This is a genomic window from Calidithermus terrae (assembly GCF_003574345.1).
GTDB classification, from domain to species: Bacteria; Deinococcota; Deinococci; order Deinococcales; family Thermaceae; genus Calidithermus; species Calidithermus chliarophilus.
This window is the reverse complement of the sequence record NZ_QXDL01000003.1, coordinates 1-55,815: the sequence shown is the minus strand read 5'-3', so window position 1 is coordinate 55,815 and position 55,815 is coordinate 1. Positions and strand designations below refer to the sequence as shown.

The following is a 55,815-nucleotide window of genomic DNA, read 5'->3' as shown; positions in this document are numbered from 1 at the left end:
GCCTACCAGGGCGTCATCCCCTACGTTCGGGTCTTCGAGGGGAGCATCCGCCCCGGCGACCGCATCCGCGTCTGGTCGAACGGCAAGGAGTTCCAGGTGGACCGGGTGGGGGTCTTCCGGCCCGGCAGCCTCGAGCCCACCGGCGGCTTAGGCCCCGGCGAGGTCGGCTGGCTCACCGCCAACATCCGCGAGATCGGCGACACCCAAGTAGGCGACACCATCACCCTCGCCCCCAACCCCACCGACGCGGCCTACCCCGGCTTCAAGCCCGCCAAGCCGGTGGTCTTCGCCGGCATCTACCCCACCGACACCCAGGACTACAACCGCCTGCGCGACGCGCTCGAGAAGCTCAAGCTCAACGACGCGGCCCTCAACTTCGAGCCCGAGACCTCCGAGGCGCTGGGCTTCGGCTTCCGCTGCGGCTTCTTAGGCCTGCTGCACGCCGAGATCGTGCAGGAGCGGCTCGAGCGCGAGTTCGACCTCGACCTCATCGCCACCGCCCCCAGCGTGATCTACCGGGTCATGCGCTCCGACGGAACCGTCGAGGAGGTCCACAACCCCTCGATGATGCCCGACCCCGGCACCATCGAGGTCATGGAGGAGCCCTACGTCAAGCTCACGGTCTACACGCCCGAGGAGTACGTGGGCCCCATCATGCAGCTCCTGCAGGAGAAACGCGGCCGCATGGCCCAGATGAACTACCTGGGCGGGGCCGGGGATAGCAAGCGCGTCGAGCTGCGCTACGAGGTGCCCTTCGGCGAGATCCTCTACGACTTCCACGACCGCCTCAAGAGCCTCTCGAGGGGCTACGCCTCCATGGACTACGAGCAGGCGGGCTACCAGGAGGGCGACCTGGTCAAGGTCACGGTGCTCGTCAACGACGAGCCGGTGGACGCTTTGGCCTTCATCGCCCACCGCGACAAGGCCTACTCCATCGCCCGCGGCATGGTGGACAAGCTCGCCGAGGTGATCCCCCGCCAGCAGTTCGCGGTGCCCGTGCAGGCGGCCATCGGGGGCAAGATCATCGCCCGCGCCACGGTCAAGGCGCTGCGCAAGGACGTGCTCGCCAAGTGCTACGGCGGCGACGTCAGCCGCAAGAAGAAGCTGCTGGAGAAGCAGAAGGAGGGCAAGAAGCGCCTGAAGTCCATCGGCAAGGTGGACGTGCCGCAGGAGGCCTTCCTGGCCGTGCTCTCCGCCGGACGCGAGTAATCTTCGATGCGCCAACGGCTGTTCTGGATCATCGCCGCGCTGGTCTTCCTGCCCAACTGCGTCTTCATCCTGGGGATGTGGCTGCTCGACCCGCAGAGCAGCTTCCTCTCCACGGGGGCCCGGGCGGGCTGGCTGCTGGTGCTGGTGCTCGTCGCGCTGCTGGTGGGCTCGGTGCTCACCTCGGCCCTGCTGCGCCCGCTCACCGAGCTCACCCGCGCCGTCGCCCACATGCGCGGCACCCAGCGCACCCTGGCCGACCTCAGCCTGCCCCGCCCCAGCGAGCCGCCCCCGCTCGAGATCGCCGAGCTGCGCTCGGGCATCGAGGAACTGCTGGTGCACATCAAGGAGCTGCTCGAGGCCCGCGAGGCCCTCTACGCCACCTTAGCCCACGACCTCAAGACCCCCCTGCTGGCCGGGATGCGCGCGCTGGAGTACCTCGAGCGCGCCGACGCCATCGGGGCCGAGCAGCGCAAGCAACTGCTGCACGAGCTGTGGCTCGAGCTCTCCGGCTCCTACCAGCTCGTGGAGAACCTGCTCACCGCCAGCCGCATGGAGAACCAGCGCCCCCAGCTCGAGCCCGTGCTGCTGCTGTCGGTGCTGGAGAACATGCGCCTGCGCTTCCAGCGGCGGGCCGCCGAGAAGGGCGTGACGGTGGAGGTCGGCGGCATCGGCCAGGCCCGCGCCGACAAGTACCTGCTCGAGCGCGCCCTCTCCAACCTCATCGAGAACGCCCTGCGCTTCGCCCGCACCCGCGTCGTGCTGCGCTGCGGCGAGGGCTGGGTCGAGGTCGAGGACGACGGCCCCGGCCTGCAGGAGCCGCTCGAGCAGCTCTCCCAGCCCTTCCGCAGCCAGCGCCTGCGCGGCATCCGCGCCGGCAGCGCCGGCCTGGGGCTGTTCATCGTGCGCCGGGTGGCCGAGCTGCACGGCGGCAGCCTGCGCGACGCGCCCGGAACCCTGGGCGGGGCCTGCCTGCGGGTCAAGCTCGGCTGAGCGCCGGCCGCCGTTAATGCTGCGCCAACCCTGGAAGCTCTCGTGCCTGGGAGGGGTTAAAAGTGTTACGGTAGTAGCGTGCGCCTGATCATCGCCGACGACCACCCGCTCTTCCGCATGGGCCTGCGGGCGGCCCTCGAGCTGCAGGGCTACGAGGTCGTGGCCGAAGCCAGCGACGGCCTCAAGACCGTGCAGGGCGTGCGGGAACTCGACCCCGACGCAGTGCTGCTCGACATCCGCATGCCCGAGCTCGACGGCCTGGGCACGGCACGCCGCCTGCGCGAGGAAGGTTACGCGGGGCTCATCGTCATGCTCACCACCTTCGGGGAGCCCGCCCTCGTCTACCAGGCCGCCCAGGCCGGCGCCGACGCCTACTGGTCGAAGGAGATGCCCCCCGAGGAGCTGGGCCAGCGCCTGGGCCGGCTCGCGCAGGGCCTCGAGCCCAGACTCCAACTCCCCGACCTCCCCACCCTCAGCCCGCGGGAGAAAGAGGTCCTGACCCAGCTCGCCAAGGGCCAGTCCACCAAGGAGATCGCCCGCGACCTCAGGCTCTCGCCCGAGACGGTCAAGGACCACCTCGAGCGGCTGTACACCAAGCTCGAGGCCCGCAACCGCGTGGAGGCGCTCGAGCGGGCCAGGGGCTTGGGCCTGCTGTGAACATTCCCCCGGGAAGGGGTTGGTTTTAATGCGATTCTCCATTACTTTTGTTACAACATTAAGGAGATGTTCATGATGCAAAAATCATCAGGCGTAGCCCTGGTATCCGCGCTCATCTTCATGTTCATCGTCGTAATTTTCTTGAGCATCGTCGTAACCAACAGTGTCAACAGCCAACGAAACGCCACGGACTCGCTGCGTACCTCCCAGGCGCAATTCGCCGCCGAAGCGGGATTGGACGATGCGGTGGCCACGGTGTGGCACCGGCTATGGGGTACTACTATCCCACCCGAGCAGCGCAGCCTCACGCGCTATGCCGCCGAGCTAGCGAAGGCTCCCTTAAACCTAGGTGCCGAGGGCGCGACCTACCGGAGTTCAGTATCTACTTTGTCCTCAGGCTCTAGCTACTCCTACGAAATCACCCGACTAGCGGATGTCAAAGCGAACGAGGTGCTTGAAGCGGTCGTATTGCGAGTGAAGGCTGTGGGTATGCTGCCCGACGGACGTACCACCCGGGTGCTTCAGTCCGACTTTACCGTGCGGAGGGGCTTCTTCCCCTTCGACTTTGCTCTCCTCACCAACAAGGCTGAGTGCATCTTCTGTCATGCTGACATTAAAAGCCTTGATGCCCTGCTGGGCGACCCAACTTCGGATCCCGACTCGTGGTGGGACCGAACAAAAGTAGGGGTCCTCAGCAGCCTGATCATGCGTGGTGGTGAGCATGCCGGGACAGTTAGCGGCTCCCTACTGACTCGAGGTGATGTCTATCAGCAGGGGGGTAATGCCGGAGTTTCGGATCTACTCTACACTACAATGACGGTCGGGCAAGACAGGATCAGCCAAAATACCGCGACTGCTATTAATTCCAGCCCAGAGTACCAGGCAGATTGCAGAACGGAGCCCAACGACTGCAAAACCAAGCGAGCGTTATACCTTAATTACCCTACCGGCAGCAGCTCGAGTGACTTCCCCGATGGTGAACTACCCAATAGCTTTCCTCTTCCTATACCCGACGCTAACAACAATCGCTTGATTGATGAAAGCGAATGGACAGATGCAGTGGACGAGAGCGTTAGCGGCGTCAGCGACGCTTATCCGCCTGGTACCATAACTGCGGACATGCAGGTGCTTATAGGCCTGGGCACTCCTTCATGGGGTGGTAGCAGTCAGACCAAGACCTCAGAGGAATTAGGAAAGTTGCCTAGTATCCGTGAAGACAATGGGAGACCGGCGAATGTAGTAGTCCTCGATGGCAGTAATAACCCTATCCAAGTTACAGGGACTGTATTCATCAACGGGGATGTGATCATCCGGGGAAAAGTTCAGGGCAACGGGACAATCTTGGCAAGGGGAAACATCTACGTTTTGGGCGATCTCACTTACGACTGTAGCCGATCGCAGCAGAACTCTCAATGTGATTACAAAGATCCGAGCAAGCTTCCCCAGCTCAGCCTTGTTGCAGGCGGTAGTATCCTTGTTGGGGATTACGTGACTGTTACCACGCTTGACAATGACACCCTCGACCTCCTTAAGGCAGGCAACGTCCAAGAGACTTTCTCATATTGTAAGAACAACCCGCCAGACGTGACTCGGTGTGGTTCGGACCTCAGCTCGTCCCAACCCAACTTCGCATTGGTGCAGCTGGCTAACTGGAACCGTGACGAGCTCTGGAAGGCGCTGAATAACCCTGACGGCTATACGCCGCGTTTCTACACATATGGGGAGAGTGAGGTGTACTACACGAACAACTGTGGACACAACTCTCAGGACTACAGTGCCTACAGATCGCTCACCGACGCAGCCAAGACGGGTGGAAGTGTCCGATTGTGTAAGGGAGATGCCGAGGCTGGTGATCCTGAATCGATCCCAAGTACTCTGCCCGCAAACGTGGCGAATGCAGTTAAGATTGACCTCAACCCCAAGTCATTCACGGCGGAAGCCATCAAGAACTTGTGGCTTGAGAGCGTCCAAGGCCGCCCGGTCGGGGCCCTGCGTACGGATGGGCTGCTGTACTCAGCCAACGCAGTTTTCTCGATCATGCACAGCGACAATCCCGGAGCGGTAGCCAAAGGTCAATGGGATCTCCGCGGGGCCTTGGTGGCCCCTGACACAGGCATTTTGACACCAGGGCCTTGTGCTGCTGCTAACACTGCCAGAACCTGTGTGGTTGATGGCAGGGAATACGAGAACTATGGGCTGCGGATTTATCACGATAACCGCTTACGACCCCGTATCGCCCAGGATCAGAAGCTCGGTCTGTTCCGCAGCCAATGGCGGGTGGTACCTCGATGAGGAAAGCTGGACTTTCAGTACTGGAATTTCTGGTTGTCCTTATCGTCCTGGCGATACTGCTCACCCTAGGTGTGGTCGGGTATCAGAATTACCGCCAGAATCTTCTAATCCGCCAAGCCGCGGCCCAATTCGCTGCGGATCTCCTCTACTGGCGCTCCCAGGCGCGCAAGACCTCGCTCAGCTATCAGGTTCAGGTCACGCCCGATTCGAACACGTACCAAATAGGGGAGTATGACCCGGATGATCCGGACGGTTTCAGGGGCGCAACCGAAACCAAGACCCTTCCTCGTGGTACACAGTTCAGTAGTGCTACAGTCCCGAAGTTCCAATTTTACGCGCCCTACGGTATCACCGCGGCTGCTAACAACTCCATCGAAATACGAAGCAGCACCGACCGGAGGCTGCGGGTAAACCTTGTCGGTGTGACAGCAAAGGTGGTAGTCCGTGCGCCGTGATGGTCTCACGCTCATTGAAGTGCTGGTCGCGTTGGTGATTATCGCAGTCACTACAATGCTGCTGGGGTACTTCATCAGTGGGTTTACTGCAACCAGTACCTCCCGTAGTGACACCCAGGCCCAGGTGTTCGCCCGCAGCTACTTCGAGGCTGTGCGCTCGGAATGGTCTACACCCCTGGACTTTAGGAACAAGCCCCTCCCTGACCCCGCTACCCTCGCTAGCCTCCCCTCAGGGTTTAGGGTCCTTAACTACTCTGTGACTAGCGTGGAAACCGTGGGCACTGACGAAGTGTTACGTGACGTTCGCATCGAAATCCGCGACCCTAAGGGTAAGGTCTCGGTCTTCGAGACCCGGGTGGTCAAACCGCCGTTCTAGGAGCATCGCATGGTCTACAAACGCCAAGGCTTCACCCTCCTCGAACTGCTCCTTGCCTCGGTCATAACGCTCCTTCTGCTGGGGTTAGTCGCCCAGGGCCTCCGCAGCAGCGGGGATACTAGCCGCTACGTGCAGAGCAGCCAGACGATGCTTGAAGAACTCCGGTTCGCCGGCAACCTCATCGGCGATTACCTCTCTACGGCAGCATTCATTTACCCCGTCGGCGTCACACTGACCCTTAATACGCCCGAGAGCTATACCGTTCGCAACCCGTTGACCAACAACAACACCTGGACTGTCGGGACCGACCCCATAATCGCCGCTATACTCTCCCCCCGAGATCCTGGTGTCAAGTGCTCGGAAACGGTGAGTTCCGGCCCACCGAGAACAGGCCCCCAAGGATGCTATCGCTTTATGGCAGTCTATCCCCTCAAGCGTAGCTGGGTCGTACAGAACGCTTCCGGTGCGGAAAATCCTGGGTCCGACCCCGAAAACAACGACAAATGGGCGCTTTATATCTACGAGAGGAATCTGTCGGGGATAACAGATTTAAATGAGAGAACCGTCATACCAACAGCTATAACGGGCAGCTCAGGAAACCTGCTCGCCGATTACATCAAGCCAGGTGACGGCCTGACGGTGGGCTACGAGAAGTGCCTCGACTTCGAGGGCAAGGATATCGCGAGCTTGGGACCATGCAACCCATCATCAAGGATTGACATCTACAGCAGCGTCGCTCGAGTCAGCTTCGCGCTCGCGGGCCAGGTCACTATGAAAGGCAAGAGCTACACCTTCCCCGGCCCGACTCAGCCACTGGTGTTCCAGGTCGGGGCGCGCAACTTGGTCATCCGTAAATAATCACTGCTAGGCGGGTAGGAGTCTCGCCTTGGTATACTTAGCTTACGTGAAACTCCTTATCACCATCGTCCAAGACGCCGACGCCCCGGGACTCATCAAAGCGCTGGGCGAGATCGGCATCCAGAGCACCAAGCTCTCGAGCACCGGCGGCTTCCTGCGCGAAGGCAACACCACGCTGCTCATCGGCCTGGAGGAGCACCAGCTCGAGGCCGCCAAGGAGCTCATCCGGGAGAAGTGCCGCACCCGCACCCGCCTCATCACGCCCGGCGTGCCCCTGGCCGAGGCCCCCGACCCCTTTTTGGCCCAGCCGGTCGAGGTCAAGGTCGGGGGGGCCGTGGTGTTCGTGCTGACGGTTGACGAGTTCGTGAAGGTCTGAGCGGCATGCGCCTGGTTTTTCTGCTCGGCGCCGTCCTGCTGGGGCTGGCGCAGGCGCAACTGACGTACCCGGTCGAGCAGTTCGCCAAGGCCCTCGAGGTGCGGGCCACGGGCTCGAGCTGGGCCTACGGCAGCGCCCGGGTACAGGTCCAGAGCCTGAATAAGCGGCTGTACAAGGTCTCCTACCAGGGGCCCGCGAACGACCCCGGCCGCGCCGGTGAGGTGCTCGCGGCCGCGCTGGGCAACCCGCAGATCCGCCAGGCGTTCGCCGGTTACGTCAAGGCCAACGCGGGCAGCCTCAAGGGGCGCGGGCCTGTCAGCGTCAAGGTGGCCGACGGCTTCGACTTCCGCCTCGAGCTCGCCGCGAACCTGAGCTTCGCGCTCTCGCCCGTGGAGCGCCACGACTTCGGCCCAGACCGCTACCTCCTCGGCGCCAAGGGGCCCGTCATCCGGGTCTTCTCCGACTTCGAGTGCCCCTTCTGCCGCCGCTTCGCCTTCGAGGTCATGCCGGAGCTGGTGAGGGCTTACGTCCGGAAGGGGCAGGCCCGCGTCAGCTACCGCCACTTCCCGCTGGTGGAGATCCACCCGCGGGCCACCCAGGCCGCCCAGGGCAGCGAGTGCGCCGCCCAGCAGGGCAAGTTCTTGCTGTACCACGACCTGCTGTTCGTGCGGGGCCTCGAGGTGCGCGAGCGGGCCGAGGAGCTCGGGCTCGACCTCCGGCGCTTCGAGCGCTGCCTGGCCGACCCCGCCACGCGCCAGGTCGTGGAGGAGGAGCGCCGCCAGGCCCTGCGGCTGGGGCTCCAGGGGACGCCGACCGTCTTCGTGGGCCCTTTTCAGCTACCCAATGCCTTCGACCTCGAGGCCTACGGGCGCTATCTGGAGATGGCCCGGGCCCTGCGCTGAAGCCCCGCTTGACAGAGCGCGCGGAGTTGGCTAGACTTGTGAACGCTGTCAGGCGCAGAACCTGACGCGAAAAACTCGCCTCCATAGCTCAATTGGTAGAGCTCCCGACTCTTAATCGGTAGGTTCCAGGTTCGAGCCCTGGTGGGGGCACCAGACAACACCCCAGGACTGCGTTCCTGGGGTCTTTCTTTGCAGCCGGAACGGCTTCTCGCCCCCACCCTGCGGCTATTCCTAACGAAGGCCAAATCCTGCGACCGGCCGCGTGGCCCGGTTCGCCGGGGGAAACGGTGTCCGGGGCGCTGGAAGGCAGGGAGCAGGGCGGTACGTGAGGATTATCCAAGTTGCCCGAGCCGACCCCGAGCGTTCCATGAGCCCCGTAGCCCGCCGCGAGAACCGTCCCTGGCGCTCCAAAACCTGCTATAAAGCCGGTTCATGGCCGATGTGCAAATCACCCGGGCGGCTCTAATTTCGCGTGATACCATTAGCGCGTCTCGTGGGAAGGCTGATTCATTCCATACTTAACCGCATGTCGCTCATCCCCCAGGCCCACCGGTGGGCCTCGCTGTTGGGGATGGTGGTCTGGGGGTACGGCTCGAGGGAGCTGGGCGCGACCCAGACCCTGGGCCTGTTCGGCTTCATTCCCCTCTTGCCCTGGGTGTGGCGCGACGGGCGGCACAGCCTGGCGTGGCTGGTGCCGCTGTACCTGGGCTACATGGGCACCCTCTTCGCCTTCCGGCACCGCGCGCTCGAGCCCGACTTCATGCCCCACGGCGTGCTCCCCAGCGTGATGGCGCTGGTGCTGCTGGCGCTGTGGCGGCAGCGGGAGTTGCGCCAGCAGGTGCAGATGCAGGAGACCCTGCGGCAGATGCAGGTGCTCGAGGAGGGCTCCATCGACATCAGCGCGGCGCCCGACACCGCCGAGCTCGTGGAGACCGGCGTGGAGGCGGTAGCCAGGCTCGAGGTGGCCCCCCACATCGCCTTCGTGCGCTTCCGCGAGGGCAAGCCGGTGGTCATCAGCGCGCGGGGCGACCTCAAGCGCTACCAGGGGCGCAAGCTGCCGCGCCAGCAACTGAGCATGCGGGCCACCCTCACCGACTCCTTCTCGCTGGGCAGCTACCTCGAGGGCGTGCCCGAGAGCACCAAGTGGTCGAGCGCGGCCGTGCCGGTCTCGGCCCGCCAGGGCCGCTCGCTGGGCGTGCTGATCTTAGCGCGCGACGGGGCCAAGCCCTTCCAGTCCGACGAGAAGGCGCTCGCCACCTCGCTCGCGCGGGTGATGGGGGCGCAGCTCGGCCAGATGGAAGCGCTGCAACAGCTCGAGGCCGCCTACGACGGCACCCTGCTGGCGCTGGGGGTGGCGCTGGAGTACCGCGACCACGACACCCAGGGCCACACCCACCGGGTGGCAAGCTGGGCCGACCGGCTGGCCGCCCAGCTCGGCATCGACACCCGCGACCGCGAGTACCTGCGCTGGGGGGCCTACCTCCACGACATCGGCAAGCTGGGCGTGCCCGACCGCATCCTCCTTAAGGAGGACCAGCTCACCCCCGAGGAGTGGCAGCTCATGCGCATGCACGTGCACATCGGCTACGAGATGCTGTGCAAGGTGCCCTTCCTGCCGCGCGAGACCCTCGAGGTCGTGCGCTACCACCACGAGGCCTGGGACGGGCAGGGCTACCTCGAGGGCCTCAAGGGCGAGGGCATCCCCCTGCTCGCGCGCGTCTTCGCCGTCGTTGACACCTTCGACGCGCTGAGCCACCCCCGCCCCTACAAGGAGGCCTGGCCCCGCGAGCGCATCCTCGACGAGCTCGAGTACCAGCGCGGCCGCAAGCTCGACCCCACGCTGGTGGACACCTTCTTAGACCTCGACCCCCTGAGCGAGCTCCCCGCCGTGGTCGGCGAGCGCGAGGCCCGGCCGGTACAATAGCCGCGTGTCCACGCTCTTCCCCCCGCTCCCCGAGCCGCCCCGCCGGGCGCTGCTCGAGGCCGACCTCCCCGAGGGCGAGCCCTGGGGCTGGCGGCTGGCCGCGCTGCTGCTGGAGGCCGAGGACCTGGCCCGCAAGCTGCTGACCCAGGGGCTCAGCCCGGGCTTGGCCCAGGTGATCGAGGACGAACTGCTGGCCCTGCGCCAGCGGCTGCACGTGCTGCGCACCTCCGACCGGCTGGCGAGCTTCGGGCTGCGCCCGCCGCTCCCGGCCGAGGTCGCGGCGCTGGAGGTGCTCGAGGAGGGCGACGCCCAGAGCCTGCTGCACCTCTACCGCCAGCACGGCTACGGCGCCTTCGCCCGCCACAGCGCCTACCTCTTCGGGGGGCGGCTCGAGGCCGTGCCCAACCCCGACCCGGTGAGCTTCGCGGCCCTGGTGGGCTTCGAGCGGCAGGTCGCGGCGCTGCGCACCAACGTCGAGCGCTTCCTGGAGGGGCAGCCCGCCCTGTCCACGCTGCTGTACGGGGCGCGCGGCTGCGGGAAGTCCACGGCGGTGAAGGCCCTGCGCACCGCCTACGCGGCGCGGGGGCTGCGGCTGGTGGAGGTGCTGTACCCGGGGCTCGGGCAGCTACCGGCCCTGCTCGAGGTGCTGCGCCCCCTCCCCCACAAGTTCGTGCTCTACCTCGACGACCTGGCCTTCAGCGCCGAGGACCCCGGCTTCCACCAGCTCAAGGCCCTGCTGGAGGGCGCGGTGTACCAGCGCCCGGCCAACGTGCTCGTCGTCGCCACGTCCAACCGCCGCAACCTCATCAACGAGTCCTGGGCCGACCGCCCCGACCCCGGCTCCACCGACCCCGCCGCCTGGGACACCCTGCAGAACAAGCTGGCGCTGGCCGACCGCTTCGGCCTGGTGCTCACCTTCCCCCCCTTCGACCAGCAGGGCTTTTTGCGCACGGTGAGCTACCTGCTCGAGCGCGACCTCGACGACGCGACCCGGCAGGCCGCCTTGCGCTTCGCCCAGGAGGGGCGGGGCTTCTCCGGCCGCACGGCGCGGCAGTTCGCCGACTGGCACCGCTGATGGGCCGGGTGCTCTCGCTGCACGCGGGCGGCGAGCGCGGCCTGCCCCGCCCGGCGCGGGAGTCGGTGCGGCTGCTCGAGGGCTTCGGGGTCGAGGGCGACCGCAAGGCGGGCAAGCGCCCCGACCGGCAGGTGCTGCTGCTGGGGCAGGCCACCTACGGCTTCCTGGCCTCGCAGGGCCTCGAGCTGCCCTACGGCTCGCTGGGCGAGAACGTCGTGCTCGACTTCGACCCCATGGGCCTCGAGCCCGGGACCCGGCTGCAGGTGGGGGAAGCGGTGCTCGTCGTCACCCTGCGCTGCAGCCCCTGCGCCCACCTCTACGCCGCCTACCCCGCCCTCAGGGGGCTCGCCGGCGGGCGGAGGGGCATGCTGGCGCGGGTGGAGCGGGGAGGCAGTATACGTTCGGGCGACCCGGCCGGGCTTATCCTGGACGGGTGAACGTCCCGCTCGAGGCCCAGGTCCAGACCTACCTGGAGATCTACGACCCCCTGGGGATGGCCGAGCTGACCCCGCCGGAGACCCTCTACGGCCCGGTGGCCGCGGAGGTCGTCGCGATCATGGGCCAGAGCGCCAGCCCCGAGGAGCTCGCCGCGGGCGTGCACCGGGTGCTCTACCTCAGCTACGGCACCCAAGCCGGGCACGCGCGCAACTACTTAGGCCTCGCCCAGGACCTCTGGAGGCTCAAGCAGGCCCAGAGTGCGGGCTGACACCATGGGGCCGGGGGCCGGAAAGTAGAATCCAGGGCATGAGCCACGAGGAACGCCTGGCCCAGTTGCCGCCCAAGCTCCAGCAGGTGGTCAAGACCCTGGGGTCGGCCCCCAAGGTCCTCAAGACCGAGATGCTGCTGGAGTTCGCCAAGAAGATGCCGCCCCTGCCCGAGGGCATGGAGGCCAAGCTCGAGCAGGTCCACGAGTGCACCACGCCCTTCTTCGTCCACGCCGAGCTCGAGGGCCCCGCCGTGCACCTGTTCTTCGACGCGCCCAAGGAGGCCCCCACGGTGCGGGCCTTCGCCGGGATGCTGGCGGAGGGGCTGGAGGGGGAGTCGCCCGAGACGGTGCTGAGCGTCCCCGAGGACTTCTACACCCTCGCCCGCCTCGAGGAGGTGGTGACGCCGCTGCGCCTGCGGGGCTTGCAGGCGGTGCTCGCCCGCATCAAGCGGCAGGTGCGCGAAGCCGTGAGCGCGTGAGGCCCGCCCCCGGCCCCTTCTGAGGACTACCTGGGCGGGGAACACCCCTACGACGGGGTTTCGCCCGTCGGGTGGCGGCTTTCGGTGTACCCGCCGGTCCTGCGCGGGGGGCGGGTGCTGGTGGGGGAGCCCGCCTTCGCCCCCGGGCGCTGGGAGCTGCCCGGCGGCGGGAGGTGAGGGCGTGAGACGCTGATAGTCGATAGCGGATAGCCCATAGCTGATAGTCGGGCGCGGGTCGTACGTCGTACGTCCTACGCCGTACGCCAGACGCCAAACGCAAGACGCTTTGGCCCTCGACCCTAGACCCTTGACGCTGGCGGGGAGGGGTTCCCCACGGGCTTTCCGCCTCCCTACACAGTCCCAGCCCTGGGCTTCCGTCTACGCTGCCTGTGCCTGCGCGGGGTGGGGGCGGCGGGGCGGGTGAAGGGGCGCTCGTAGGCGGAGCGTTCGTAGGTTTTGCCCTGGTGGGTGACGAGGCCGGCGTCCTCGAGCTCGAACAGGATCCGCAGGGCGCCCTGGAGGGTGCGGCGGGGGGCCTCGCCGGCCAGCAGGACGGCGCCGCCGGCGCGCTCGCCGGTGAGGGAGCCCTCGCGGCTCCAGAAGTGCCAGAGGCCGAGCTCCACGTCGGCGAATACGGGAACCCCGCCCTGCACCACGGCGTGGCGGTAGGGGTGGGGCCGGTAGAACTCGGCGGCGTAGTGCTGGTGGAGCCCGTCCTCGAGGGCTTGGAGGTCGGCGCGGAGGCGGGCCCGTTCGCGCTCGCTGAGGCCGGGGTGGTCCAGGCGTTCGCGCAGGGCCAGGCGCTCGGCCTCGAGGTCGCGGTCTTGTGCCGGGGCTTCGGGCTCGTGGGGGGGTTCGCCGTAGGGGTTCTGCCGCAGGGCGGGCTTGCCCAGCATGGCGGCCTCGGCCTCGCGGTAGCTGGGGTACTCGACCAGGCGCCCCCCCTCGATGCCCCAGAAGCGGGTGGCGACCTTCTGCACCAGGGCGCGGTCGTGGGAGACGAAGAGCAGGGTGCCGGGGTAGTCGGTGAGGGCGCGCTCGAGCGCCTCGAGCAGCTCGAGCTCGAGGTGGTTGGTGGGCTCGTCGAGCACCAGCAGCCCGGCCCGCAGCCCCGAGAGCAGCGCCAACCCGGCCCTAGCCCGCTCCCCGCCCGAGAAGCGGCTGGGGGGGTCGAACCAGTGGGGCGGGCGGAAGCGCATGCGGCCGAGCATCACGGCGGCGCGGGCCTCGCCGAAGCGCTCGCGGAACTGCTCGAAGAGGCCCTTGTCGGGCTCGAGGCCGTGCAGGTGCTGGTCGAGGTAGGCGGTGCGCACCCCGGGCATGACCTCGCGCTCCCCGGCGTCGGGCCACTCGCGGCCCAGCAGCAGCCGCAGCAGCGTGGTCTTGCCCGCCCCGTTGGGGCCCAGCAGGGCGATGCGGTCGCCGCGGAAGACGCGCAGGTTGACGCCGTGCAGCACGGGCTGCTCGCCGTAGCGCTTCTCGAGGTCGCGCACCTCGGCCACCAGGCGCGGCGTGCCCTCGGCGGCGATCTCGAGGCTCCAGCGGCGCTCGGGGGGCAGGGGGTCGGGGGCTTCGATGCGCTCGGCGCGCTGCTCGAGCTGGGCCTTCTGGGCGCGGCGGCGGTCCTGGCCGGGGCGGCGGCGGTCGGGGAGGGCCTCGAGCAGGCGCGCGCGCTCCTTCTCGGCCTCCTTGCGGGCCTTCTCGACGGTGCGCTGGATGCGCTCCTTCTCCTGCAGGTAGGTCGCGTAGCCGCCCGCCACCCGGATGAGCTGGGCGGCCTCGAGGTGGTAGACGGTGCTGGCGACGCGGGCCAGGAGGGCGCGGTCGTGGGAGATGAGGCCCAGCGCGCCGGGGTAGGCCAATAGCAGGTCTTCCAGGCGCAGGCGCATCCGCAGGTCGAGGTGGGTGGTGGGCTCGTCCAACAGCAGCACCTCGGCGCCGGAGAGGAAGGCCATCGCCAGCCCCAGCCGCACGCCCTCCCCGCCGGATAGCCCCGACACCTCGCGCTCCCACAGCTCCTGCCCCAGGCCGAAGCCGGCCAGGGTGCGGCCGACGCGGCCCTTCCAGAAGCTCAGCTCGCGCACCCGCTCCCAGGCGGGTGCGCTCTCCTCGGGAGTGACCTGCCCCAGCGCCTGCTCCGCCGCCCACAGCGGCGTGCTGCGGTAGGCCAGCTCCCAGACGCTACCCCCCTTGGGCCGGAAGTCCTGGGGGAGGTAGAAGACCCGGGTGCCCCCCAGGCGCTCCAGGCGGCCCCCGTCGAGGCTCTCCCGGCCCGCCAGGATGCGGAACAAGGTGGTCTTGCCCGCGCCGTTGGGGCCGATGAGGACGGCCTTCTCGCCCCGCGACAGCCGGAAGCTGGCCCGGCTCAGGAGCTTGCGCTCGCCGAAGTGCTTCTCGGCCTCGAGCAGCCGCAGGTAGACCGGCGCCGACATCGTTCAGCCCGCGAAGGGGAATCGCGCGACTTCGACGAGGTCGCCGTCGGTGTTGTCTTGCACCAGGGCGGCCTCGCGCAGCACGAAGGACTTGCGGCGCGGCGGGGGCAGGGTGCGGGCGAGTTCCTGTGCCGCCTCGGGGCTGAGCCCCAGCGCCAGGGTGAGGTGGGGGATGTAGCTGGGGCCTTCGATCTCCTTGAGGGGCGGGGCCAGGGGCTCGAGGGCGTGGTGCAGCTTGCGGAAGGGGGCGCCGCCGTAGGCCCGCAGGTACACCACCCCCTGCGGGAAGCTGGCCCATCCCCCCAGGCGCAGCCGGAAGGGGGCGTGGCTGCGCAGGATGCCCTGCACCGCCTTCCTCAGCGACTCCTCGCCGTGTTCCCACTCGAAGGGCTGGCGCAGGTTGAGGTGCGGCGGGCCGAAGCCCTTGACCCGGTGCTGGCGCTGCAGCTCGAGCAAGAACTCCCCCAGCTCCTCGGGGGGCCAGACCAGGATCCCGTACACATGCGGCAGTATACAGGCTGGGCCAAAGTAACCAGGAATCTTCCTATCGGCAGGCTATTCTTGGGCTTAAGGGATGACGACGGAGCAACGCCTTTTCGCCACCTTCCTGCGCCGGTCGGTCTGGGCCTACTTCTGGGGCTCGCTCGCGGTACTGCTCAACGCGCTCATCGTCCACGGGCTCTACTTCGCCTGGGAGCCCTGGGCCTGGCTGTACGCGGCCGGGCTGGGCGTGCTGGTGAGCGTGCCGATGGCCGCGGCCGACCTGTGGCTGGCCCGCCGCCAGCTCGCCCCCGCGCGCCGGGTCTTCGCCGAGGGGGGCGGGGGGCTCGAGGCCGCCCGCGCCGCCTACCACGCCCTGAGCCTGTGGCCGCTGCTCTCGGCCGGGCGGGTGATGGGGCCGCACCTGCTGGCGATCCTGGCCGCCTTCTTCCCCCTGGTGCACCTGGCCCACCGCTACGGCGGCTTCCCCACCGGGCCCGAAGCGATGCTCTACCTGCTGCCCTGGTACCCCCTCAACGCCGCGCTGCACGCCACCGTCGAGTACCTGGTGGGCGCGGCCGAGTCCCAGCGCCTGCTGGCCCACCTGCGGGCACGCCACGGCGACGCGGGGGTGGCGTGGTCGCGGCTGCGGGTGCCCTTCCTGGTCAAGGTGCTCGGCGTCATGGTGGCGCTGGGCCTGCTGCCGCTGGGGCAGGTGGCCCTGCTGGCCTACTTCAAGCTCCAAGGCTACGGCACCGCCCCCGACCCTGCCGCCCTGCCCGCGCTCATCGCCTGGGGGCTGGCGTCGGGGCTGGCGCTGGTGCTGGCGGGCGGGGTGCTGCTGTCGCGGGAGGTGGCCCGGCCGCTGCGGGCGGTGCTCGAGGCCATGCGGCAGGTGCGGGCCGGGCAGTCCGGGGTGCGGGTGAGCGCCATCGCCTGGGACGAGCTCGGCGACCTCACCGAGGGCTTCAACGCGCTCTCGCAGGCCCTCGAGGTCGAGCGCCAGCGCAACCAGGACCTCTACCGCGACACCGTGCACGCCCTCTCGGCCGCCATCGACGCCCGCGACCCCTACACCCGCGGCCACTCCCAGCGGGTGGGGGCCTACGCCCGCCTCATCGCCCGGAAGCTGGGCTGGAGCTCCCAGCAGGCCTACCAGCTCTACATCACCGGGCTGCTGCACGACATCGGCAAGATCGGGGTGCCCGAGCACGTGCTCAACAAGGCGGGCAAGCTCGACCCCGACGAGCGCGAGCTGGTCGAGGGCCACACCCTCATCGGCTACAACATCGCCCGCCAGGCCCGCGCCCTCGAGCCCCACCTGCCGGGCATCCGCCACCACCACGAGCGCATGGACGGCAAGGGCTACCCCGACGGGCTCAGCGGCGAGGCCATCGGGGCCGAGGCCCGCATCCTGGCCGTGGCCGACGTGTGGGACGCGCTCACCAGCCGCCGCCCCTACCGCCGGGCCCTCAGCCCGCAGGAGGCCTACCGCCAGTTGCAGCTCGAGTCCCTCGACCCCCGCGCCGTGCGGGCGTTGTGGGAGCTGTGGCAGGAGGGGGCGCTCGAGGAGCTGCTCGAGGACGCCCGCCAGAGCAACCCCGCCCTCGGCGGCCTCAGCGCTCCCCCTCCTCGGCCAGGCTCCGCGCCCGCAAGGCCAGATGAAGGCGCGCCAGAGTTTCGGGGCTCTTGAGCGAGGCCCCCAGCCGCTCCTCGATCTTCTGCAGCCGGTAGCGCAGGGTGTTGGGGTGCACGTGCAGGGCTTCGGCGGTGGCGGCGAGGTCGCCGGAGTGCTCGAGGTAGCGCTCGAGGGTGCGCAGTTGCTTGGGCGGCACCGGCAGGAAGCGCTCGACGAGGGCCTTGAGGTCCTCGGGCGACTGCTGCAGCAGCACCCAGGCCACCGGGTCGAGCTGCCCGAAGCCCAGCGCCTCCCCCGCCCGCGCGGCCTTGAGCGCGATCAGGGCCTCGCGGTAGGCGGCCTGCACCTCGGAGGGGTCGTGGTGGACGGCCGAGTAGCCCAGCCGCACCCCCTCGGGCGCGGTGGAGAGCAGGCCCTGCACCTCGCGGGCCACGTCGTGCACCTGCCACACCGCCACCGCCCGCGCCCCGCGCCCCGAGAGCAGGTAAGGCACGCCCAGGCGCTCGAGGTAAGCCCCCGCCGCCTGCTTGAGCCGCGCCAGCGCCTCGCGCCGGCGGGTCTCGGCCAGGCGGTGCCGCCCGAGGGGGGCCGGGGCCTCGAGGAGGGCCAGGGCCAGGGCCAGCCCCGGCTGCAGCCCGAAGGCCAACGCCCGCTCCGGCTCGGCCTCGCCCAGCAGCAGCTCGTCGAGGAAGGCCGCGCCCAGGCTCTCCTCCTCCGCCCGCTCGAGGCTGCGCTCGCGCGAGCGCAGGCGCAGCAGCCGGGCGGCCAGCTCCAAGAGCCCCGCCGTGCGGGCCAGCCGCCCGGCCTCCCCGTAGGCCACCAGCCGCCACTCGCCGGCCTCGAGGGCGAGGTGGCCCGGCCCGCGCCCCGCCTCCTTGGGGTGCTGCGCGGGGACCGCCCCGACCCAGGCCAGCACCTCCCCCCACGGCGCCAGCAGCGCCAGGGGGAGCCCGGTGACGGCGCCCAGGGCCTCGAGGAAGCTGCGGTTGTCGGCCAGGCGGGACAGGAGCAGCTCGAGGGTGCTGACCAGGCCCAGCGCTTCGTGGCTGCGGGCCTCGGCCAGCCGGCGGCGCCCCTCGTCGAGCGCGGTGGCGGGCGAGAGCCAGGGCGGCAGCAGGGCCAGCCCGTAGCCCGCGGCCACGCAGGTCTGCTCGAGGGCGGCGAAGTCCTCCTCCACCCGCACGAAGCACCCGGCCAGGTAGGGGCGCAGGCGCGGCACCAGGCGGGTCGAGGAGCCCACCAGCACCGCCCCCTGCACCAGCGAGGGGCGCTCGGCGGGCTCGAGCAGCGTCACCTCCTTGTCGCTGGGGACCCGGACCTCCAGGCGCAGGCTTTGGGCGAGCTCGTCGAATCGCATAAGACTCCAAACCGGAGCGGTTGTTTTGTCATTATCCACCAAGACCTGGAGGACCATTAGCCCCGCGACCTGACTTGGCCCGGATAACTCGTACCGAAGAACAAATTTGACGGGGAAATTTGTATGTTCCCAAACTACCCGCCCGGGCGAGGCCGCCGTACCTTGGCGCTATCAACCCCAAGCGTGGTTGGGCTCGAGCCCACAGGAGGAGTCATGGCCCGTACCGGACAACAGTACATCGAAGCCTTACGGCACAACCCCCCCAACCTCTGGTACAAGGGGGAGAAGGTCGAAGACCCCGCCGCCCACCCGGTGTTCAAGGGGATCGTGCACAGCCTGGCGGCGCTGTACGACATGCAGCACGACCCGAAGCACCGCGACACCCTCACCTACGAGGAGGGCGGCGAGCGCTACGCCATGAGCCTGCTGCCCGCCCGCAGCAAGGCCGACCTCTCCCGCCGCAGCGCGGCGTACAAGCTGTGGGCCGACGCCAACTTGGGCATGATGGGCCGCTGCCCCGACTACCTCAACGCGGTGCTCATGGCCTACGAGCAGTCGGCCGACTTCTTCGGCGAGTTCGCCGACAACGTGCGCAACTACGTGCGCCACGTGCGCGAGAACGACCTCTCGACCACCCACTGCCTCACCAACCCCCAGGTGAACAGGGCCAAGTCGGTCACCGAGCAGCCCGACCCCTACATCCCCGTGGGCGTGGTCAAGCAGACCGCCGAGGGCATCGTGGTGCGCGGGGCCCGCATGCTCTCGACGCTCCCCACCGCCGACGAGCTCTTGGTCTTCCCCTCCACCCTGCTCAAGGAGGGCCCCGGGGCCGACAAGTACGCGGTGGCCTTCGCCATCCCCACCAACACCCCGGGGCTGCACTTCATCAGCCGCGAGAGCATGGCGGTGGGCGAGTCGAGCTACGACCACCCCCTCTCCAGCCGCCTGGAGGAGATGGACTGCCTCACCGTCTTCGACGACGTGTTCGTGCCCTGGGAGCGCATCTTCATCCTGGGCGACCTCCAGCGCTGCAACAACGCCTACGCCGAGACCGGGGCCCTGATGCACATGGCCCACCAGGTGGTGGTGCTCAAGAACGCCAAGACCGAGGCCTTCCTGGGGCTCGTCAGCCTCATCGGGGAGACCATCGGGGCCGACGCCTTCCCCCACGTGCAGGAGAAGATCGCCGAGCTCATCGTCTACCTCGAGGCCATGAAGGGCTTCTGGACCCGGGCCGAGGCCGAGGCCAGGCCCAACAAGTACGGCCTGTACTGCCCCGACCGCGCCGCGCTCGACGGGGCGCGCAACCTCTACCCCCGGCTCTACCCGCGCATCAACGAGATCGTGCAGCAGGTCAGCGCCTCCGGGCTCATCACCCTGCCCGGCGAGGCCGACTTCGAGGGGCCGGTGGGGCCGTACCTCGAGAAGTACCTCCAGTCGGCCACCCTGCCCGCGCGCGAGCGGGTGCAGCTCTTCCGGCTGGCCTGGGACATGACCACCAGCGCCTTCGGCGCGCGCCAGACCCTCTACGAGCGCTTCTTCTTCGGCGACCCGGTGCGCATGTACCAGACGCTGTTCTCGGTCTACGACAAGGAGCCCTACAAGGCGCGCATCCGCGCTTTCCTGGGCTGGAGCGAGCAGCCCAAGGAAGCCGTCGCGGGCGACTGATGGGCGCGGAGTCGCCCGCGGGAGAGACTATGGAAGCCGTGAGCCAACCCACCCTGAGCGAGCTGTTCAAGCGCGCGCTCGCGCGCTGGCCCAGCGGGGTGACCATCGTGGCCGCCGAGGCCGACGGCGAGCGCCGCGGCATGACCGCCAGCTCCTTCACCTCGGTGAGCCTCGAGCCCCCGCTGGTGCTGGTGTGCGTGGACGAGAACGCCAACCTGCTGGAGGTGCTCGAGCGCGGCGAGCGCTTCGCCATCAGCCTGCTGGCCGAGGGGCAGCAGGCCGTCTCCGACCACTTCGCCGGCCGCTCGAGCTCCGGCCTCGAGCCGCTGAGCCCCGACCTGTCGGTCGAGGGGGCGCTGGCGACGCTGTACTGCGCGAAGTGGCAGCTCTACCCCGGCGGCGACCACCGCATCGTGGTGGGGCGGGTGGAGGCGGTCCGGCTGGGCGGGGCGGAGCGGCCGCTGGTCTACTGGAACCGGGGCTACCGCACCCTGCGGTGAGCTTTCCAAAGGGAGGCACGACCATGGCGACGATCCCCAACATCATCCGCGTCGGTCACGGGGTGTTCTACGTGACCGACCTCGAGGCCTCGCGCCGCTTCTACGTGGACCTGCTGGGCCTCAACGTGTTGCACGAGAGCGCTTCGGCGCTGTACCTGCGCGGCAACGAGGACCGCGAGTGGACCTTGAAGCTCGAGCTCGCCCCCGAGGCGGGCATCAAGCACCTGGCCTACCGGGTGGCGGGCGAGGGGGACCTCGAGGCCTTGGTCGCCCTGGCCGAGGCCGAGGGGCTGCCCTGGCGCTGGGAGAGCGAGCAGGACCGCCCCAAGCTGCTGCGCCTGCAAGACCCCTTCGGCACCCCGGTGGCCTTCTACGCCGAGTCGGTGAAGTACCCCTGGCTGCTGCAGCGCTACGACCTGCACCGCGGGCCGGGATTGCAGCGCATCGACCACGTCAACGTCATCAGCCCCTGGGTGCAGGACACCCTGCGCTGGTACACCCAGCGGCTGGCCTTCCGCCTCACCGAGTACACCGAGGACGACGAGGGCCGCATCTGGGCGGCCTGGGTCCACCGGCGGGGCGGGGTGCACGACCTGGCCCTCACCAACGGCACCGGGCCCCGCCTGCACCACTTCGCCTACTGGATGCCCGACTCCGCCTCCATCCTCAGGGCCTGCGACATCCTGGCCGGGGCCATGCAGACCGACGCCATCGAGCGCGGACCCGGCCGCCACGGCATCTCCAACGCCTTCTTCCTCTACCTGCGCGACCCCGACGGCCACCGCATCGAGCTCTACACCTCCGACTACCTCACCGTAGACCCCGACTTCGAGCCCATCCGCTGGCACCTCAACGACCCGCGCCGCCAGACCCTGTGGGGCGCGCGCACCCCCAAGAGCTGGTTCCTCGAGGGCTCGCGCCTCGAGGCCTTCGGGGGCGGCTGGGTGGAGCTGCAGGATTCCGAGCTCCAGGGCCTCCCCCAGCACGTCATCTGAGGGCGAAATCTGTTGCCTGGGCTGCTTGACGGCGAAAAACCGTCATATTAGACTGGCGCAAACTTATACAAACGAATGTTAGTTTGGCATAAAAACTCAAACCTCAGGGGTGAAGGGTGAACGAACGCGTGGCAATCATCGGGGCAGGAACCATGGGGCGCGGCATCGCGCAGGTGGCCGCACAGGCCGGCCACCCCGTGCTGCTCTACGACCCCTACCCCCAGGCCCTCGAGAAGGCCCTGAGCGCCATGGGCGACGACCTGCGAAAAGCCGCCGAGAAGGGCCGCTTGGCGGGCACGGTCGAGGAGGTGTTGGCCCGCCTGCAGACCACCGGCGAGCTCGAGCGCTGCGCCGAGGCCGAGTGGGTGGTCGAGGCGGTGCCGGAGCAGCTCGAGCTCAAGCAGCAACTGCTGGGCAAGCTCGGGGAGCTCAACCCCCGCGCCGTGCTGGCGACCAACACCTCCACCCTCTCGGTCTCGGCCATCGCGGCGAAGGTGCCGCGCCCGCAGCGGGTGGTGGGGCTGCACTTCTTCAACCCCGCCCAGCGCATGAAGCTCGTCGAGGTCATCCCGGCGGTGCAGACCGAGGAGGCGGTGGTGGGGCGGGCGCTCGAGCTCGCCCGCCGCTGGGGCAAGGAGCCCGTGCGGGTGGGGGACTTCCCCGGCTTCTTGGTCAACCGGGTGGCCCGCCCCTTCTACGGCGAGGCCCTCCGGCTGCACGGCGAGGGCGTGCCCAAGGAGCACATCGACTGGGTCTTGCGGGGCCTGGGCTTCCCCATGGGCCCCTTCGAGCTGATGGACCTCATCGGGCTGGACGTGAACTACGCCGCCTCGCAGTCGGTGTTCAAGGGCATGTACGCCGAGCCGCGCTACCGCCCCCACGCCCTGCAGTACCAGCGCGTGGCGGCGGGGATGCTCGGGCGCAAGACCGGCGAGGGCTGGTATAAGTATCCACCCGGCCCCGCTGGCCTTCATCGTGGGGCCCAACGCCCTGGCCCAGGAGCTGCGCCGCCGCTTCCGCCACACCGAGGACGTGCGCGAGGCCGGCTTCGTGCTCGACTGCCGGGTGCTCCTGGAGCGCAAGGCCGACTTCCTCGAGGACCTCCCCGTCGTCACGCTGGCCTGGGGCCACTCCGCGAGCGCGGCCCGCCCCAACTACGGCGCCCGCCCGGTGGCGGGCTTCAGCCTGGTGCCCCCCCTGGGCGAGGCGACCGTGGTGGAGGTGATGGCCCCCCTGAGCGGGCCCAACGCCGCCTCGGAGGTGGCCCGGCGCTACTTCGAGGCCCACGGCCACCCCACCCTGCTGCTCCCCGACCAGCCCGGCGGCGTGGGCTTCCGGGTGCTGGCCCTGCTGATCAACGAGGCGGTCTCGGCCCTGGCCGAGGGCGTCGCCACCGCCGCCGACCTCGACAAGGCCATGCGGCTGGGCACCGGCTACCCGCGGGGGCCGCTGGAGTGGGCCGAGCTGATCTGGCTCAAGCCGCTGCTGCGGGCGCTCGAGGGCCTGCACGCCGAGCTCGGCGAGGACCGCTACCGGCCCCACCCCCTGCTGCGCCGCATGGTGGCGGCGGGGCTCGAAAGCTTCGGCAGTATCGCGGGTTTGACCGCCACGGCAAACCCCGTCGAAGAGCAAAGCGCTTAGGAGGACAGGCATGAAACGATGGTTCTTTCTTCTCGTCGCGGCCTTAGGTTTGGCCCTCTCCCAGCAGCCCGCCCCCCTCAAGATCGGGGTGGTGGTCTCGGCGACCGGGCCGGCGGCCTCGCTGGGCATCCCCGAGCGCAACACCTTCTTGCTGCTCGAGGAGGAGGTCAACAAGCGCGGCATCGGCGGGCGCAGGGTGCAGTTCGTCATCCTCGACGACGCCTCCGACACCACCCAGGCCGTGCGCAGCACCCGCAAGCTGATCCAGGAGGACCAGGTCATCGCCGTCATCGGCACCACCACCACCCCGGCCTCGCTGGGCATGATCGACGTGGTGGCCGAGGCCAAGGTGCCCATGATCTCGCTGGCCGCCTCCAAGGCCATCATCGCGCCCGTGGACGCCAAGCGCTCGTGGGTCTTCAAGACCCCCCAGACCGAGGAGCTCATGGCCCGCGCCATCGTCGCCGACATGAAGGAGCGCGGGGTCAAGACCGTGGCCTACATCGGCTTCAACGACGCCTACGGCGAGGGCTGGTGGACCTTCTTCGCCCAAGAAGCCAAGGAGGGCGGCCTCAACGTCGTGGCTAACGAGCGCTACGCCCGCACCGACACCTCGGTCACCGGCCAGGTCGTCAAGATCATCGCCGCGCGGCCCGACGCGGTGCTGGTGGGGGCTTCGGGCACCCCGGCGGTGCTGCCCCAGCGCACCCTCAACGAGCGCGGCTACAAGGGCCTGATCTACCAGACCCACGGCGTCGCCAACCCCGACTTCCTGCGCGTGGGCGGCAAGGACGTCGAGGGGACGCTGCTGCCGGCCGGGCCCATCCTGGTGGCCGAGCAACTGCCCTCCGGCTTCCCCTCCAAGAAGCCCGCCCTCGACTACATCACCCGCTACGAGACCAAGTTCGGCATCGGCAGCTACTCCACCTTCGGCGCCCACGCCTACGACGCCTGGCTCATCCTGCGGGCTGCCCTCGAGCGCACCCTCAAGAACGCCAACCCCGACAACCTCGCGGCCTTCCGCGCAGCCCTGCGCGACGAGCTCGAGGCCACCAAGAACGTCGTGGCCTCGCACGGGGTGTTCAGCTTCTCCAAGGACGACCACCTGGGCCTGCGCTTCCAGGACACCGCCGTGATGGTGCAGGTGCAGAACGGCCGGTGGAAGCTGGTGCGGATGTTCCGATGAGCAGCTAGCGGCCCGTAGCGGATAGCCGAGGGCGGTCCCCCGCGACCGGCTATCCGCTACCGGCTGTCCTGTGGATCTTATGGACTGGACCGTCTTCTCCTTCCTGGCCGCCGACGCCATCCAGAGCGGCACCATCTACGCGCTCTTGGCGCTGGCGCTGGTGCTGGTGTTCGCGGTGACCCGGGTGATCCTGGTGCCGCTGGGCGAGTTCTTGGTGTTCGCGCCCCTCACCTACGCCTTCTTCTTACCGCCCGCCGTCAGCGGGCTCGAGCTCGGCGGGCAGATCCCCGGCACGGCCTGGCTCTCGGCCACGCTGCTGGCGGTGTGGGCGGTGCTCGAGCGCGGCCACCCCCGCCGTGCGCTGGGGCTTTTGCTGGCCGCCGCCGGCGTGGTGGCTTTGGCCTGGGTGGGGGCCCGCGGGGTGCCGCCGTGGCTGGGCTGGCTGCTGGCGGTGCTGGTGGTGCTGCCGCTGGGGCCGGCGAGCTACCGGCTGTTCTTCGAGCCGGTGCGGAACGCGACCGTGCTGGTGTACCTCATCATCGCGGTGGGGCTGCACTTCGCCTACCAGGGGCTGGGGCTGGTGTTCTTCGGGCCCGAGCAGTACCGCCTCCCGGCCGTGTGGGGCGGGCAGACCACCGTCGGGATCGTCCCGGTGAACAACCAGGCCTTCCTGGTCTACGGCTTCGCCGTGCTGGCCATGGCCGGGCTGTACTTCTTCTTCACCCGCAGCCTCTACGGCAAGGCCCTGCGGGCCTGCGCCGTCAACCGCTACGGGGCGCGGCTGCTGGGCATCAGCCCCAGCCAGGCGGGCTACGTCTCCTTCGGCATCGCCACGCTGATCTCGGCGGTGGCGGGGATGCTGCTGGCCCCGCTGATCAACCCGGCCTACTTCCAGGGCTTCCTGCTGGGCCTCAAGGGCTTCGTGGCCGGCATCCTGGGCGGGCTGGTGAGCTACCCGCTGGCGGTGGTGGGGGCTTTGGTGGTGGGCGGCTTCGAGCAGTGGGCGGGGTACGCCTCGAGCGCCTTCAAGGACGCCTTGGTCTTCGCCCTGCTGCTGCCGGTGCTGCTGTGGCGCAGCCTGCGCAGCCACGAGATCGCGGAGGAGGAGTGATGCGCGCGCCGGTCGTCTGGGTCGCACTGGGGCTGGTGGCGGTGGCCCCGCTGCTGCTGTCGCCCTTCCCCTTCTACCTCACCCTCGCCAACTTCATCGCCTTCGGGGCGCTGGTGGCGCTGGGGCTCTACCTGCTCACCGGCATGGCCGGCATGACCAGCTTCGGGCAGGCGGCCTTCGCGGGCCTGTCGGCCTACGCCACCGCGCTGCTCACCACCGAGGCCGGGTGGAGCCCTTGGCTCACCCTGCCCGCCGGGGTGGCGGCGGCGGCGGCGGGCGCGGTGGTGCTGGGCGGCATCACCGTGCGGCTCAAGGGCCACTACCTGCCGCTGTCCACCATCGCCTGGGGCATGGCGCTGTACATCGTGCTGGGGAGCTGGACCGAGTTCACCGGCGGGCACACCGGGCTCACCAACCTGCCGCCGGTGTCCCTCTTCGGCCTCGAGCTGCGCGACTCCCGCTCCTTCTTCTACCTGTCGTGGGGCGCGGTGCTGCTGGGGGCGTGGGCGGCGTGGAACCTCACCAACAGCCGCGTGGGCCGCGCGCTGCGGGCCTCGAGGGGCGACGCGGTGGCGGCGGCGAGCTTCGGGGTCAACCCGGCGGTGCTCAAGCTGCAGGTCTTCGTGCTGGCCGCGGTCTACGCGGGGCTGGCGGGCTGGCTCTACGCCCACTTCCTGCGCTTCGTCAACCCCTCCCCCTTCAGCCTCGACGCCTCGATCAAGTACCTCATCGCCGCGGTGGCGGGCGGGGTGGGCAGCATCCCCGGCGTGATCCTGGGCGCGGGGCTGGTGACGGCGCTGGAGGAGTGGCTCAAGGACCTGCTTCCGGTGCTCTTCGGGCGCTCGGGCAACTACGAGATCATCGCCTACGGCCTGATCCTGGTGCTCATCCTGATGCTCGCCCCCAGGGGGCTGTGGCCCTTCGTCGAGCGCTACCTGCCCAAGGCCAAGCCCAAGCCGCTCGAGGGCAGCGGCCTGCCGGCGCGGGTGGGCGGCGGGAGCGCGGGCGAGGTGCTGCTCGAGGTGGACCACCTGGTCAAGCACTTCGGCGGGCTGGTGGCGGTGAACGGGCTGAGCTTCGAGCTGCGGCGCGGCGAGATCTTAGGCCTCATCGGCCCCAACGGCGCGGGCAAGAGCACCTGCTTCAACCTCATCACCTCGGTGCTGGCGCCCACCAAGGGCGAGGTGCGCTTCAAGGGGCAGGTCATCAGCGGCAAGGCCCCCTACGCCGTGCACCGGCTGGGGCTGGCCCGCACCTTCCAGCACCCCCACCTCTTCCCCGAGATGACCGTGCTCGAGAACGCCGCGCTGGGCACCTACGCCCGCACGGGCGCGGGCATCCCCCAGGTGATGCTGGGGCTCTCGCAGGCCGAGGAGAAGGCCGCGCTGGTCGAGGCCTACCGGGCGCTGGAGCGCGTGGGGCTGGCCCACATCGCCCACCACAAGGCCGACGGGCTGGCGCTGGGGCAGTTGCGGCTGCTCGAGATCGCGCGGGCCCTGGCCTCCAACCCCGAGGTGCTGCTCCTGGACGAGCCGGCAGCGGGCCTGCGGGCGGGCGAGAAGCGCCAGTTCGCCGCCCTGATCCGCAAGCTGGTGGGCGAGGGCGTGACCGTGCTGCTCGTAGACCACGACATGGACCTGGTGATGGGGCTGGTGGACCGCGTGGTGGTGATGCACTACGGCGAGAAGCTGGCCGAGGGCTCGCCCGCCGAGGTGCAGCGCAACCCCAAGGTGGTCGAGGCGTACTTGGGGGAGGCCGTGGCATGAACAGGGGCCAAGAACCCAAACGCCAAGCCCCCGCTCGTGGAAAGATGGGGGAACGGGTGCCGGGAGGCCCGGGGCGCGGGGCCCGTGGCCGGTGGTCGGGGGCTCCCCCCGCGAGCCGTTCCCTGGCGTTCGGCGCCCGGCCTTTGACGCCGGGCGCGACCGGAGGTCGCCCATGACCATCCTCGAAGTCAAGAACCTCACCGTGCGCTACGGCGCGGTCGAAGCCGTGCGCGACCTCTCGCTGCACGTGGCCGAGGGCGAGGCGGTGACGCTGATCGGCCCCAACGGCGCCGGCAAGAGCAGCACCCTCAAGGGCCTGGTGGGCCTGGTGAGCGCCTCAGGTAGCGTGAGCTACCGCGGGCGCGAGTTGCCCCGGCGCACGCCCGAAGCCCTGGCTGCCGCCGGGATGGTGCTGGTGCCCGAAAAGCGCGAGCTCTTCGCCTCGATGGAGGTGGAGGACAACCTGCTGCTGGGCGCGTTCACCCGGGTGCAGCGGCGCGAGGGGGGCGTCCGGGAGGACCTCGAGCGCGTCTACACCCTCTTCCCCCGCCTGCGCGAGCGGCGCAAGCAACTGGCGGGCACCATGTCGGGCGGGGAGCAGCAGATGCTCGCCATCGGCCGCGCGCTGATGGCCCGCCCCAAGCTGCTGATGCTCGACGAGCCGAGCCTGGGCCTGGCCCCCCTCATCGTGCAGGAGATCTTCCGCATCCTGGGCGAGCTGAAGAAGGAGGGCGTGACCATCCTGGTCGTCGAGCAGAACGCCCGCATGGCGCTCAAGCTCGCCGACCGCGGCTACGTGCTCGAGGCCGGCGAGCGGGTGATGGAAGGCCCCGCGCAGGAGCTGCTGCACGACCCGCGGGTGCTCGAGTCCTACCTGGGCATCCGCGCGAGGGAGGAAGCCGCCAAGTGAGCCTGAGCGACGCCTACATGGAATTGCTGGGCATAAAGGTCGAGGCGGTGGGCGCGGGACGGGCCCACCTCTCGGCCGTGGTGGGCCCCCAGCACCTCAACCTCCACGGCTCCTGCCACGGCGGCTTCCTCTACAGCCTCGCCGACGCCGCCTTCGCCCTGGCCTCCAACTCCCACGGCGTGGCGGCCGTGGCCCTCTCGACCCACATGGAATACTTCAAGCCGGCCAAAGCGGGCGACCGCCTCGAGGCCCACGCCACCGAGGAGAACCTGGGCCGCCGCACCGCCACCTACCGCATCGAAGTCCGGCGCGGCGCGGAGCGGGTGGCCTTGTTCACCGGCACCGTCTTCAGAAAGGAGGCCGCTGGCTCATAGCCGGTGGCGGTTAGCGAAAACGCTCGCGGCCACCGGCCATCAAACGTCAGCGTTCATATGGAAGCTTACATCATCGACGCAGTCCGCACGCCCGTCGGCAAGCACGGCGGGGTGCTCGCTTCGGTCCGGCCCGACGACCTGGGGGCCCTCCCCCTCAAGGCCCTCTTAGAGCGCACCGGCATACCCGGCGCCGACGTGGAGGACGTGTACATGGGCTGTGCCAACCAGGCCGGGGAGGACAACCGCAACATCGCCCGCATGTCGCTGCTGCTGGCGGGGCTGCCCATCTCGGTGGGCGGCTCGACGGTCAACCGGCTGTGCGGCAGCGGCCTCGACGCGGTGGCGAGCGCGGCCCGCGCCATCCTGGCCGGGGAGGGCCAGGTCTACATCGGCGGCGGCGTGGAGAGCATGAGCCGCGCCCCCTGGGTCATGCCCAAGGCCGAAAAGCCCTTCGCCACCGGCAACGTCACCGTCTACGACACCACGCTGGGCTGGCGCTTCGTCAACCCGCGCATGAAGGAGCTCTACGGCACCGACGCCATGGGCGAGACCGCCGAGAACCTGGCCGAGCAGTACCGCATCCCCCGCGAGGAGCAGGACCGCTTCGCCCTGCGCTCGCACCAGAAGGCCGTCCAGGCCCAGCAGAGCGGCGCCTACGACGGCCAGATGATCCCGGTGGAGGTCCGCGACCGCAAGGGCAACCTCGAGGCCGTCTGCAAGGACGAGGGCCCCCGCGCCGACACCAGCCTCGAGGCCCTCGCCAAGCTCAAGCCGGTGTTCCGCCCGGGCGGCAGCGTCACCGCCGGCAACAGCTCCAGCCTCAACGACGGGGCGGCGGCGCTGCTGCTGGCCTCCGGGGAGTACGCCCGGGCCCACGGGCTGAGGCCCATGGCCCGCGTGCGCTCGGCGGCGGTGGCCGGGGTCGAGCCCCGCATCATGGGCATCGGGCCGGTCCCCGCGGCCCGCAAGGCGCTCGAGCGGGCCGGGCTGACCCTCGCCGACGTCGGCCTCATCGAGCTCAACGAGGCCTTCGCCGCGCAGAGCCTGGCGGTGCTGCGCGAGTGGGGCATGGACCCCGACGACGAGCGGCTCAACGTCAACGGCGGGGCCATCGCCATCGGGCACCCGCTGGGCGGCTCGGGCGCGCGCATCCTCACCGCCCTGGTCCACGAGATGCGGCGGCGCGACGTGCAGTTCGGCCTGGCGACCATGTGCATCGGCGTGGGCCAGGGCATCGCGATGGTGGTCGAGAAGGTATGAGCGTGCTCGAGCAGTTCCGCCTCGACGGCCAGGTGGCCCTGGTGACGGGGGGCTCGCGGGGCCTGGGGCTCGAGATCGCCCACGCCCTGCGCGAGGCCGGGGCCAAAGTCGCGCTGCTGGCCCGCCGGGAGGGTTTCTTCGAGGAGGCCCTCCGGCTCATCCCCGACGCGCTGCCCCTGGTGGGCAACGTGCAGGACGAGGAGGGCCTCGAGCGCGCCGTCGGGCGGGTCGAGGCCGAGCTGGGGCCCCTCAGCGTGCTGGTCAACGCCGCCGGCGTCACCTGGGGCCAGGACGCGCTCGAGGTCCCCGCCGCCAAGGTGCGCGAGGTGCTCGACGTCAACGTCACCGGCACCTTCCTCGCCAGCCGCATCGCCGCCCGGGGCATGAAAGAGCGCGGCTACGGCAAGATCCTCAACATCGCCTCGGTGGCCGGTCTGGCCGGCAGCCCCAGCGAGGTCATGGACGCCGCCCCCTACTCCGCCTCCAAGGGCGCCCTGATCGCCCTCACCCGCGACCTCGCGGTGAAGTGGGGCCCCCACGGCATCCGCGTCAACGCCCTGGCCCCCGGCTTCTTCCCCACCCGCATGACCGAGAAGGTGCTGCCGCGCATCGAGGCCGCCGTGAGCGGGCGCACCCCCCTGGGCCGCCTGGGCCGCAGCGGCGAACTCGCCGGGGCCGCGCTCTTCCTCTGCTCCCCCGCCTCCGACTACGTGACCGGCCAGGTGCTCGCCGTGGACGGGGGGATGACGGCTCTATGACCGGCCAACGTCTCGCGTTTCGCGTTAGGCGTACGACGTAGGACGTTCGACGTTTGACAGGAGGTTGCCATGCCCATCTTCCAGCCCGAACTCGAGACCCTTCCCCGCCCCAAGCTCAAAGCACTCCAGGACGAGCGGCTGCGCGAGCAGGTCGCCTACGTCTACGAGCGGGTGCCCTTCTACCGCGCCATGCTCGAGGGCGCCGGCTTAAAGCCCTCCGACATCCGCGGCGTGGAGGACCTGCCCAAGCTGCCCTTCACCCGCAAGCGCGACCTGCGCGACACCTACCCCTTCGGCCTCTTCGCCGTGCCCCGCCGCGAGCTCGCCCGCATCCACGCCAGCAGCGGCACCACCGGCAAGCCCACGGTGGTGGGCTACACCAAGGGCGACCTCGAGGTCTTCGCCGAGGTGGTGGCCCGCTCGCTGGCCGCCGCGGGGGCCGAGCCCGGCATGATGCTGCACAACGCCTACGGCTACGGCCTGTTCACCGGCGGGCTGGGGCTGCACGGCGGCGCGGAAAGGCTCGGCATGGTCGTGGTGCCCATCTCCGGCGGCATGACCGACCGCCAGATCATGCTCATCCAGGACTTCAAGCCCGAGGTCATCTGCTGCACCCCCTCCTACGCCCAGACCCTGGCCGAGGAGTTCAAGCGGCGCGGCGTGAGCCCCGAGGAGATCAGCCTCGAGTACGCGGTGCTGGGCGCGGAGCCCTGGACCGAGGCCATCCGCCGCAGCGTGGACGAGGGGCTAGGGGTGAAGTCCACCAACATCTACGGCCTCTCCGAGATCATCGGCCCCGGCGTCGCCAACGAGGACGTGAACGAGCGCGACGGCCTGAGCTACGTCTGGGAGGACCACTTCTACCCCGAGGTCGTCCACCCCGAGACCGGCGAGCCGCTGCCCGAGGGCGAGGTGGGCGTGCTGGTGCTCACCACGCTCACCAAGAAGGCCATGCCGGTGCTGCGCTACTGGACCGGCGACCTCACCTACATCACCCGCGAGCCGGGCGCTTCCGGGCGCACCCACGCCCGCATGGCCCAGATCCGCGGCCGCACCGACGACATGCTCATCGTGCGCGGGGTCAACGTCTACCCCACCCAGATCGAGGCCGTGCTGCTGCAGATCCCCGAGGTCGCCCCGCACTACCAGATCGTGCTCAAGCGCGAGCGCACCATGGACGAGGTCGAGCTCAAGCTCGAGGTCGCCGAGCCCTTCTTCCGCGAAGTGGGCGCGCAGATGCTCTCCGACGAGGTCATCGAGGCCGACCACCGCCTGGCCGCTTTGCGCGATAAGGTGGCCCACAAGGTCAAGGACAACATCGGCGTCTCGGTCAAGGTCACGCTCATCAGCCCCGGCAGTGCCCCGCGCAGCGAGGGCGGCAAGCTCAAGCGCGTGGCGGACTTGAGGAATCTAGGCTAATAGCCGATAGCAGATGGCCGATAGCTAAGAGGAAGGTTTTTCGCTATTCGGCTATGGGCTATCGGCCACGAGCGACCCCTTATGAAACCCATCCCCATCGGACACCAGGCGACGCTCGAGGTCACGGTCACCGACGAGATGACCGTGGACTTCGAGCACCCCCACGACCCCCGGCTCGGCAAGCTGCACGCCGTCTACGCGACCTACTGGATGGCCAAGCACATGGAGATGGCCGGGCGCATGATCATCCTCGACTTCCTCGAGGAGGGCGAGGAGGGCATCGGCTCGAAGGTGAGCGTCAACCACCTGGCCTCGGCGCTTCCGGGCATGAAGGTGCGGCTGGTGGCCGAGCACGAGCGCACCGAGGGCAACCGCGTCTGGGCGGCGCTCAAGGTGTGGAACGAGCTCGGCGACCTCATCGGCGAGGGCGAGACCGAGCAGGTGATCCTGCCCAAGGGCAAGCTGGAACGCATCTTCGGGAAGCTCCAGGAGCGCTGGGCCAGCTTCCAGCAGGCGAGAAGCTAAATCAGGCCGCTTTTGTCCAGCCCGATCAGGTCTAACCTGATCCTGTGACCCGCTTGCCGCTGTTCCCCCTGCCGGAGACCGTGGTCTTCCCCGGCCTGCTGATCCCGCTGTTCATCTTCGAGGAGCGCTACAAGCAGATGACCCGCGACCTGCTCGCCCGCGACGAGGGCGAGCGGCGCTTCGTGATCACGCTGGCCGGGCCTGAGCCGGGGAAGTACCGCGAAGTCGGCGGCTACGTCGAGCTCCTGGCCGCCTCGGAAAACCCCGACGGCACCTTCAACATCGTCTGCCGGGGCGGCGACCGCTGCCGCGTGGGCGACATCGGCCTGGGCGAGGGCCAGCTCTACTACTCCGTCCCCGACCAGCCCTTCCCCCTCCTCCGCTCCGACCCCGGCAGCGAAACCATCGCCGCGTGGGACGCGATGGAGGCCTTCCGCGAGTACGTCGCGGGCAAGGCCGACCCCAAGGCCCTCGAGGAAGCCCTCGCCAACCTCCCCGAAGACCCCCTCTACCAAGCCTCCTTCCTCTGCGTCAACCTGCGCGTCCCCGCCGCCGAGAAACAGGCCCTCCTCGAGGCCCCCTCCCTCGTAGACCGCCTCGAGCTCGTCCAATCCCTCATGCGCCAGCGGCCGCTCTCGAGCAGTGTGTCCGAGGCCTGAGCGGAGGCCAGGCTAGCCCTCCCTCGTCAGCCGAACACGCTATCTAATGTAAACCGCGTTTTTCCTCAGATCGGCATCTTCATGAGTGTCGATGCCTGATCCGGCTAATAGCGTCTTCAGCAGCGTATTTGAGTAGCTCACCCTCGTAATTCTCTCCCTCATCATGATCCCTTATCCACTCGAGCACCGCGAGAGCACGTTCGTCGCCGAGTTGGTCGAGGATAATGATGCTCCGGAAGCGCACATCCGCGTCTGGGTCATTCCTCGCCAAAGTGATCAGTTGGTCAACCGGGATGTGATCTTTCCAGCATTTCAGCAGAACGCCCAAAGCGATCATGCGCGCATCCCCATCGGGATGGCTTAGCCACCGTGTCGCGGCTTCACTGGCGTGATCCTTATCCAGCTCTAACAACGCATCGAGTGCCCAGATCCCCTCAAATCCAAACTCCCGCGCCCACGTTTCCAAGACGCTCAGAAGAGTCTTTCTATCAGTTTTTTGCTTGATCAGCTCCAGTTGCTGTGAAAAAGTCAGCGAACTGTTCTTGTGACCCCACAGATATTGACTCAAGGATTCCGATAGGGTGGGGATGCTCACGAAGAAACGTCCTCGCAATTGTAAAAGCTCCAACTGCCCGATAGACGGGCTTGGTATCCCCCTCGACCGGTCCCCCAACTTCAGGCCCGAAGGGTTCTAAAGCTACGACTGCCCAGATTCCGCCTGGGCCGGTGTGTGTGCAGCGAAAACGGTAGGCACGTTCCTCGCCCTTAATCAGCCTCCAGACCACCCGGCTTACGTAAAGATCGAGAGCGGCAAGTTGAGTGAGCTGCATCTTCATGCCATCCCCTGCCTGACCGGCCAAATGCTCACTGATGATCGCTTCAGGAAGTCATCTACTGGTATCCCACACGTCGAATCGATCGCACAAGAGAAAACGGGGCTTCCAGAAAATGTCGAGCGCAGAACATACTAATACGCTTCAGCCCCCAAAAACACTGCTTGTTTAAGAAGGTATTCTTCTATGCAACGCAACATATTCTTGTACTCCTCGTCATCCAAGAGCGTATTCGTTAGATAAATCGACGTCCCATTAATAGATATATTTGCCGCACCCGACCAAAGTATCTTGTCATTCTCACGAGAATAGACTTCGATAGCAGCCTTATCATCTGCTTTCAGTTCTGTTACAAAACTCAATTTTCTCAATATACACGCATAGAGTCACAAATTCATCGTCGCTTATTTCTCTGGCAAGTCGGACCAGATGTTCTTTTTTTGCCATAAACCAATTCCTACGGTGTTCATTGCTTCTGGCTTAGCCTTCACAATAAATCAGGCTAGATCCTTTATTCCACGAGCAGGCTGCTGAGACGGCTTTCCGCGCTCTTCGGAAAGACCACTATCAACTTGTGTTCTTTGAGCTCTTCCCATAGGCTAGCAGCATCCTCCAGAATACTTATGTATGTGGTAAGGTCCTTTCCAGACAACAAGGTTTGATCTTCATGAATCAACAGGATCCTACGCTGGCTCAACCAATTAAAGTCCTTGAGACAGTCGTTCAGTGCGTCCCAATTGAAGCCGAAGTAGCCGGGGAACTGCAGCGTTTCAGCCAGCGCATTAAGAAGCTTATCCTTAGTGTCTAGTCCTCGTGGAAGAATCGCCACAAAGTCGCCCGGTTCGGCAAGTTTTTTCCATTGGTCATCGTATATGAACAACTGCATTTCCAGCAGCCTATCATGCTTACCCTCCCAACGATCGAGGCAGATTATCTAGTTTTATCCACAGACCCACCAGGTGCCTTGACCTAATGATCGCGACGGTGTTGGACGCAAATTCGATGGGTATGTCATCGGATTTGATCTCCCGGTCGCCAATGCAGAACCACCTATCGCGTAGGTTTATATACTGCGGCCACTCGGCTGGCCCTGTAAGCCTTACGGACACACCAGGTTGGAAGGCGTAAATAAATCTAAGGGTCCCCTTGTGGGTCGATGAGGGTGAAGCGTCGGTCAGAAGCCATGAACTCGGGTGCGTTACTCCCTCCACGTATAGTGCCCGTCCATCAATATCGACCATAACCTGAAGAAAGTTCACCAGAACCGACGATGCCGCTGAGGACCTCAGCGGCCTCTCTAGCTTGAACCCGATGCTGATGTCCTCATCGTTGTACCAGGGTATTCCCTGCACAACCGCATCAGAGTTGTAGTCGGTTTCTACGTGCATGCCAGATCACCCTGGTCACCGGGTGCGAATACGTGGCCACAGCACGTTCCGCAGGCTTTTCGCCGTCGCCCTCGAGGCACGCAATTCATCCCAGCTCCGAAGATCGCGCCGGTCGGTGCCACCGCCACGAGTACCCCAGGGCGAGCACCTCGACCCACATCTCCCTCCCCCTCACGAGGAAGTGCCGGCAGCCGAAGCGGCCGGCGCCGCTCTCCCCCAGCCAGGTCGAGGACTCGACCTCGTAGACCCAGGGGTCCGGGCAGACCCCCGCCGCCCGCCAGGCGCTCCTGAACTCCTCCCCCGTCTCGTGGGGGCTACGCGTCGCGTCGAAGAAGCTCGGGACGCTGCCCCAGTCGAACCTGCCCAGCAGGTCGGGGTCGTCGTCGTCGATCACCGGGTACATCCGCACCCACTGCCCGCCGGGGAACTCCATCACCACGCGGAGGAACTCGAGGTCCTCGACCCCGTCCCTCCCCGAGAGGTCGTAGACGTCGAACGCCACCTCCGCCGCGTCGTTCTCCGTGACCTCGACCCGGAAGGCGGACACGGACGGGGACAGTTTCCAAGGTACCTTCAACGGTATCGCGACATTCACCCTAGTGCTCACGTTTCACCTCAGCCATGGCGGGATGAACACGGAATAAAGCGGGTTCGACCCGTCTTTATTCACCGAAACCAGTATGCGGTATCCCGGCATTGGATAGTTCTTGAAGCTTACCGTAAGTCTTTCCTCCAAGACGCTGTTGTAGGCTACCTGCCGTGTGTTGGTAGGCTCATCCCTGCCATAGTCAGCGCTGCCAAGCCCCGATTATTCATCGCCAGTACTCGCCACGTTCCCACTGGTTCCAGGCACGACACCTCGAATATGGCTATTTGCCCGTCCTAGGACGCACTTCAACACGCACCCCTACCGCAAGCTGCGAAAGCGTTCGAGCCGCCGGTCGGGTTCCAGCCCCAGTTCCCGCATCGCGGCGGCATAAAGGCCCCACGCCTCGGCGGCCAGGGGGGTTTCGAGGAGGCGCTCGAGCGCCGTCTCGTCGGTAGGCTCCAGGCGCAGGGCCTCGAGCCAGGACGCGGGCTCGTTGCTTTGCAGCAACTGCTGGCGGCGGGAGGAGCGGTACTCCTCGCGGAAGCGGTCGATCTCGGGGTGGTCGAAGCCCTCGAGCGGCAGGGCGCTGCCCGCTCGCGGTTGCCAGAGGTCCACGCACAGCTCGGGTACCCGGGCCAGGCCGTAGGGCTTGAGGAAGTAGCCGGGCACGCGGCTGGGGCGGCCGGGCTCGAGCGCCCCCAGCAGCTCCGACCACAGCACGCGGAACTCGCCGTCGGAGACCTCGAGCGCTTCCACCAGGGCTTCCTTGCTCCAGTCGCGCAGGAGCAGCAGCGCCAGCAGCAGGCGGGTCTTCTCCCGCTTGAGCCGCACCTCCTGTCCCTCGACCCGCAGGCCCAGCCCGCCCAGGGCCGTGACCTCGACCCGCACCCCGGGGTGGTAGGGCACGGGCAGTTTGCCCGCCTCCCACAACAAACGGCGCGTGCGGTGGACTGGCGGGGCGAAGAGGGTGTAGGCAGTGAGGAAGGGGTAGCGCTCTAGAAGTTCCGGCGAGCCGGGGTTCCAGGGGTAGGCCGCCGCCAGCGCCAGGAGGAAGGGGTCCTCGAGGGCGGTGAGGGCGGGGAGGGCGAAGGGCTCGCCCCGGCGCAGGTGGGCATAGGCCGCGGCGAGGGTCATGAAGGCCTCCACCCAGGGGTCGCCGGCCTCGCGGCTCAGGCGGATCATGTCGGCGTAGGCGCGGGCGTCCCCCACGGCCGCCAGGCCGCCCAGGGCCTCCACCTTGAGCCGGGCCGGGCCGCCCTCCGCCAGCGCCAGGGCCCGCTCGTAGGCCCGGCGGGCCTCGTCCCAGCGGTCCTGCGCCAGCAGGGCGTGGCCCAGCCGGGCCTCGGCCAGGGCCACCACGAAGGGGCTGCCCAGCGCCTCCCCCTCCCGCCGGCCCTTATGGGCCATGGCCTGGGCGCTGGCCGCGTCCCCGGCGGTGGCCTCGAGCAGCGCCAGCAGCAGCGTGCCCTCCCGGTGGTTCTGGGCCACCGGCGCGGTGCGGCCGTGCTCCCGCCGCAGTTCCTGCAAGGCCCGGGCGGGTTCCCCGCCGCGCAGCCAAAGCCGCGGGCCGTCCAGGCCCAGCGCCCGCGCCTCGGCCACCCGGCCGCTGTTGAGCAGGTTCTCGGCCCACAGGCGCCGGCTCTCCTCGGGGAAGGCGCGGCGGGCGGCCTCGAGGCACGGCCACGCCCGCGCGGGCTCCACGGTGTCGAGGAACAGCCGGGCCAAGCCCAGGTTGGCGAGCTCGACGCCCGCCTCCAGGGCCTCGCGGTAGATCCCCTCGGCCTCGGCGTAGCGCCCGGCCTGGCGCAGGGCTTCGGCGTGGAGGTAGCGCAGGCCGGGCCGGGTGGCGAACAGGTCGCGGGGGATGCGCTCGAGCATCGCCAGCACCGTGTAGGTCAGGCCCCGACGCAGCCAGGCCTCCCCCTGGGACAGCACCAGGTCGGCGGCGTGGCCGAAGCGCCCGGCCTCGAGCAAGTACCCCGCCGCCCGCACCCCCTCGCCCCGCTCCAGCGCGGCGTCGGCGGCGCGGGTCAGGAGGCCGCGCACCTCGGCGGGCTCGAGCAGGCTCATGAGGGCCTGGCGCACCAGGGGGTGGAAGCGGATGCGGCCGCCCACGCGCTCGAGCAGCAGGTCGCTGGCGTAGGGCTCGAGGCGGGCCGCTTCGCCGGCCCAGCCGGGCTCCTCCGGGTCGAGCTCGCCCAGCACGCTCGCGCGGGCCGCCGCCTTCTGCACGGGCTCGGGCAGGTGGGGCAGCAGGTAGGCCAGCAGCCCCGCGGGGTCGGGGTGGGCGTAGAAAGCCTCCTCGGGGCGGGCCCCCCGCTGCATGGCCCGCAGCAGCAGGCGCAGGCCCAGCGGCCAGCCCTGCACCAGGCTGTGGGCGTGCTCGACCTCGAAGGCCGGGAGTTCGGGCGCGACGGCGCGGCCGAGCTCGAGCGCCTCCGCGGCGTCGAAGGCCAGTTCCCGCTCGCCCAGCACCCGCCCCAGCACCTCCCAGGGGGCCGCACGGCGCGTCAAGATCGCCATCTGGAGCCCCGGGGCCTGCGAGAGCATCCGCAGGAAAGCCAGGGCTTCGCGGCTGGCGGCCCGCTGGGCCTCGTCCAGCACCAGGGTGTGCGCCCCGCCCGGGTGCGCGGCGAGCCCCTCGAGCAGCCCCTCGGCCGCCTGGGCCCAGGCCCCGTGCTCGAGCGCACGCTCGACCTCGAGCGCGTGACCCCCCAGGCGCGGGCGGTAGGCCTCGAGCAGGTGCCAGCCCAGCACCACCGGGTCCTGCGCGTCCTCGGCGAGCGTGACCCACACCCCTGAGCCCGCCGCCAGCGAGGCCATCAGCGTGGACTTGCCGTACCCCGCCCCCGCGGCCAGCACCAGCACCGGGCTCTTGGCGAAGCCCTGGCGCACCACCTCGCCCAGCCGCAGGCGCTCGACTTCTCGAGCCGTGCGCGGGGGCAGCAGGCGGCTTTTGGGCACTCGGTAGGGCATGACGCGAACCGAATTCTACCCGCAAAGGGAGCGCCCGCGCAGTTGCGAAAGCCCCGCAGCCGCTACACTGGGCCTCATGAGCACGGCGATCTACGACGCCATCAAGAAGACCATCGTCGAGGCCATGAAGGCCAAGGACCAGACCACCCTCGACTTCGCCCGCGTGGTCAAGGCCGAGATGGACCGCAAGGGCGACGGCCGCCCCCTCCCCGACGCCGACGCGGTCAAGATCCTCAAGGCCCTGCGCGTCACGGCGGAGGAAACGGGCAACCGGTCCGACCTCGAGTTCCTCGACCGCTTCCTCCCCAAGGAGATGAGTGAGGAGGAGATCGAGGCCTGGGTACGGGCCAACATCGACTTCAGCCAGTTCAAGACCCCCCTCGCCGCCATCGGCGCGGTGACCAAGGCCCTGGGGCCGGTGGCGCCGGGGGACAAGGTGCGCCGGGTCATCGAGCGGGTGGCGGGGGGGTAGGAAGGGCCGAGGCCGGGGGTCGGGAGCCAAGAGGCGCCGAATTCCGGCTCGTGGCTCGTGGGGAAACCTCCAGCCAGGGTCGAAAACCGTAGGTCCTGTTTCGCTCAGCCCTTCTCAGAGGGGCTCGAGCGGTTGCGGTAGCTGAAGCTCAGCACGGAGATCATCGCGGTGATCAGGGTTGCGGTTATCAGCCACGGGACGTATGCCTTCATCAGCGCTGAATAGGGGACCAACGCTGCCGAAGCGATCAACACCGCGTAGACGAACCGCAAGGGCGATCGGGAGCGTATCCGATACTCCAGGTTCCATCCGATCATCGACGTGGCGAATAAGGACAGGGCAATCCTCTGATGGGCGAGGTCGGGGGTGTGAAGCACCAAAGTCGACAGGGGGAAGGAGATCACCAGGGCCTGGATGATCACCGCCTGGTGCCTCACCTGGAAAAGAGTGACCGCGAGGGCGGAAAGTGCGCTCGCGATCATCAGGAAATCGGTCCATGGGCTCATGCGTTTCTCCTCCCGAGGCGGATCCAGTGGCCCAGCTCGTTAGCTGAGTACATTCTAGTTTACGCCCAGCATACGTGTACGTCACTCGTGTTAGCCGCCAGGAGGCGTCGCCCGCTGAAGAGGCTGAGCTTCAATTTGAGCTAAGGGGATTGTTGAAGTAAAATAAAAACTTGCCTGGGAAAAGGGCACGGTCGCGGACGGGAAACCGTCTGAGGAAAGTCCGGGCTCCACAGGGCAGGGTGCCAGCTAACGGCTGGGCGGGGTAACCCGACGGAATAGTGCAACAGAGAGCAGACCGCCGCTTCGCCGCCTCGGCGGCGGGCGGTAAGGGTGAAACGGTGGGGTAAGAGCCCACCAGTGCCCCTGGAGACAGGGGGAGCTAGGTAAACCCCACCCGGTGCAAGGCCTACGCGAGGGCTTCCCTCGCGCACCCCAGGGAGAGCTGGCCCGGCTCGCTTACCTGGAGGGACTGGCCGCTCGAGGTCGCTGGCGACAGCGATCCCAGATAGATGACCGTGGAAACAGAACCCGGCTTACGCCTCTTCCCAGGCAACCAAGCCGCTGCAAGCCCCTTCCTTCCGGAGGGGGCTTTGGCTTTCCCCACCTCCTTCCCCCTACCCCAACTCGAGCCGGACAGTCCTTAATGTTTTCTTTAGTTTTCTTCGTTCGGAACAGAGCTTTGCTCGAGCTTCTGATCGCACGAGAATCGGGGCTTCCGTAGGAACCGCCACCTTTTCCGACCCCACTCCAGCTAAACCCCACCGTCATCGCAAAACTCGGGGATTCTGCCGCCCGCCTCCCGCCTTCGCGCCTCCCAGGGGAGCCAAAGTGGGAGGAAGGTGGGGCCAGGGTGGGACACAGTGGTAGAACGTGGGAGTTCTGTGGTAGATTGGCTGCAGAACAGCAATGCCAGTGGGAAATCCACCCAAAACCCCGTTGGCGAAGGGAAGCCCAAGGCCTGACCTGGAGAAAAGACGATGCCCTTCGGTGAATACCAGTATAGCCTCGATGACAAAGGGAGGGTTGTGATACCACAACCCTTTCGCCCTTTTATCGAGGACGGCGTGGTGATCACGAGGGGCCTCGAGGGCTGCCTCTACCTCTTCCCGCTGCTGGCCTGGAGCAAGATCGAGCAGCAGCTCGTGAACCTTTCGCTCATCGACCTCGAGGCGCAGAAGTTCATGCGCTTCTTCTACATGGGCGCGCACAAGACCCAGATGGACAACGCCTCACGCGTCACCATCCCGCCGCCCCTGCGCAAGTTCGCCGGGATCGAGGAGTCCAACGAGGTGGTGGTGGCCGGGGCTCCTACGCGGCTGGAGCTGTGGAGCGAGGGGCGCTGGTGGGAGAACATCAACCAGGTGCTCTCGAACCCGCCCGCGCCGGAGGCGCTGCGGGGGCTGGTGGGGTGATGGGCGTGGAACAGGGCCTCTCCCACACCCCGGTGCTCTTCGAGGCGGCGCTCGAGTGGCTGGACGTGCGCCCGGGCGGCCTCTACGTGGACGCGACGCTGGGGGGCGCGGGGCACACCCGCGGCATCCTGGAGCGCGGGGGCGAGGTGGTGGCCTTCGACCAGGACCCCCAGGCCGTCGAGCGGGCCCGGGCGTTGAAGCTGCCAAAGCTCCGGCTGGTGCAGGCCAACTTCCGCCACCTCACCGCCGAGCTATCCCAGCTCGGCGTCGCCCAAGTGGACGGCGTCCTCGCCGACCTGGGCGTCTCGAGCTACCACTTCGACGATCCCGAGCGCGGCTTCAGCTACCGCCTCGAGGGCCCGCTGGACATGCGCATGGGCGAGGGCGAGCTCACCGCCGAGGAGGTGGTCAACACCTTCGACCTCGAGGACATCGCCGACATCCTGCGCACCTACGGCGAGGAGAACCGTGCCTACCGCATCGCCCGCCGCATCGTGGAGGCCCGGCCCATCCGCACCACCACCCAGCTCGCCGAGGTGGTGCGCAGGGCCACGGGCTTCCGCGAGGCCGGGCACCCGGCGCGGCGCACCTTCCAGGCGCTGCGCATCTACGTCAACGACGAGCTGGGCGCGCTGCGCGAGCTGATGGAGGGGGCGGCGCAGGCGCTGCGCCCCGGCGGGCGGCTGGTGGTCATCAGCTTCCACTCGCTCGAGGACCGATTGGTTAAGCACTTCCTGCGGGACCACCCCGGCTTCACGGTGCTCACCAAGAAGCCGGTGATCCCGCAGCCCGAAGAGATGGAGTCCAACCCGCGCGCCCGCAGCGCCAAGCTGCGCGCGGCGGAAAGGAAAGGGGAGCGCGAATGAGGGTGATCGGTCGGTGGGGGGGCCTGTATCTGCTGTTGCTGGCCGCGCTGAGCGTGCTGGGGTACGTCAACCAGTCGTCCAACCAGGCCATCGCCCGGCTCGAGCAGACCCGCGCCGAGCTCGAGGACCGCGTGCTCGAGCTCACCCTCCGCCACTACCAGAGCGCCTCGGCGCTGGCGCTGCGGGAGTGGGCGAAGAACAACGGCTTCGTGCCGATGAGCCTGGCCCAGTGGGCCGAGGAGGGGCAATGACCCAGGCCAGCCTGCACCGCGTTTGGGTGGTGATCATCGCCTTCGCCTGCTACTTCGGGGCGGTGGCGTACGGGCTGGTGCAGCTCGCCCGCCACGCCCCGCAACTGCAGCCGCGCGACCCGCAACCCAAGGTGCGCTCCGTCCCGCGCGGCACGCTGCTCGCCCACGACGGCACCCCGCTGGTCATGAGCAGCACCGCCGGGGCTCGGCTGTACCCGGTCGGGGTCTCGGCCTCGCAGGTGCTGGGCTTCGCCGAGCGCGACCCGCGCGGCGTGGCCGGGCGCGGGCTCAGCGGCCTCGAGCGCGACCTCGAGAGCGCCCTGGCCGCCGGGCGCGACGTGCGCCTGACCCTCGACCCCGCCGTGCAGTCGCTGGCCGAGCAGGCCCTGTGGGGCGCGATCGAGTCCTCCAAGGCCGACTGGGGCACCGCGCTGGTGATGGAGACCCGCACCGGGCGGCTGCTGGCCGTCGCCAACGGCCCCCGCTTCGACCCGCAGGCCCCCCGCCCCGACCCCGCGGCCGACGTCTCCTGGCGCAACCACGCCTTCCTGGTGGCGCTCGAGCCGGGCTCGACCATGAAGGCCCTCACCGCCGCCGCGCTGCTCGAGCAGCGCAAGGCCGGCCTGGGCACCGTGGTCGATGCGCCCATGCACTACCGGGTCGCCGGCTGGACCATCAACGACGTGGTCTCCCACCCCCGCAAGCTCACCCTGGCCGAGGTGCTCAAGTACTCCTCCAACGTGGGCATCAGCAAGCTGGCCGCGGGCATGGACCGCCGGAAGCTCTACGCCACCATGGAGCAGCTCCACTTCACCGACCCCCGCCCGATGCCCGGGGCGCGGCTCGAGCAGCCCAAGGTGCGGCGGCCCGAGCTGTGGGGCCCCACCGAGTACGTCAACGCCACCTTCGGGCAGGGCTTCCTCATCACCCCCCTGCACCTCGTCGCCGCCTTCAACGCGCTGGCCAACGACGGGCTCTACCTGCCGCCGCAGCTCGTGCAGGGCCCGGTGGGCGAGGGCGAGCGGGTCTTCCGCCCCGAGGTGGCGCGCGACGTCCGCAAGGCCCTCACCGACGGGGTGGCCCCGCAGGCGAAGCTCGAGGGCTACGCGGTGGGCGGCAAGACCGGCACCGCGCAGGTGGTGGTGGACGGGCGCTACTCCCGCACCGTCTACAACGCGCTCTTCGCGGGCTTTATCCCCTCCGACGAGCCCAGGGTGACGGTGGTGGTGGTGCTGCACCACCCCAAGGGGCCCCGCATCCACGGCTCGATGGTGGCCGCCCCGGTGTTCCGCGAGATCGCGGCCGGGCTCTTCAGCCTGTGGGGCGAGCCGCCCCGTCTGGAAGCCTCACCCAAAAGCCGGTAGACTGGGGGCTCGGTGAGGCTGTTGTGCATGATGAGTATGTAACACATTTTACTGCTTACGCTAAACCCGCCCCGGAGGTCCGCGCCTGATGGAAGCGATGCCCAAACCCGACACCCCGAGCTGGAGCCGCCTCAGCCCCGAGTGGGTGGCGACGGCGCTCGAGGGGAGGGTCCACCCGCCGGTGGCGGTGGCGCAGGACCTCACCTGGGACTCCCGCGCGGTGCAGCCGGGGACGGCCTTCGTGGCCCTGCCCGGCGCCAAGGTGCACGGGCGGGACTTCGCCGCGCAGGCCCTCGAGCGCGGCGCGGCCTTCGTGATCACCGACCGGGCCCACCCCGGCGCCCTCCAGGTGCCCGACCCCGCCTTGGCCCTGCTGCGGCTGGGCCGGGCGCTGCGCGAGCGCTTCGGCGGCACGGTGGTGGCGGTGGGGGGCAGCTCGGGCAAGACCACGACCAAGGAGGCGCTGGCCCAGGGGCTGGGCTGGCCCGCGCCCGAGGGCAACCTCAACAACGCGCCCGGGCTGGCGCAGTTCCTCTGGCGGCTCGACCCCGCCGCGCGGGGGGCGGTGCTCGAGCTGGGCATCGACCGGCTGGGCGAGATGGACGAGCTCGTGGGCATGACCCGGCCCAGCCTGGGCCTGCTGACCGCGCTGGGCCCCGAGCACCTCGAGGGCCTGGGCAGCTTCGAGAACGTGGTGCGGGAGGAGTCGCGGCTGCTCGAGGGCAGCCCCCTGCGGCTGTGCAGCCTGCAGGCGGCGGAGTGGGTCGCCACCCCCGACGTCGAGACCTACGGCTTCGGCGACGCCGACTTCGCGGGCTACGGCCTCGAGCTCGGCGCCGAGTCGAGCCGCTTCCGCTACGCCGGGCGCACCGTCCACGTCCCCTACCCCGGCCTCGGGCCCGCGACGGGCGCGCTGGCCGCGCTCGCGGTGGCCGAGGCGCTGGGCGAGGACCTGGAGGCCGTGACCGAGCGGCTGGCCCGCCTGCAGCTCCCCGGCGGCCGCATGGAGCGGCTGGTGCTCGCCGGTATCACCGTGCTCAACGACGCCTACAACGCCAACCCGGTCTCGGTGCAGGCCGGGCTGGAGTACCTCAAGGGCCAGCCGGGGCGCAAGTGGCTGGTGCTGGGCGAGATGAAGGAGCTGGGCGAGCGCAGCCGGGAGTACCACCTCGAGGCCGCCCGCCAGGCCGCCGAGGTGAGCCCGTTGCGCATCTTCCTCGGCGCCCACGCGCAGGCCCAGGCCGAGGCGGTGGGCGGCGAGGTGGCCTACAGCGTCGAGGACGTGGCCGAGCTCCTCTCGGGCGTGCAGGAGGGCGATCTGGTCTACCTCAAGGCCTCGCGTTCGGTGGGGCTCGACAAGCTGCTCGACATCTGGCCGAAGGGGGCGCGGTGAGGCCGCTGCTGCTCGCCCTGCTGCTGGGCCTGCTGGGCTGCGTGCCCCAGGCGGGCTCGAGCCCTGCCCCCTCCGGCCAGACCCTGCTGCTGAGCAACGGGCTCATCCAGGGCCGCACCGTGCGGCTGCCGGCGCTGGAGTTCGACCTGCCGGGCGTGCCGGTGGCGGCGGCCACCAGCGGCGGCCGGCTCTACGCGGGCTTCCCCTTCCAGCTGCTGGTGTACAACCAGGGGCAGCTCGAGAACAGCCTGCCCCTGAGCTCCACCCCGCGCTTCCTCAAGGGCTGGCCGGGCGTGGTGGTGGGCCTGGACGAGGGCGTGTACACCCCGGGCCGCGGGCTGCTGCGGCTGCGGGAGCGGGCCCTGGACGCGCTGGCGGTCAAGGACCAGCTCTACTGGGTGGACGGCAAGGCCTTTTACGCGGGCTCGAGCCCCCTCGCCGAGGGGCCTTACAAGCGGGTGGCGGGCGACGAGCGCCGGGTGATGGCCCTCACCGCCGCCTCGGCCTTCATCTACCCCGACCGGCGCAGCATCAACCTGCCCGAAGAGCCCCTCGCCGCGGTGGTGGTCGAGGACCTCTACATGCTGGGCGCGAAGGGGCTTTACCGCATCTCGGCCAGCGGGCTGCAGGTCGCGTTCCAGCCCGGGGACTATAGCGCCATCGCCACCGACGGCGAGACCCTGTCGCTGCTGCAGGACGGCCGCCTGGTGCGCTTCAACCTTTCGCTGGGAGGCTTATGACGCTGGTTGCCGCTGCCGTGCTCTCGTGGTTCTTGGGCGGCTTGTGGATCGCCCTGATGCGCTCCTTGCGCCTGGGCAAGCAGGTGCGGGCCGAGGGCCCGCAGAGCCACCTGGCCAAGACCGGGACCCCCAGCATGGGCGGGGTGAGCTTCCTGCTCGCCGCCGCCGTCGTCTACGGGCTGCAGGGGGGCGATACGTACGCGGGGCTGTGGCTGTTGGGGCTGGGCTACGCCCTGCTGGGCCTGGCCGACGACCTCGCCGGGATGATGCGCCGCCCGCTCAAGGCCCGCGAGAAGCTGGCCGTGCAGGTGGTGATGGGGCTGGTCTTCGCCGTGTGGGCCAGCGGGCAGGTCGCCTACACGCCCTACCCCGTGCTCGACGTCGCGCTCTTCGTGCTGGTGATGATCGCCGCCTCCAACGCCTTCAACTTCACCGACGGGGTGGACGGGCTCTTAGCCAGCGTGACGGCGGTGCTGCTGCTGCCGTTCCAGGGCCTGGTGCTGGCGCAGAGCCTGCTGGGGGCCTTGCTGGGCTTCTTGTGGCACAACGCCCCCAAGGCCCGCCTCTTCATGGGCGACACCGGCAGCATGGGGCTGGGGGCGCTGGTGGCGGGGCTGTTCATCCTCGAGGGCAAGCTGTGGTGGCTGCCCCTGGCCGCGCTGATCCCGGTGCTCGAGGTGCTGTCGGTGATGATCCAGGTGACCTACTTCCGCCGCACCGGGCGGCGCGTCTTCAAGATGAGCCCGCTGCACCACCACTTCGAGCTCTCGGGGTGGGAGGAGAGCAAGGTGGTCTTCCGCTTCGTGGTCGTCACCGCCCTCACCACCGCGCTCGCCTACGCCCTGTGGGGGGGCCCGGCATGAGCGAACGCCTGGTCTTCGGCCTGGGCCGCAGCGGCCTGGGGGTGCTGGCCTACCTGCGGCGCAAGGGCCTGCCCGCCGACTTCCACGACGACCGCCCCAAGCCCGAGGAGGCGGCGCAGGCCGAGGCCTGGGGCTTCGCCGCCGCCCGCGAGCTCTCCGGCTACCGCGAGGTGGTCGCCGCGCCCGGCGTGCCCATCGACCACCCGGCGCTCGAGCGCCTGCGCGCGGAGGGGGCCGAGGTCATCGGCGAGGCCGAGCTGGCCTACCGGCTCTCCCCCACCCCGCTCGTCGGGATCACCGGCACCGCCGGGAAGGGCACCGCCACCGTCGCCACCGAGCACTTCCTGAAGGCGCTGGGCTTCAAGGCGGTGGCCGGGGGCAACCTGGACCCGCCCCTGCTCGACGTGGTGGACGGGGCCGAGGTGGCGGTGGCCGAGCTTTCGAGCTTCCAGCTCGAGCGCGTCGTGCGCTTCCGGCCGCGGGTGGCGGTGCTGCTCAACCTGGGCATCGACCACCTCGACCGCCACGGCAGCCTCGAGGCCTACCACGCCGCCAAGCTCAACCTGCTGCGCAACCTCACCCCGGAGGACGCGCTGGTCTACAACGCCGCCGACGAGCGCGTCGTGGCGGGCATCCGGGGCTGCGTGGCCCGCCGGGTGCCCTTCTGGCCGCAGGCCACGCCCCGCCAGACCAACCTCCTCGCCGCCCGGCTCGCCGCCCGGGCCTACGCCGAGCTGGCCGGGAAAGCGGTGGACGAGGGGGCGCTCGAGCAGGCCCAGGCCACGGCGCCGCAGCTCGAGGGCCGCTTCGAGGCCTTCGCCCGCAAGGGCGGCGTGACCTTCATCGACGACTCCATCGCCACCCGCTTCGACGCGGTGAAGGCCGCGCTGCTGGCCGCCCCCACCCCCGTGGCCTGGATCCTGGGCGGGGTGGACAAGGGCGCCCCCGTGGCCGACCTGCGCGAGGCGGTGCGGGGCCGGGTGCGGGTGATCCTGGCCGTGGGGCAGGACGGCCCCCGCATGGCCGAGTGCTTCGCCGACCTCGCCGAGGTCGTGCCCGTCCTCGAGGCCGAGGGGCGCTCCGCGCTGCGCCGGGCCGTCGAGGAGGGGCTCGCGCGCCTCGAGACGGGCAGCGTCCTGCTGGCCCCGCTGGGCACCTCCTTCGACCAGTTCAAGGACTACAAGCACCGCTCCAAGGTCTTCCGGCAGGTGGCGCTCGAGCTGGGCGCCGTCCCAGTGGGCGGGGGGTGAGGCGTGGACCCCATCCTGCTGCTCTCCCAGGCCCTGCTGCTCGGCTTCTCGCTGGTCGGGGTGGCCACCGCGCGCCCGGCCCTGCTCGACGACCACCTCATCCGGGTGGGGCTGTGCGTGGCGGCCACCTTCCTGGGGGCGCTGGTGCGGCCCTTGTGGCTGGTGCGCTTCGCCAAGCCGCTCTTCGCGCTCACCCTGGCCCTGCTGGTCGCGGTGCTCTTCGTGGGCACCGGCCCGGCCGGGGGGGAGTACCGCCGCTGGTTCAGCCTGGGCCCCGTCGATCTCCAGCCCTCCGAGCTCTTGAAGCTGGTGGCGATCTTCTACATCGCCGCCTACTTCCACCAGCGCGACCTCGACCAGCCTATCCTCAAGGTGGTGGCCTGGCTGGGCCTGGCCTCGGTGCTGGTGGTGGTCGAGCCCGACGTGGACGGCGGCATTCTGATGGTGGTGCTCACCGGCACCATGCTCCTGCTCATCGGCGTGCCCTGGCGGCGCATCCTGGCCCTCACCGCGCTGCTGGCGGTGCTGCTGATGGCCTTCGTGACCTTCATGCCCGGCAAATTCGCCTACATCCCCGACCGCCTCGAGGGCATGCGGCTGTACCTGCGCGGCGAGGCCGACCCCGGCGACGAGGGCTACCAGGCCACCTACGCCCACCGCGCCATTTTGCAGGCCGGGCCCTTCGGGCGCGGCCCGGGCGCCGAGATGCAGATCCCCACCGGCCTCACCGGCCTCACCAGCGACCTGGCCGCCGTGCCCATCGTGTGGGCGACGGGCTGGGTGGGCGGGGCCATGCTGCTGACGGCGCTGGGGCTGCTGCTGCTGCGCGGCTTCAACGTCGCGCTGCACCTCGAGGGCACCGCGGCGGTGGTCGCCACCGGCATCACCTCCTACCTCTTCTTCCAGACCGCCTTCAACCTGATGGGCACCCTGATCTACCCCATCATCGGCATGCCCCTGCCCTTCGTGAGCTACGGCGGCACCTCGCTGCTGGTGGCGGGCTTCGCGCTCGGGCTCATCCACTCCCTCGCCCGTGAGGCCCGGCCCAGCCTGAGCCGGGAGGTGGCCCCGTGAACCGCCTCCCGGCCACCGCTCCCCTGATCCTGGTGACCGGCGGGGGCACCGGGGGGCACTTCTACCCGGGCCTGGCCGCCGCCCAGGCGCTGCGGGCGATGGGCCACGAGGTGGCCTACGTGGGGGCGGAGGGGGGCCTCGAGGCCCGCCTGCTCCCCCAGGGCGACCTGCCCTACCACCTGATCCCTGCCGGCAAGCTCTCGCGCGACCTGCTGCGCCCGGCCGAGGGCGGCAAGGTGGTGCGCGGCCTGATGGCGGCGCGCGGCCTGCTGCGGCGCCTGCGCCCCCGCGCGGTGCTCTCCACGGTGGGCTACGCCGGCTTCCCCCTGGCCTTCGCCGCCGAGTGGGCGGGGGTGCCGGTGGTGATCCACGAGCAGAACGCCCGGCTGGGGCTGGCGGCGCGCTGGCTGGCCGCCAGGGCCCAGCGCATCGGGCTGTCGGTGCCCGTCGCGCTCAACCCCCAGCTCAGCCCGCGCTCGAGGGTGGTGGGCTACCCCGTGCGCGAGGTGCGCCACCCCAAGGCCGAGGCCAAGCAGGCCCTGGGCCTCGACCCCGCCCGCCCCCTGCTCCTGGTGATGGGCGGCAGCCAGGGCAGCCTCGAGCTCAACCGCGAGCTGCCGCAGCGCCTGGAGCCCTTCTTAGGCGAGTACCAGGTGCTGCACCAGTGCGGGGTGCGCTGGGAGGCCCAGATGCAGGCCGAGCACGGCAAGACCCCCGGCTACGCGGTGCGCGGCTTCGTGGACGGGCCGCTGGCCTGGAGCGCCGCCGACCTCGCCATCACCCGCGCGGGGGCCGGGACCTTGGCCGAGGCCGCCTTCCACGGGGTGCCCGGCCTGCTCGTGCCCCTGCCGCGCGACCTCGACGGCGGGGCGCAGTGGGCCAACGCCGGCTTCTATGCCGAGCGGGGCGCTTCGGTTATCCTGGACGGCTGGGAGCGGTTCCAGGCCAAGCTGGAGCAGCTCATCACCCAGGCCCCCGCCATGAAGAACGCCCTCGCCCCCCTCTCCCCCGCCGGGGCCGCCCGGCGGCTCGCCGAACTCGTGCTGGAGGTCGCCCGGTGAGTGCCCGCCACTACCACCTCATGGGCATCGGCGGGATCAGCGTCTCCGCGCTGGCCGAGATCCTGCAGCACCAGGGGCACCGGGTCTCGGGCTGCGACCAGCACCTCTCCGAGCGCACCGCCCGCCTCGAGCGCCGGGGCATCGCGGTCCTCCAGGGGCACGCGCCGGAGCACCTCGAGGGCGTGGACGTGCTCGTAGCCTCCACCGCCATCGGCGAGGACGAGCCCGAGCTGGCCGAGGCCCGCCGCCGCCGCATCCGCGTGCTGCGGCGCATCGAGCTGCTGGGGGAGGTCATGGGCCGGGGCACCAGCCTGGGCGTGACCGGCTCGCACGGCAAGACCTCCACCAGCGCCATGCTGGCCCAGATCCTGCTGGGGGCGGGCCGCGACCCCACCGTGGTCCTGGGCGCCGACTTCGCCGCCATCGGCGGCAACTACCGCATCGGCGACGGGCCCATCGTGGCCGAGGTCGATGAGTCGGACCCGCTGTTCCAGCACCTCGCCCTCGACGTCGCCGTGATCACCAACCTCGAGGCCGACCACATCTCCCCCGACGGCCGCCCCCGCCCCAACTACCACGAGTCCTTCGCCAGCCTCAAGGAGGCCGTGCGCACCTTCGCCCGCAACGCGGCCAAGGTGGTCTACAACGCCGAGTGGGCCCACCTCGAGGCCCTCACCGCCGGGACCGAGCGCTACGGCTTCGGGCTCGAGCACGGCGACTGCCACGCCGCCAACGTCGAACTCCTGCCCTTCGGCAGCCGCTTCGAGCTGGTGTGGCAGGGGCAGGTGCTGGGGCCGCTCGAGCTGCAGGTGCCCGGCCGCCACAACATCGCCAACGCCCTCGCCGCCGCCACCGCCGCCCTCTTGGCGGGGGTGCCCTTCACGGCCATCGCCGCCGCCCTGCACGCCTTCGCCGGGGCCCGTCGCCGCTTCGAGCGGGTGGGCGAGTGGCAGGGGGCGCTGGTGGTGGACGACTACGCCCACAACGCCACCAAGCTCGCGGCCCTGCTGGCCGCCGCCAGGGCCACCGGCCTGCGGGTGCGGGCGGTGTTCCAGCCCCACCGCTACGGGCGCAGCGAGCAGGAGTGGCCCGGCTACGCCCGCGCGCTCGAGCAGGCCCACGAGGTGCTGCTCCTCGACGTCTACGCCGCCTCCGAGAGGCCCCTGCGCCTGAGCAGCGCCCAGATCGTGGGCAACATCGTCGAGCACCTGCAGCAGCGCGGGCACGCCGCCCGGCACTACGCCTGGGACGAGGCGCTGGCCTACCTGCGCCGCAGCGCCCGCCCCGGCGACCTCATCCTCACCGTGGGCGCGGGCGACGTGTCCCGGCTCGGCCGGCTCCTGGTCAGCCCGGCCCCCACCCCGGGCCAGGAGGTCGTGTGAAGGTCGAGCGGCTCCCCCTCAGCAAGCTCACCACCTTGGGCGTGGGGGGCCCGGCCGAGGTCTGGACGGTCGAGACCCCCGAGGACCTCGCCCGCGCCACCGAGGCCCCCTACCGGGTGCTGGGCAACGGCTCCAACCTCCTCGTCGCCGACGCCGGCGTGCCGGAGCGGGTCATCGCCTTGGGCGGGGTCTTCAAGGAGTGGGACTTCGCCGGCTGGGTGGGGGCTGGGGCATTGGTCAGCACGCTGCTGCTCAAGAGCGCGCGGCTGGGGCTGTCGGGCCTCGAGGGCCTGCACGGGGTCCCCGCGCAGGTGGGCGGGGCCGTGAAGATGAACGCGGGCACGCGCTTCGGGGAGATGGCCGGCGCGCTCGAGCTCGTCGAGATCTTCCACGACGGCGCCCTGCACGTCTACCGCCCCGAGGAGCTGGGCTTCTCCTACCGCCACTCCGCGCTGCCCCCCGGCTCGGTCGTGACCCGCGTCAGGCTGCGGCTGCTCGAGGCGGGCGAGGAGGCGGTGCGGGCCAAGATCGCGCTGGTGGACGCCGCCCGCAAGGGCCAGCCCAAGAAGAAGAGCGCGGGTTGCGCGTTCAAGAACCCCGCCGGGGACTCCGCGGGCCGCCTCATCGACCGGGCCGGGCTCAAGGGCCTCGCGGTGGGCCGGGCCATGATCAGCCACGAGCACGGCAACTTCATCGTCAACCTGGGCGGGGCCACCGCCCGGGAGGTCTACGCCCTGCTGCGCCGGGTGCAGCGGGTGCTGCCCCTGGAGGTCGAGTGGGAGATCTGGGGCGAGCTGGGGGCGGAGTTGGGGGAGGAGGTGGTCGCGTGATCCGAGGCTTTTTGGCGCTGCTCACGCTGGTCGCCCTCGGCGTGGGCAGCCGGGTGGTGTGGCCGGTGGAGCAGGTGGTGGTGGCGGGCAACGCCCAGCTCTCCGACGCCGAGGTGCGCTCGATCACCGGCCTCGAGGCCGGCACCCCCTGGCTGTGGGCCTGGCCGCACGCGCTCGAGCCCCTGCGCGCGAACCCCTGGGTGCGCTCGGCCCGGCTCGAGCGCCCGGCCATCGGGGAGCTGCGGGTGGTGCTCGAGGAGCGCAAGGCGCTGGCGACGCTGGTGCGCGAGGGGAGGGAGTGGGGCCTCAGCGGCGACGGGGTGCTGCTGCCTGATCCGCCCAAGACCCGAACCCGCATCGAGGGGCTGGGCACGCCCCGCCTCGCCGATCTCATCGCCATCGTCAAAACCCTTCCCAACGCCACGGCCATCCGCTATACTCCTGCGGGTTATACGGTCCGTGGGGAGGGCTTCGAGGTGTGGGCCGCCACGGCCGAGGAATTGAAAAAGTGGGCCAAAGACCGTAAATCCCTTGCAAACAAGCCCACCTACCTCTATCCTTGGGGGGAGAGTAAAAGCCGATGATTCTTGTAGGAATTGACGTAGGGACCACCAAAGTCTGCACCGTGATTGGTGAACTCTCGTCCGACGGTCACCTGGACGTGATCGGTGAAGGCACCGTTCCTTCCCAAGGGCTCAAGCGGGGAGTGGTCACCAACCTCGAGCGCACCAGCGAAGCCATCCGGCAAAGCCTCTTCCAGGCCGAGCGGGTGGCCGGGGTCAAGGCCGAGCAGGTGTTCGTGGGGGTCGCGGGCTCGCACATCAAGAGCGTGACCAGCCACGGCCTCGCCGCCATCCGGCGCGGGCACAGCATCACCCAGGCCGACATCGACCGGGCCATCGAGCAGGCCAAGGCCTACCCCTTCGAGGGCGACGTTGACCTCATCCACGCCCTGCCGCTGGAGTTCCGCGTAGACGGCCAGGAGGGCATCCGCGACCCCATCGGCATGGCCGGGGTGCGCCTGGAGGTGGACGTGCACCTGGTGGCCGCCGGGCGCGGCCCCATCACCAACCTGCGCAAGGCCGTCGAGGACGCGGAGGTGGGCGTGGGCGGGGTCATCCTGCAGTCCTACGCCTCCGGGCTCGCGGTGCTCTCCCCCGAGGAGATGGGCATGACCGTCATGCTCATCGACATGGGCGGGGGCACCACCGACGTGGCCGTGTTCAAGGGCGGCCGCCTGGCCCACTCCGCCGTCATCCCCCTGGGCGGCGACCACATCACCGGCGACATCTCCCAGCTCCTGCGCATCCCCTTCGAGGAGGCCGAGCGGGTGAAGAAGAAGTACGGGGCGGCCCTGCCCGAGCTCGCCGACCCCGAGCTGGTGCTCGAGATCAACCAGGAGGGCGGCCCGCCCCAGGTGGTGCAGGCCACCGAGCTCGCCAAGATCATCCGCCCGCGCCTGCGCGAGATTTTGCACTTCGCCCGCTCCAACGTGGACGAGGCGCTGGGGCCGCTGGAGATCACCGTGGGCAAGGTGGTGCTCACCGGCGGCAGCGCCCTGGTGCGGGGCCTGGAGGAGCTCGCCCGCAAGCAGTTCAACCTGCCCGTGCGGCTGGGGCGGCCCATCGGGGTCTCGGGCCTCACCGACGTGGTGGCCTCCCCCACCCACGCCACCGCCGTGGGCCTGGTGCGCTACGCCAGCCTCTACACGCAGCCCGCCGCCGGCAAGGCGGGGGTGCTGCGCCTGGGGCGTAAAACGGCACAATCGGCCAACAACCCGGCCGCGGCCAGCAAGGAAGAGGAAGGGCCGGGGCTGTGGGAGCGGATCAAAGGCGTATTCAAGAACTTCTTCTAAGGAGACGGGGTTATGGGAGACGTGGTGATTAAAGTCATCGGCCTGGGTGGCGCGGGCAACAACGCGGTCAACCGCATGATCGAGTCCGGCCTGTCCGGCGTGGAGTTCATCGCCGCCAACACCGACGCCCAGGTCCTGGCGACCAGCCTGGCCGACATGCGCATCCAGTTGGGCGACAAGCTCACGCGCGGCCTGGGCGCCGGGGCCAACCCCGAGATCGGCGAGAAGGCCGCCGAGGAGACCCGCGACGTCATCGAGGAGCAGCTCGAGGGCGCCGACTTGGTGTTCGTCACCGCCGGCATGGGCGGCGGCACCGGCACCGGCAGCGCCCCCGTGGTGGCCGACATCGCCAAGAAGCTCGGCTGCCTCACCGTGGGCGTGGTCAGCCGCCCCTTCTCCTGGGAGGGGCCCCGCCGCATGCGGGCCGCCGAGGAGGGCATCCGCAAGCTGCGCGAGCGCGTGGACGCGATGGTGGTGGTCTCCAACGACCGCCTGCTGCAGGCGCTGGACAAGAAGATCGGCATGAAGGACGCCTTCATGGTGGCCGACCGGGTGCTCTACCACGGCGTGAAGGGCATCACCGACGTGATCACCCTGCCCGGCCTCATCAACCTCGACTTCGCCGACGTGCGCGCGCTGCTGGAGAACGCCGGCCAGGTGCTCATGGGCATCGGCTCCGGCCAGGGCGAGAACAAGGTCAGCGACGCCGTGCGCAGCGCCGTGCACTCCCCGCTGCTCGAGCGCTCCATCGAAGGCGCCCGCCGCCTGCTGGTCAACGTGGTGGGCTCGGAAGAGCTGGGCCTGGCCGAGGCCTCCGCCGTGGCCGAGCAGATCCGCGAGTCCACCGGCATGGAGGACGTGGACGTGCTCTACGGCCTCACCTACGACGACCGCGCCAAGGACGAGATGCGCGTCATCCTCATCGCCGCCGGCTTCGGCGAGGGCGCCGTGATCGCCAAGCCCGCCGGCTCGCGCCTCGTGGACTTCCCCGCCACCAACGTTGACCTCTCCAACATCGACATCCCCGCCTTCATCCGCTACGGCGACGGGGACATGCCCAAGCGGGGCAACTAAAGCCCGCCGGGGGCCGAGGGTCGAGGGCCGGACATGCTCGACCCTTTTTCGGCTCTGAACCCCTGACCCTTGACATGATCGTTTTAGGCATCGACCCCGGCATCACCAACATGGGCCTGGGGGTGGTGGAGCAGGTGGGCAAGCAGCAGCGGCTGCTGCACGCCGACGTGATCACCACCCGGCACTCCGACCCCGCCCCCGAGCGCATCGGGAAGATCTACCAGACCGTGCTCGAGGCCGTCCGCACCTACAAACCCCAGGCCATCGCGGTCGAGGAGCAGTTCTTCTACCGCCAGAACGAGCTGGCCTACAAGGTGGGCTGGGCCATGGGCGCCCTGCTGGTGGTGGCCGACCAGCACGGCCTGCCGGTCTACGGCTACGGCCCCCCCAAGGTCAAGCAGGCCCTCGTAGGCTACGGCCACGCCGACAAGGACCAGGTGGCCTTCATGGTACGCGCCGTGCTGGGCCTGAAGGAAACCCCCAAGCCCAGCCACAAGGCCGACGCCATCGCCATCGCGCTCACCCACTGTTTCTTCATCAACCTGGGCCAACCGAGCCCGGTGTAGGAAGCGGTCAGCCGTCAGCCTGTGGCTCGTGGCTCGTGGTGACCCCTCCCCGTCCCTCCCCGCGCACGGGAGGGAAATATCCCCCCAGCCC

The 55,815-nt window shown here is 69.4% G+C and carries 56 protein-coding genes, 1 tRNA gene, 1 other RNA gene and 1 pseudogene (1 of these 59 only partly in view); 49 read left to right on the top strand and 10 right to left on the bottom strand.

Going from position 1 to position 55,815, the window contains the following annotated elements; all coding sequences use genetic code 11:
* The 15 genes from lepA to Mterra_RS00870 all read left to right on the top strand — a co-directional run.
* Positions 1-1,209, top strand: partial view of a translation elongation factor 4 gene (gene lepA / locus Mterra_RS00935; RefSeq protein ID WP_119313450.1) — the 3' portion only. The gene continues 606 nt to the left of window position 1, outside the view; the window shows 1,209 of its 1,815 coding nt (coding positions 607-1,815); its start codon lies off the left edge, out of view; the stop codon is at positions 1,207-1,209.
* Between the two features lie 6 nt (positions 1,210-1,215).
* A complete protein-coding gene (locus Mterra_RS00930) occupies positions 1,216-2,199 on the top strand; it encodes a sensor histidine kinase (protein WP_119313449.1) in 984 nt (327 codons plus the stop codon).
* Between the two features lie 78 nt (positions 2,200-2,277).
* A complete protein-coding gene (locus tag Mterra_RS00925) occupies positions 2,278-2,856 on the top strand; it encodes a response regulator (RefSeq protein WP_119313448.1) in 579 nt (192 codons plus the stop codon).
* A gap of 66 nt (positions 2,857-2,922) precedes the next feature.
* Entirely contained in the window at positions 2,923-5,148 is a 2,226-nt protein-coding gene (locus Mterra_RS00920; protein WP_245971454.1) for a pilus assembly PilX family protein, read from the top strand.
* Positions 5,145-5,603 carry a pilus assembly FimT family protein gene (locus tag Mterra_RS21690; RefSeq protein ID WP_147372478.1) on the top strand — a complete coding sequence of 153 codons (459 nt, stop codon included), beginning with the start codon at positions 5,145-5,147 and terminating at the stop codon, positions 5,601-5,603. Before Mterra_RS00920 ends, Mterra_RS21690 begins: the two co-directional genes overlap by 4 nt.
* Positions 5,593-5,979: a type IV pilus modification PilV family protein gene (locus Mterra_RS00915; protein ID WP_119313447.1), complete on the top strand. Its 387-nt coding sequence runs from the start codon at positions 5,593-5,595 to the stop codon at positions 5,977-5,979. Before Mterra_RS21690 ends, Mterra_RS00915 begins: the two co-directional genes overlap by 11 nt.
* A gap of 9 nt (positions 5,980-5,988) precedes the next feature.
* Positions 5,989-6,837, top strand: a complete 849-nt coding sequence (locus Mterra_RS00910) for a PilW family protein (RefSeq protein ID WP_119313446.1) — start codon at positions 5,989-5,991, stop codon at positions 6,835-6,837.
* A 46-nt stretch (positions 6,838-6,883) separates the two neighbouring features.
* Positions 6,884-7,213: a cyclic-di-AMP receptor gene (locus tag Mterra_RS00905; protein WP_027893275.1), complete on the top strand. Its 330-nt coding sequence runs from the start codon at positions 6,884-6,886 to the stop codon at positions 7,211-7,213.
* 5 nt (positions 7,214-7,218) lie between these two features.
* Complete coding sequence (locus Mterra_RS00900) at positions 7,219-8,115, top strand: DsbA family protein (RefSeq protein WP_119313445.1); 897 nt, start codon at positions 7,219-7,221, stop codon at positions 8,113-8,115.
* 77 nt (positions 8,116-8,192) lie between these two features.
* Positions 8,193-8,268: transfer RNA gene (locus Mterra_RS00895), tRNA-Lys, on the top strand.
* A gap of 373 nt (positions 8,269-8,641) precedes the next feature.
* Entirely contained in the window at positions 8,642-10,039 is a 1,398-nt protein-coding gene (locus Mterra_RS00890) for an HD-GYP domain-containing protein (RefSeq protein ID WP_119313444.1), read from the top strand.
* Positions 10,040-10,043: 4 nt separating this feature from the next.
* A complete protein-coding gene (locus tag Mterra_RS00885; RefSeq protein ID WP_119313443.1) occupies positions 10,044-11,114 on the top strand; it encodes an ATP-binding protein in 1,071 nt (356 codons plus the stop codon).
* Complete coding sequence (locus Mterra_RS00880) at positions 11,114-11,551, top strand: MOSC domain-containing protein (protein ID WP_119313442.1); 438 nt, start codon at positions 11,114-11,116, stop codon at positions 11,549-11,551. The genes Mterra_RS00885 and Mterra_RS00880 overlap by 1 nt, the downstream gene beginning before the upstream one ends.
* Positions 11,548-11,820, top strand: a complete 273-nt coding sequence (locus Mterra_RS00875; protein WP_245971453.1) for a DUF1871 domain-containing protein — start codon at positions 11,548-11,550, stop codon at positions 11,818-11,820. The genes Mterra_RS00880 and Mterra_RS00875 overlap by 4 nt, the downstream gene beginning before the upstream one ends.
* Positions 11,821-11,858: 38 nt before the next feature.
* Positions 11,859-12,299 carry a SufE family protein gene (locus Mterra_RS00870; protein WP_119313441.1) on the top strand — a complete coding sequence of 147 codons (441 nt, stop codon included), beginning with the start codon at positions 11,859-11,861 and terminating at the stop codon, positions 12,297-12,299.
* Positions 12,300-12,649: 350 nt separating this feature from the next.
* Here the strand turns inward: Mterra_RS00870 and Mterra_RS00865 are convergent, their stop codons facing one another.
* Both Mterra_RS00865 and Mterra_RS00860 read right to left on the bottom strand, forming a co-directional pair.
* A complete protein-coding gene (locus Mterra_RS00865; protein WP_119313440.1) occupies positions 12,650-14,731 on the bottom strand; it encodes an ABC-F family ATP-binding cassette domain-containing protein in 2,082 nt (693 codons plus the stop codon).
* A 3-nt stretch (positions 14,732-14,734) separates the two neighbouring features.
* Positions 14,735-15,232, bottom strand: coding sequence for a 2'-5' RNA ligase family protein (locus tag Mterra_RS00860; protein WP_119313439.1), 498 nt, complete (start codon positions 15,230-15,232; stop codon positions 14,735-14,737).
* Positions 15,233-15,305: 73 nt separating this feature from the next.
* Between Mterra_RS00860 and Mterra_RS22965 the strand changes: the two genes are divergently transcribed.
* Positions 15,306-16,904, top strand: coding sequence for an HD-GYP domain-containing protein (locus Mterra_RS22965; RefSeq protein WP_245971451.1), 1,599 nt, complete (start codon positions 15,306-15,308; stop codon positions 16,902-16,904).
* Here Mterra_RS22965 and Mterra_RS00850 read toward each other — a convergent pair.
* Entirely contained in the window at positions 16,828-18,207 is a 1,380-nt protein-coding gene (locus Mterra_RS00850) for a PucR family transcriptional regulator (RefSeq protein ID WP_119313438.1), read from the bottom strand. The genes Mterra_RS22965 and Mterra_RS00850 overlap by 77 nt on opposite strands.
* Positions 18,208-18,420: 213 nt before the next feature.
* Between Mterra_RS00850 and hpaB the strand changes: the two genes are divergently transcribed.
* The 15 genes and pseudogenes from hpaB to Mterra_RS00780 all read left to right on the top strand — a co-directional run bounded on the left by hpaB (position 18,421) and on the right by Mterra_RS00780 (position 32,979).
* On the top strand, positions 18,421-19,875 hold the full coding sequence (gene hpaB / locus Mterra_RS00845) for a 4-hydroxyphenylacetate 3-monooxygenase, oxygenase component (protein ID WP_119313437.1): 1,455 nt from the start codon (positions 18,421-18,423) through the stop codon (positions 19,873-19,875).
* A 53-nt stretch (positions 19,876-19,928) separates the two neighbouring features.
* Positions 19,929-20,375: a 4-hydroxyphenylacetate 3-monooxygenase reductase subunit gene (hpaC, locus tag Mterra_RS00840; RefSeq protein WP_176582493.1), complete on the top strand. Its 447-nt coding sequence runs from the start codon at positions 19,929-19,931 to the stop codon at positions 20,373-20,375.
* Between the two features lie 23 nt (positions 20,376-20,398).
* Positions 20,399-21,370, top strand: coding sequence for a 3,4-dihydroxyphenylacetate 2,3-dioxygenase (hpaD, locus tag Mterra_RS00835; RefSeq protein ID WP_119313435.1), 972 nt, complete (start codon positions 20,399-20,401; stop codon positions 21,368-21,370).
* Positions 21,371-21,522: 152 nt separating this feature from the next.
* A pseudogene (locus tag Mterra_RS22960) lies at positions 21,523-22,260 on the top strand (3-hydroxyacyl-CoA dehydrogenase family protein); the annotation flags it as partial.
* Between the two features lie 85 nt (positions 22,261-22,345).
* A complete protein-coding gene (locus Mterra_RS22955) occupies positions 22,346-23,011 on the top strand; it encodes a 3-hydroxyacyl-CoA dehydrogenase family protein (RefSeq protein ID WP_245971443.1) in 666 nt (221 codons plus the stop codon).
* Between the two features lie 10 nt (positions 23,012-23,021).
* Positions 23,022-24,197: an ABC transporter substrate-binding protein gene (locus Mterra_RS00825; RefSeq protein ID WP_119313434.1), complete on the top strand. Its 1,176-nt coding sequence runs from the start codon at positions 23,022-23,024 to the stop codon at positions 24,195-24,197.
* A 79-nt stretch (positions 24,198-24,276) separates the two neighbouring features.
* Complete coding sequence (locus Mterra_RS00820; protein ID WP_119313433.1) at positions 24,277-25,308, top strand: branched-chain amino acid ABC transporter permease; 1,032 nt, start codon at positions 24,277-24,279, stop codon at positions 25,306-25,308.
* The gene (locus Mterra_RS00815; protein ID WP_119313432.1) at positions 25,308-27,074 is read left to right on the top strand and encodes a branched-chain amino acid ABC transporter ATP-binding protein/permease; all 1,767 of its coding nucleotides are present in this window, start codon (positions 25,308-25,310) and stop codon (positions 27,072-27,074) included. The genes Mterra_RS00820 and Mterra_RS00815 overlap by 1 nt, the downstream gene beginning before the upstream one ends.
* 172 nt (positions 27,075-27,246) lie before the next feature.
* Complete coding sequence (locus tag Mterra_RS00810) at positions 27,247-27,984, top strand: ABC transporter ATP-binding protein (protein ID WP_119313431.1); 738 nt, start codon at positions 27,247-27,249, stop codon at positions 27,982-27,984.
* 2 nt (positions 27,985-27,986) lie between these two features.
* A complete protein-coding gene (gene paaI, locus Mterra_RS00805) occupies positions 27,987-28,358 on the top strand; it encodes a hydroxyphenylacetyl-CoA thioesterase PaaI (RefSeq protein WP_119313460.1) in 372 nt (123 codons plus the stop codon).
* 57 nt (positions 28,359-28,415) lie between these two features.
* The gene (gene pcaF / locus Mterra_RS00800; RefSeq protein ID WP_119313430.1) at positions 28,416-29,618 is read left to right on the top strand and encodes a 3-oxoadipyl-CoA thiolase; all 1,203 of its coding nucleotides are present in this window, start codon (positions 28,416-28,418) and stop codon (positions 29,616-29,618) included.
* Positions 29,615-30,376, top strand: a complete 762-nt coding sequence (locus Mterra_RS00795; RefSeq protein ID WP_119313429.1) for an SDR family oxidoreductase — start codon at positions 29,615-29,617, stop codon at positions 30,374-30,376. The genes pcaF and Mterra_RS00795 overlap by 4 nt, the downstream gene beginning before the upstream one ends.
* A 69-nt stretch (positions 30,377-30,445) precedes the next feature.
* A complete protein-coding gene (locus tag Mterra_RS00790; protein ID WP_119313428.1) occupies positions 30,446-31,795 on the top strand; it encodes a phenylacetate--CoA ligase family protein in 1,350 nt (449 codons plus the stop codon).
* Positions 31,796-31,876: 81 nt separating this feature from the next.
* Positions 31,877-32,320 (top strand): thioesterase family protein, encoded by a 444-nt coding sequence (locus tag Mterra_RS00785; protein WP_119313427.1) that lies wholly within the window; start codon positions 31,877-31,879, stop codon positions 32,318-32,320.
* A 44-nt stretch (positions 32,321-32,364) separates the two neighbouring features.
* A complete protein-coding gene (locus tag Mterra_RS00780; RefSeq protein WP_119313426.1) occupies positions 32,365-32,979 on the top strand; it encodes an LON peptidase substrate-binding domain-containing protein in 615 nt (204 codons plus the stop codon).
* Between the two features lie 79 nt (positions 32,980-33,058).
* Here the strand turns inward: Mterra_RS00780 and Mterra_RS00775 are convergent, their stop codons facing one another.
* From Mterra_RS00775 to Mterra_RS00760, 6 genes are all read right to left on the bottom strand, one after another.
* On the bottom strand, positions 33,059-33,574 hold the full coding sequence (locus Mterra_RS00775; protein ID WP_119313425.1) for a HEAT repeat domain-containing protein: 516 nt from the start codon (positions 33,572-33,574) through the stop codon (positions 33,059-33,061).
* Between the two features lie 372 nt (positions 33,575-33,946).
* A complete protein-coding gene (locus Mterra_RS21685; protein WP_147372477.1) occupies positions 33,947-34,174 on the bottom strand; it encodes a hypothetical protein in 228 nt (75 codons plus the stop codon).
* Between the two features lie 149 nt (positions 34,175-34,323).
* On the bottom strand, positions 34,324-34,698 hold the full coding sequence (locus tag Mterra_RS00770; protein WP_119313424.1) for a barstar family protein: 375 nt from the start codon (positions 34,696-34,698) through the stop codon (positions 34,324-34,326).
* 19 nt (positions 34,699-34,717) lie between these two features.
* Positions 34,718-35,200, bottom strand: a complete 483-nt coding sequence (locus Mterra_RS21680; RefSeq protein ID WP_147372476.1) for a hypothetical protein — start codon at positions 35,198-35,200, stop codon at positions 34,718-34,720.
* An 85-nt stretch (positions 35,201-35,285) separates the two neighbouring features.
* Positions 35,286-35,747: a hypothetical protein gene (locus Mterra_RS00765; protein ID WP_119313423.1), complete on the bottom strand. Its 462-nt coding sequence runs from the start codon at positions 35,745-35,747 to the stop codon at positions 35,286-35,288.
* Between the two features lie 360 nt (positions 35,748-36,107).
* The gene (locus tag Mterra_RS00760; protein ID WP_119313422.1) at positions 36,108-38,765 is read right to left on the bottom strand and encodes a MalT transcriptional regulator family protein; all 2,658 of its coding nucleotides are present in this window, start codon (positions 38,763-38,765) and stop codon (positions 36,108-36,110) included.
* 76 nt (positions 38,766-38,841) lie between these two features.
* Between Mterra_RS00760 and Mterra_RS00755 the strand changes: the two genes are divergently transcribed.
* Positions 38,842-39,237 carry a GatB/YqeY domain-containing protein gene (locus tag Mterra_RS00755; protein WP_119313421.1) on the top strand — a complete coding sequence of 132 codons (396 nt, stop codon included), beginning with the start codon at positions 38,842-38,844 and terminating at the stop codon, positions 39,235-39,237.
* Positions 39,238-39,341: 104 nt separating this feature from the next.
* On the opposite strand, the gene Mterra_RS00750 is transcribed toward Mterra_RS00755, so the two are convergent.
* On the bottom strand, positions 39,342-39,743 hold the full coding sequence (locus Mterra_RS00750; RefSeq protein ID WP_119313420.1) for a hypothetical protein: 402 nt from the start codon (positions 39,741-39,743) through the stop codon (positions 39,342-39,344).
* 175 nt (positions 39,744-39,918) lie between these two features.
* Here Mterra_RS00750 and rnpB point away from each other — a divergent pair.
* From rnpB to ruvC, 17 genes are all read left to right on the top strand, one after another.
* Positions 39,919-40,295: RNase P RNA component class A (rnpB, locus tag Mterra_RS00745), an RNA gene on the top strand.
* A gap of 425 nt (positions 40,296-40,720) precedes the next feature.
* Positions 40,721-41,155, top strand: a complete 435-nt coding sequence (gene mraZ / locus Mterra_RS00740; RefSeq protein WP_027893302.1) for a division/cell wall cluster transcriptional repressor MraZ — start codon at positions 40,721-40,723, stop codon at positions 41,153-41,155.
* Complete coding sequence (gene rsmH / locus Mterra_RS00735; RefSeq protein WP_119313419.1) at positions 41,155-42,021, top strand: 16S rRNA (cytosine(1402)-N(4))-methyltransferase RsmH; 867 nt, start codon at positions 41,155-41,157, stop codon at positions 42,019-42,021. The genes mraZ and rsmH overlap by 1 nt, the downstream gene beginning before the upstream one ends.
* Positions 42,018-42,272, top strand: a complete 255-nt coding sequence (locus Mterra_RS00730; protein WP_119313418.1) for a hypothetical protein — start codon at positions 42,018-42,020, stop codon at positions 42,270-42,272. The genes rsmH and Mterra_RS00730 overlap by 4 nt, the downstream gene beginning before the upstream one ends.
* The gene (locus Mterra_RS00725; RefSeq protein ID WP_119313417.1) at positions 42,269-43,636 is read left to right on the top strand and encodes a peptidoglycan D,D-transpeptidase FtsI family protein; all 1,368 of its coding nucleotides are present in this window, start codon (positions 42,269-42,271) and stop codon (positions 43,634-43,636) included. Before Mterra_RS00730 ends, Mterra_RS00725 begins: the two co-directional genes overlap by 4 nt.
* 88 nt (positions 43,637-43,724) lie before the next feature.
* Positions 43,725-45,029: a UDP-N-acetylmuramoyl-tripeptide--D-alanyl-D-alanine ligase gene (locus tag Mterra_RS00720; protein ID WP_245971441.1), complete on the top strand. Its 1,305-nt coding sequence runs from the start codon at positions 43,725-43,727 to the stop codon at positions 45,027-45,029.
* Entirely contained in the window at positions 45,026-45,769 is a 744-nt protein-coding gene (locus tag Mterra_RS00715) for a nucleoside phosphorylase-I family protein (RefSeq protein WP_119313416.1), read from the top strand. The genes Mterra_RS00720 and Mterra_RS00715 overlap by 4 nt, the downstream gene beginning before the upstream one ends.
* Positions 45,766-46,632: a phospho-N-acetylmuramoyl-pentapeptide-transferase gene (locus Mterra_RS00710; RefSeq protein ID WP_119313415.1), complete on the top strand. Its 867-nt coding sequence runs from the start codon at positions 45,766-45,768 to the stop codon at positions 46,630-46,632. The genes Mterra_RS00715 and Mterra_RS00710 overlap by 4 nt, the downstream gene beginning before the upstream one ends.
* Entirely contained in the window at positions 46,629-47,882 is a 1,254-nt protein-coding gene (locus tag Mterra_RS00705) for a Mur ligase family protein (RefSeq protein WP_119313458.1), read from the top strand. Before Mterra_RS00710 ends, Mterra_RS00705 begins: the two co-directional genes overlap by 4 nt.
* Before the next feature lie 3 nt (positions 47,883-47,885).
* Positions 47,886-48,956 (top strand): FtsW/RodA/SpoVE family cell cycle protein, encoded by a 1,071-nt coding sequence (locus tag Mterra_RS00700; protein WP_119313414.1) that lies wholly within the window; start codon positions 47,886-47,888, stop codon positions 48,954-48,956.
* Positions 48,957-48,979: 23 nt separating this feature from the next.
* Entirely contained in the window at positions 48,980-50,017 is a 1,038-nt protein-coding gene (locus Mterra_RS00695) for a UDP-N-acetylglucosamine--N-acetylmuramyl-(pentapeptide) pyrophosphoryl-undecaprenol N-acetylglucosamine transferase (RefSeq protein WP_119313457.1), read from the top strand.
* A 20-nt stretch (positions 50,018-50,037) separates the two neighbouring features.
* Positions 50,038-51,399, top strand: a complete 1,362-nt coding sequence (gene murC, locus Mterra_RS00690) for a UDP-N-acetylmuramate--L-alanine ligase (RefSeq protein ID WP_170159496.1) — start codon at positions 50,038-50,040, stop codon at positions 51,397-51,399.
* A complete protein-coding gene (locus tag Mterra_RS00685; RefSeq protein WP_119313412.1) occupies positions 51,396-52,229 on the top strand; it encodes a UDP-N-acetylmuramate dehydrogenase in 834 nt (277 codons plus the stop codon). The genes murC and Mterra_RS00685 overlap by 4 nt, the downstream gene beginning before the upstream one ends.
* The gene (locus Mterra_RS00680) at positions 52,226-52,813 is read left to right on the top strand and encodes a cell division protein FtsQ/DivIB (protein WP_170159495.1); all 588 of its coding nucleotides are present in this window, start codon (positions 52,226-52,228) and stop codon (positions 52,811-52,813) included. The genes Mterra_RS00685 and Mterra_RS00680 overlap by 4 nt, the downstream gene beginning before the upstream one ends.
* A complete protein-coding gene (gene ftsA, locus Mterra_RS00675) occupies positions 52,810-54,084 on the top strand; it encodes a cell division protein FtsA (protein WP_119313410.1) in 1,275 nt (424 codons plus the stop codon). Before Mterra_RS00680 ends, ftsA begins: the two co-directional genes overlap by 4 nt.
* A 12-nt stretch (positions 54,085-54,096) precedes the next feature.
* Entirely contained in the window at positions 54,097-55,158 is a 1,062-nt protein-coding gene (gene ftsZ / locus Mterra_RS00670; RefSeq protein WP_027893468.1) for a cell division protein FtsZ, read from the top strand.
* Between the two features lie 74 nt (positions 55,159-55,232).
* Positions 55,233-55,724 (top strand): crossover junction endodeoxyribonuclease RuvC, encoded by a 492-nt coding sequence (gene ruvC / locus Mterra_RS00665; protein WP_027893469.1) that lies wholly within the window; start codon positions 55,233-55,235, stop codon positions 55,722-55,724.
* Positions 55,725-55,815 lie beyond the last annotated feature (91 nt).

Excerpts from the sequence above, each read along its gene's own strand:
- Mterra_RS00930 (WP_119313449.1), top strand. The coding sequence starts at position 1,216 with ATGCGCCAACGGCTGTTCTGGATCATCGCCGCGCTGGTCTTCCTGCCC.
- Mterra_RS00920 (WP_245971454.1), top strand. The coding sequence starts at position 2,923 with ATGTTCATGATGCAAAAATCATCAGGCGTAGCCCTGGTATCCGCGCTC.
- Mterra_RS21690 (WP_147372478.1), top strand. The coding sequence starts at position 5,145 with ATGAGGAAAGCTGGACTTTCAGTACTGGAATTTCTGGTTGTCCTTATC.
- Mterra_RS00910 (WP_119313446.1), top strand. The coding sequence starts at position 5,989 with ATGGTCTACAAACGCCAAGGCTTCACCCTCCTCGAACTGCTCCTTGCC.
- Mterra_RS00900 (WP_119313445.1), top strand. The coding sequence starts at position 7,219 with ATGCGCCTGGTTTTTCTGCTCGGCGCCGTCCTGCTGGGGCTGGCGCAG.
- Mterra_RS00890 (WP_119313444.1), top strand. The coding sequence starts at position 8,642 with ATGTCGCTCATCCCCCAGGCCCACCGGTGGGCCTCGCTGTTGGGGATG.
- Mterra_RS00880 (WP_119313442.1), top strand. The coding sequence starts at position 11,114 with ATGGGCCGGGTGCTCTCGCTGCACGCGGGCGGCGAGCGCGGCCTGCCC.
- Mterra_RS00870 (WP_119313441.1), top strand. The coding sequence starts at position 11,859 with ATGAGCCACGAGGAACGCCTGGCCCAGTTGCCGCCCAAGCTCCAGCAG.
- Mterra_RS00865 (WP_119313440.1), bottom strand. The coding sequence starts at position 14,731 with ATGTCGGCGCCGGTCTACCTGCGGCTGCTCGAGGCCGAGAAGCACTTC.
- Mterra_RS22965 (WP_245971451.1), top strand. The coding sequence starts at position 15,306 with ATGACGACGGAGCAACGCCTTTTCGCCACCTTCCTGCGCCGGTCGGTC.
- Mterra_RS00850 (WP_119313438.1), bottom strand. The coding sequence starts at position 18,207 with ATGCGATTCGACGAGCTCGCCCAAAGCCTGCGCCTGGAGGTCCGGGTC.
- hpaB (WP_119313437.1), top strand. The coding sequence starts at position 18,421 with ATGGCCCGTACCGGACAACAGTACATCGAAGCCTTACGGCACAACCCC.
- hpaD (WP_119313435.1), top strand. The coding sequence starts at position 20,399 with ATGGCGACGATCCCCAACATCATCCGCGTCGGTCACGGGGTGTTCTAC.
- Mterra_RS00825 (WP_119313434.1), top strand. The coding sequence starts at position 23,022 with ATGAAACGATGGTTCTTTCTTCTCGTCGCGGCCTTAGGTTTGGCCCTC.
- Mterra_RS00820 (WP_119313433.1), top strand. The coding sequence starts at position 24,277 with ATGGACTGGACCGTCTTCTCCTTCCTGGCCGCCGACGCCATCCAGAGC.
- Mterra_RS00815 (WP_119313432.1), top strand. The coding sequence starts at position 25,308 with ATGCGCGCGCCGGTCGTCTGGGTCGCACTGGGGCTGGTGGCGGTGGCC.
- Mterra_RS00810 (WP_119313431.1), top strand. The coding sequence starts at position 27,247 with ATGACCATCCTCGAAGTCAAGAACCTCACCGTGCGCTACGGCGCGGTC.
- pcaF (WP_119313430.1), top strand. The coding sequence starts at position 28,416 with ATGGAAGCTTACATCATCGACGCAGTCCGCACGCCCGTCGGCAAGCAC.
- Mterra_RS00795 (WP_119313429.1), top strand. The coding sequence starts at position 29,615 with ATGAGCGTGCTCGAGCAGTTCCGCCTCGACGGCCAGGTGGCCCTGGTG.
- Mterra_RS00790 (WP_119313428.1), top strand. The coding sequence starts at position 30,446 with ATGCCCATCTTCCAGCCCGAACTCGAGACCCTTCCCCGCCCCAAGCTC.
- Mterra_RS00785 (WP_119313427.1), top strand. The coding sequence starts at position 31,877 with ATGAAACCCATCCCCATCGGACACCAGGCGACGCTCGAGGTCACGGTC.
- Mterra_RS00770 (WP_119313424.1), bottom strand. The coding sequence starts at position 34,698 with ATGCAGTTGTTCATATACGATGACCAATGGAAAAAACTTGCCGAACCG.
- Mterra_RS21680 (WP_147372476.1), bottom strand. The coding sequence starts at position 35,200 with ATGCACGTAGAAACCGACTACAACTCTGATGCGGTTGTGCAGGGAATA.
- Mterra_RS00760 (WP_119313422.1), bottom strand. The coding sequence starts at position 38,765 with ATGCCCTACCGAGTGCCCAAAAGCCGCCTGCTGCCCCCGCGCACGGCT.
- Mterra_RS00755 (WP_119313421.1), top strand. The coding sequence starts at position 38,842 with ATGAGCACGGCGATCTACGACGCCATCAAGAAGACCATCGTCGAGGCC.
- Mterra_RS00750 (WP_119313420.1), bottom strand. The coding sequence starts at position 39,743 with ATGAGCCCATGGACCGATTTCCTGATGATCGCGAGCGCACTTTCCGCC.
- mraZ (WP_027893302.1), top strand. The coding sequence starts at position 40,721 with ATGCCCTTCGGTGAATACCAGTATAGCCTCGATGACAAAGGGAGGGTT.
- rsmH (WP_119313419.1), top strand. The coding sequence starts at position 41,155 with ATGGGCGTGGAACAGGGCCTCTCCCACACCCCGGTGCTCTTCGAGGCG.
- Mterra_RS00730 (WP_119313418.1), top strand. The coding sequence starts at position 42,018 with ATGAGGGTGATCGGTCGGTGGGGGGGCCTGTATCTGCTGTTGCTGGCC.
- Mterra_RS00725 (WP_119313417.1), top strand. The coding sequence starts at position 42,269 with ATGACCCAGGCCAGCCTGCACCGCGTTTGGGTGGTGATCATCGCCTTC.
- Mterra_RS00720 (WP_245971441.1), top strand. The coding sequence starts at position 43,725 with ATGGAAGCGATGCCCAAACCCGACACCCCGAGCTGGAGCCGCCTCAGC.
- Mterra_RS00710 (WP_119313415.1), top strand. The coding sequence starts at position 45,766 with ATGACGCTGGTTGCCGCTGCCGTGCTCTCGTGGTTCTTGGGCGGCTTG.
- Mterra_RS00705 (WP_119313458.1), top strand. The coding sequence starts at position 46,629 with ATGAGCGAACGCCTGGTCTTCGGCCTGGGCCGCAGCGGCCTGGGGGTG.
- murC (WP_170159496.1), top strand. The coding sequence starts at position 50,038 with ATGGGCATCGGCGGGATCAGCGTCTCCGCGCTGGCCGAGATCCTGCAG.
- ftsA (WP_119313410.1), top strand. The coding sequence starts at position 52,810 with ATGATTCTTGTAGGAATTGACGTAGGGACCACCAAAGTCTGCACCGTG.
- ftsZ (WP_027893468.1), top strand. The coding sequence starts at position 54,097 with ATGGGAGACGTGGTGATTAAAGTCATCGGCCTGGGTGGCGCGGGCAAC.
- ruvC (WP_027893469.1), top strand. The coding sequence starts at position 55,233 with ATGATCGTTTTAGGCATCGACCCCGGCATCACCAACATGGGCCTGGGG.